This is a genomic window from Oryzomonas japonica (genome assembly GCF_008802365.1).
GTDB lineage: Bacteria > Desulfobacterota > Desulfuromonadia > Geobacterales > Pseudopelobacteraceae > Oryzomonas > Oryzomonas japonica.
In genome coordinates this window covers 1-57,671 of the sequence record NZ_VZQZ01000005.1, presented here as the reverse complement: position 1 = coordinate 57,671, position 57,671 = coordinate 1, and the positions used below count along the sequence as shown (strand labels likewise).

The following is a 57,671-nucleotide window of genomic DNA, read 5'->3' as shown; positions in this document are numbered from 1 at the left end:
ATCCGGCATAGACCTCTCCATGGATCATGCCTTCATCATCCTGTTCGCCCTCTGTGCCTGCCTGCTCTCGCTGGTCACGGCGGGGCACGCCCTGCTCCATAAACGCGATTCCCGTTCCGCCCTGGGTTGGATGAGCATCAGCCTGACGTTGCCGCTGCTTGGCCCGTTTCTGTACTGGTGCCTGGGGGTCAACCGCATCTCCCGCCAGGCCCGGCGCTGGCAGGAAAGTGGCCGCAGACTCAGCGGGAGCGAGATCCACCCTCTTGAGGACCCCGGCAGCGAGGCGGTGCGACTCCCCCTGGCCGCGGCACATCTGGATGACCTGCGCGTGTTGGGGGACCGGGTGGTGCGCACCAGACTGCGGGAGGGTAACCGCATCATCCCGCTGGTGGATGGCGAGGAAGCCTATCCGACCATGCTGGCGGCCATCAGGCGGGCAGAGGAAAGCATCAATCTGAGCAGTTATATCTTCGACGCCGACGGCATCGGCGCCGAATTCATCGATCAGCTCAAGGAGGCGACCAAACGGGGCGTTGCGGTGCGGGTCATCATCGACGCCATGGGGGAGAAGTACAGCCGCCACCTCCCCCGCACGGCCCTCGCAGGCACCCGGGTGCGCCTGGTCCGCTATCTCCCCCTGAGCCGGGGCGCCTACATCAACCTGCGCAACCACCGTAAACTACTGATCATCGACGGGCGCGAGGCCTTCACCGGCGGCATGAATATCCGCAGCCGCCACCAACCGGCCTCCACCGATAAGGACACCGCCATCCGGGACATGCACTTTTCCGTTCAAGGCCCGGTGGTGGCAGATCTGCAAAGGACCTTTCTGGAAGACTGGTATTTCGTTACCGGCGAGCGCTTGGACGCGCCCTCCTTCTTTCCCTCCCTCGCTCCCCAGGGCAGCTCCCTGGCCCGCGCCATCAGCGGCGGGCCGGATAACGAGTTCCGCAAACTCGAGCACATCATCATGGGGGTGCTCGCCTGCGCCAAGAAGTCCGTATGCATCATGACCCCCTACTTCATCCCCGACCGGCCGATGATCGCCGCCCTGATCACCACCGCCCTGCGCGGTGTGCCTGTGCGTGTCGTCCTGCCCGGTCTCAACAACCTGCCTTTTGTCCACTGGGCCACCCGCGGGCTCTTATGGGAGCTTCTGGCCAACGGTATCAGGGTGTTCTACCAGCCCCCCCCCTTTGTCCATACCAAACTGTTTCTGGTGGATGACGTCTGGTCGCTGGTCGGCTCCGCCAATCTCGACTCCCGCAGCCTGCGTCTCAATTTCGAACTGAACCTGAGTGTCTTCGACGAGTCCTTTGCCGCCAGCCTCAAACGGCACTTCGAACAAGCCTTCGCCGCCTCCCACGAGATCACCCAGGAGGAGATCGACGGTCGTTCTCTGCCCATCAGGCTCAGGGATAATTACGCGCGGCTCTTTTCACCCTATCTGTAGAGAGTTCGGCGCCCACTCCGGGGCATCCGCACACAACCCAATAAATCCACGGTATTTTCTCATTTTATTTTTGCAATCATTACTGCCGGTGTGCTATATCTAATAGCTTAGATTGGGCGTATACACCTCCACAATATGCACGGGCGGACAGCGGGAGAACGAATGAAACGGGCACTCATTACCGGCATCACCGGCCAGGACGGTTCATACCTGGCAGAGTTGCTGCTACAAAAAGGCTACGAAGTCCACGGCATGATCCGTCGTTCCTCGTCCTTCAATACCGGCCGCATCGATCATATCTACCGCGACCCCCACGAAAAGGATGTTCGCCTGTTCCTGCACTACGGCGATCTGAACGATGCCAGCTCCATCAATACCCTGCTGCGTACTATTCAACCGGACGAGATCTACAACTTGGGTGCCCAGAGCCACGTCAGGGTGTCGTTCGATGTCCCGGAATACACCGGCGAGGTGGATGCCCTGGGTGCGGTGCGCATCCTGGAAGGCATCCGCGAGACCGGCCTGAACACGAAATTTTACCAGGCATCGTCCTCGGAACTCTACGGCAAGGTGGTGGAAACCCCCCAGAGGGAAACCACGCCGTTCTACCCGCGCTCCCCCTATGCCTGCGCCAAGGCCTATGCCTTCTACATCACGGTGAATTACCGCGAAAGCTACAACATGTACGCCTGCAACGGTATCCTCTTCAACCACGAATCACCCCGCCGCGGCGAGACCTTTGTCACCCGCAAGATCACCCGCGCCGCAGCACGCATCAAACTCGGCATGCTCAGTTGTCTCTACCTGGGCAATCTGGACGCCAAGCGCGACTGGGGGTTTGCCGGCGACTATGTCGAGGCCATGTGGCTGATGATGCAGCAGGACAAGGCCGACGACTACGTCATCGCCACCGGCGAAACCTGGTCGGTGCGCACCTTCGCCGAAAAGGTCTTCGAGCGCCTCGGCATGCCGTTGGAGTGGCAGGGGAGCGGCGAGGGAGAGCAGGGCATCGACCGCACCACCGGCCGGGTTGTCATCCGGATCGATCCCAAATACTTCCGACCGGCCGAGGTTGACCTGCTGCTGGGCGACCCTTCCAAGGCGAAACGCCAGCTGGGTTGGGAACTGAAAACGAGCTTCGATCAGCTCGTGAACATGATGGTGGATGGCGATTTGAAACAGGCGGAGCGGGAAATGCGGGCCAACGGTTAAGCTGCCGCCGGCCGGTCCTACATTGGCTGCAGATTGTCCTTTGGGCAGCGAGAGGTAAACCATGTCCAAGATTCTCGTAACCGGCGCTGCCGGGTTTATCGGCTCTCATCTTAGCAAGCGCCTGCTGGCGAGGGGTGACGAAGTCGTTGGCCTCGACAACCTCAACGATTATTACGATGTCCGGCTCAAGTATGCCCGCCTCAAGCAGCTGGAGACCCAGCCCGGCTTCCGGTTCGTCAAAGCCTCCCTTGAAGACCGGGAGGCTATTGCCCGCCTCTTTTCCAACGAACGGTTCGACAAGGTTGTAAACCTGGCCGCCCAGGCCGGGGTACGGTACTCCCTCCAAAATCCCCACGCCTATATCGACAGCAACATCGTCGGCTTCATGAACATCCTGGAAGGGTGCCGCCACAACGACGTCAAACACCTCGTCTACGCCTCGTCCAGTTCGGTCTACGGCGCCAACACCCTGATGCCATTCTCCGTGCACCACAACGTGGACCACCCGGTTTCCCTGTACGCCGCCACCAAAAAGGCCAATGAGCTGATGGCCCATACCTATTCCAGCCTGTACCACCTCCCCACCACCGGCCTGCGCTTCTTTACCGTCTATGGCCCCTGGGGGCGGCCGGATATGGCGCTGTTCCTCTTCACCAAGGCGATCCTGGAGGGCAAACCGATCGATGTCTTCAACCAGGGCAAGATGCAGCGGGATTTCACCTACATCAACGATATCGTGGAAGGCGTGATGCGAGTCACCGACACCACGCCGGTTCCAAGCCTATCATGGGATAGCGACCAGCCAGACCCCGGCACCAGTTATGCGCCGTACCGGCTTTACAACATCGGCAACAACAGCCCGGTGGAGCTCATGCGCTTTATCGAGGTGCTGGAAGATTGCCTCGGTAAAAGGGCGGAAAAGAACCTGTTGCCCATACAAGCCGGGGATGTGCCGGCGACCTATGCCGATGTGGATGATCTGATGAAGGATGTGGGGTTCAAGCCGGCCACTTCGATTGAGGAGGGGATTGGTCGGTTTGTGGAATGGTATCGGGGGTATTATGGCTCGTGATGCCTTAATGTTGGGAATTAAAGCATTTACACACACTCGAGTATCCGGAACAAGCTATGGAATAATATAAGTATATACCAGAGAGTGCCCCCCCAAAGTGTAGTAGATTCCCCTTACTAGTAGGTACTAGCCTTTCAAACCAAGCAATTTTCTTCTACCCCCTCCTGCTTATTTTAGGGCATTCACCTTGTATCTGCTTTTTTTTACATTATCCTATGTCTCATAAGCAGAAAAGACAAGAGCATAGCACTTTAAATTTCGACTGAAACTGCTTAATTCACAGAGAACAACCGGTATCTGCAATATGCAAGAAAGGAATTCATAGTTTAATGTTGAAAAGCATATTATCTTTCTTCAAGACACTTGCATCTGTGAATATACGAAAATTGGCAGTGATGAAAAATATCCTGGTAAATATTTTACTTCAAGTTATTACCGCAATTACAGGGTTTATACTTCCACCATTGATTATCAAAACCTTTGGTTCTGATATGAACGGGCTAGTATCTTCCATAGGCCAATTTGTTGCTTATTTGAATATCGTAGAAGCTGGAGTTGGAGCAGCGAGTATCGCAGCAATGTATAAGCCACTTGCGGAAGGTAATTTTATCGCACTGAACAATATTCTTTCTGCTACGAGACAGTTCTATAATAAATCTGGTTACATATTTATTTCACTAATATTTTTTCTTGCTGTAGTGTTCCCATTTATTGTTTCTGGGCAAGTTGACCAAACAATAGCGTTCTTGATGGTACTCGTGTTAGGTATAACTGGTGCGGCGGAGTTTTTTCTTATAGGCAAATACCGTGTTCTGCTTATGGCCGACCATAAACTTTATGTTATTTCTTTCGCACAGATCATAGGATTGGTTCTAAGTACGGCCAGTGCAGTTATTTTTATCAATACTGGCTTTTCTATTTTATGGGTCAAATTTTTATCGGCTTTAATATTTTTGGCCCGTTATATGATTATGGCAATCTATGTTAGAAATCATTATAATGGTATCAACTTCAAGTCAAAACCTGATAATGAGGCATTATCCCAAAGGTGGGATGCGCTTGTACATCAAATAGCTGGTTTAATAGTATTTAACTCTCCTATTATATTACTTACAATTTTTTGTGGCTTAAAAGAAGTAAGCGTTTATTCAATATACGCGCTTGTTTTTTCTGCCGTAAACCAACTACTGAGTTCTTTTTCGAGCGGAATACAGTCTTTTTTCGGCCAGTCACTTGTCATGAATGATCAGACGCAGATATGCAGGCAATATAGAAAATATGAAGCTGCTTTCTACGCTCTGATTGGTTGGGTTTATACATGTGCTATAGTCCTCATCATGCCATTTATGAGTATCTACACAAAAGGAATGACAGATACAAATTATTCTAGACCACAATTGGCGATTCTTTTTGCTACTGTTGGTATAGCGAATAATTTGCGGGGGCCAGGCGCTACGCTCATAATTGCTGCGGGGCATTTTAAACAAACGAAATATCGATCACTGCTTGAAGCTGGCATCAACTTGGCAGTAAGTCTTGTTTTAGTTAATATTTGGGGTATTAATGGGGTGTTGATTGGGACATTATGTTCAACACTATATCGCACTATCGATGTTTTAATTTATGTAAGTAAGCATTTTTTGGGACAGTCTGTATTAATATCCACTTTTGACACGGTATTACTTACCCTCACTATTTTTATTTCTTCTTTTATCTTATTGAAATTTGTCCCAATAATCAGCTCAAATTACAATATGTGGTTTTATACGTCATGTTATGTAGGATTAAGTCTTATCGTACCATTTGGTGGTTATGTTTTATTTAAGTGGGGTGGCAAATGGAGATCATCTTCAGTCGCTTGTTGAGCAAGCTATATTTGCGTTTTACAAACAAAAAATATGATCGATTTATTTTTAGCTCAAAGGCTAGTAAAAAAGCGAAGTATGGCATTAAAGTTTTAATAGATAAAGATACATATGTTTCAGATGATGTTGAGATCGGCAATTATAGTTATATAAATAGAAATTCAAGCATTGAATCATGCTCAATAGGTAAATTTTGTTCAATATCTTCAAATGTTTTTATTTCACCATTCAACCATGATTATTCTTTTGTATCGACGCATCCGTTTCTTTTCAACAGCTTTTATGGAATGGTCAATAAAACTGTTAGATTGGATCTGAATGACAAAAAAACAATTATTGGCAATGATGTTTGGATAGGATTGAATGTCATTATTAGGCGTGGAATAACTATCGGTGACGGGGTTGTTATTGCCGCAGGGTCGATTGTGACAAGTGATATTCCCTCTTATCAAATCTGGGCGGGCGTTCCTGCAAAATTTGTTAAGCATCGTTTTCCCGACAATATATCACCGGAGCTGCAGAAATTGAACTGGTGGGACTGGGATGATGCAAAACTAATGAAGTACATGCCTTTATTCAGGGCACCAACCGACCTGCTTGAACAAATAAAGAGAGATGAAAATAATGCATAAGTTTTCAATAATTACTGCAGTCTACAATAGAGCACATTTGCTGCAAAATGTTTATCAGTCTATTGTTAAACAGTCAATAACGGATGTTGAGTGGATCGTCGTTGACGATGGCTCAGAGGATAATTGCAGAGAGGTTGTGAAATCATTTAAATCGTCATTCCCAATAATTTATTTACACCAGAAAAATGCAGGGAAGCATGCAGCACTTAATCGTGGGATAACCAAATCTAATAGTTTTTTTACCGTCATCATTGACAGCGATGATGTGTTGTATAACGATGATACGCTAGAAACAGTTTGGAATTTAAATAATGAACTGAATTTAAAAAAAATGAATTGTTCCAGTATCAGCGGATTGTGCTTGGATAGAAAGCTGGAAGTTATAGGAAATACTTTCCCTTTACGTAAAGACAATAGTTTTATCGTGTCTGACCATATTAATATGCGATTCAACAAAAATATATCTGGCGATAAGTGCGAGTTTTTCCTTACTGATGTTCTCAAGCGCTATCCTTTTCCTCTATTAAAAGACGAGAAATTCCTCACGGAAGCCGTTGTGTGGAATAGGATCGCGCATGACTATAAAACGGTATATGTCAATATACCGTTCAAACTTGTAGAATATCTCCAAGATGGGTTGTCTAGTAAAATTGATCTTTTGTTTACCAATAATATGCGTGGTTATATGCTGTATTTCAACGAAGGTTCAATTAGGCCATTCAAGATCAAGTTAAGGTTATTACATGCTATGAATTATATTAAAGTAGCTCATCATCTTGGCTATTCCTGCCTGAAAATTTTTATTGGAGCAAATAACAAATTGTTTTTTTTACCCGCACTATGTTTAGCTATAGTGCGGGGGAAGAAATCCATTAATATTTAATAGATTATCGACGTATTTTACTCAACAGGACAACGCGGATATGAAGTATTTTGTCCCAATATTTTTATTAACACCTGTTCTGCTTGCGCAGATCGGCATCAATTCAATTACTTATTCTAAAGTTGTAACATTGATAGAATTCTTTTTTATATTTTATAGTGCTTACAAAATTTATAAAAACCTGTTTCACCCGAATGTGTTATTTTTACTTTCTTTTTTTGTCTTTCTTCTTGGGCGTATCTTGCTAAGTTTTTTTATCGGGGAGAGCTTTGCTAAAACCGAGTTTTTCACCAATTATATCTTTTCTGATGAGATTCAATTCAATATGCTGTACTCGTTGCAAATAGCACTGCTTGGTTTTTATCTTGGCGTTTTTCGGATAATGAATAATCGACACAAGATTGTGCCCATAATAGCTAAACAAAAACCAGATAAAGCCTTTAAATATTTAATTTTATTTATTTTTTGGGTATCATCTGCCGCAAAAATGTTTGTCATTTTAGTTTTCATTATGCAGGTATACACACAAGGATATTTATCTTTATACATCTCCCCCCCCCAATTACCCATTGTGGTAAGTTTGCTATCAAGTATGTATTTTTTAGCGTCTGCGGCTCTGTTTACTTTTTTAGACAATAGTGACGAAATCGGTAAATATAAGAAAATATTTTTATTCATTTTAATATTATCTCTATTTACGGGTTCAAGAGGCACTTTTGTAATAGATTTATTAACTTACATTTACTTCAACACAAGGAAAACTGTAAATAAAGTCAATATTGTCAAAACGGTATTTTTTGCAGCTATATGTATGGTTTTATTGCAAATTGTATCCTCTACTCGTGTAGGAAACACTGGCTTAAATTTTGGAAATTTATTAAGTTACTTTTTTTGGGATCAAGGAGGCTCAATAGATATTCAAGGATATACCATGGAGTATTTGTGGTATTTGCCGAAAAGTTTTTTATTGATTTTAAAGCCTATTTTAGATCCATATTTAACCTTATTGGGCTTAAATACTGTTCTTGATTTTGAAAATACCTCTACAGTGATGACAACGTATAGTTTAGGGCACATGTTATCTTTTCTAGTTGACCAAGGCAAGTTTGAGATGGGATATGGCCTGGGTTCTTGTTATATTTCTGAATTATATACGGTAGGCGGCTTTACTTTAGTTTTTGCTGGCAGTTATTTTTATTCAAGTTTTTTCTCTTTTCTCGCGAGGAAATCAATGAATAACAATATTACAGGTTTTTTACTTTTTATGATGATGCCATTCTATATATATGCACCGAGATGGAACTATCTTGGTTTTGCTTCAAATTTAAATTACCTCGTTAAGTACTCTTTTTTATTTATTATAGTATATTTTATTATTAAATATTTACTGTTTAACCGAGGTATCATCTATGAAAAAAAAGATATTATTTGTGATCAATAATTTAAAGGGCGGAGGAGCTGAAAGAGTTTTAGTAAACATACTAAACAATTTTCCGTTTGAAGAAGCTGATGTAGATCTACTGCTTTTCTGGAAAGATGGATTATTTTTAAATGAAATAACAGATGAAGTAAAAATAAAAAATATATTTAACACTATACCGAAGAATGATTTGTTGTTTCTTCTTGAACGAATTATTTTGCGCATGATTCTTTTATTTCCTGCTTTAATATATTTTTTCAAACTAAAAACAGAGTATGATCTAGAAGTTTCTTTCCTTGAAGGCTTACCAGCGGTTTTTATTGCGAAGAGCCCGGTCAAACAGTCAAAAAAGTTTGCTTGGATTCATACCAATGTTGTACATAATGCTACGCGAAATTTTAGGATGGAAGACGCTGCTTATAATAGAATGGATAAAATTATTTTTGTCTCTGATGAGATAAAAGAATTTTTTATGAAAAAGCACCCTCGCATCCCACAATCTTTGCTGACGACATTGTATAATCCAGTTGATACAAACCAAGTAATACAACAGTCTTCTGAACCTTGCCCCGTACGATTTGATGACACAAACTTTAATATAGTGTCCATGGGTCGATTAAGTTTTTCCAAGGGCTTTGATCGTCTTATAAATGTCGCTGATAAGTTAGTTAACGGTAAAGGATTGAATGACCTTAAATTCTACATACTAGGAGCCGGAGAGCTTGAAACTGAGCTACAAAACCTAATACGAGATAAGAGATTATCCTCTCATGTTATTCTTCTTGGATTTACCAGGAATCCTTTCCCATATTTAGTTCAAGCAAAGTTATTTTTTTTATCGTCCCGTTTTGAAGGATTCCCTATGGCGCTTTTAGAATCAAAAATACTGGCAATACCCTCCGTTTCCGCTTCCTGTTCCGGCGTTTCTGAAGCTATTAAAGATGCTTTCGACGGTTTTATTGTTTCGAATGAATCAGACCTGAAATTCATTGATGAAGCAGCAAACATGATATATTCTTTGTATAATGGAGACGAACTTAATAAAATAAAGAAGAACTTAGCAGACGAAGACAAATATAATTGTAATATTTATAAAATATATCAATGTCTTCTTAGTGTATAGCGAGGCGTTGTGTATAATTATATTTTGATAAGCCAATTTGGAATTGATACTCATTTCAAAAAATTACAAGACTCGGTAATTAATGCGAAGTTGAACAATATCAAGGTATTATTGATTTTTGTAAATCAAACATCTGATTTATATAAAAATACCAGTTTTGACAATGCTGACGTTGTGTATATTAATGTTAATAAGCAGTGTTCTTTGTCATGTGCAAGAAATATAGCTATACAGTATATTACAGATAATAGAATATCTGCCGATTACGTTATGATACCGGACGATGACTGCTGGTTTAATCCAGCCTTTTTTGAAGGCATATCATCATTGCCTAAAAACAATTATGCTTTTAGAGTTGTGGACCCATATAAAAAGAGTAATCACTTAAATTTTCCTGTTCACCCCAAAAAACTATCTAAATACGATTATGGTGTAATAATGAGCATCAATCAGATTTTTGTATTTGATCAGTTCATGCAGGAAGGTTTGTTTGATACGAAACTGGGCGTTGGTGCACTATACCCTGGCTCTGAAGATTCTGATTTTTTCTGTCGCATGTGTAAATATGATAACTTCTATTTTGTTCCTGAATTTGAAATATATCATTTAATGCACTTGTCAAAGTTTGCTGAAATTGATTTCATAAAACTTCTAAAACTGATTAATGGCTATGCCGATGGATTATATTATTTTGCCTATAAGAATCGTCTGTTCCATATTATTTTAAGAGCAACATTTGCAACACCACTAAAAGTTCCATATTACTATTTTAAGCATAACCATAAAATGGCTAAGATATATTTGTATAATACTTTTCACAATTTTTCATTGTTTGTCCGATGTTTAAAAAGAAGCTGGTGAAGCTGCATTTGTTCAATTACGGCAGAGGCAGGCATTTTGTAAGGCCATCATTATCAAAAAATGAAATTGTTTCGAACTATCTGAAGTCCAGAAAAGGGCATCACAAAATGAAAATTTGCATTATTACTATTGACCATGGGAAGCCTGCACTAACATCAAAGCTTTATTCCTCGATAGGTGATCAAATACAGCACAATGTCGAGATTCATTTCGTTGTTCTTGAAAACTCCGGAAAAGTGACTAAAGATGATTACCAATTTATGACTATGCCAAAAAGTGAGAACATTCCAACCGAAATTCATTTCCTTGAAAATGATGGATATTTTGGGACAGCATCTTCCTTTATCAAGGGATTCGAAATCAATCAATTTGATTGGATAGTTGTATGCAATAACGACTTATGGTTTGAAAAGGATTTTTTCTTAACGCTTGGTAAGCGGCAGAATGATATTTCAGATAAATATTTAATTTGTCCCGGCATTATTGAACAAAGCCGAAACATAAATCCGCTTAGTCGGAACAAATATCCGCTTTTTAACAAAGTATTTTGGGACTTTTATTATAGAAATCGCCTTTTTGCATTATTTTATGAGGCAATTCGGATTCCAATATCTAATTTTAAATTCTACTTACGATCCAACATTTCTAGTAATTCATCTATTGAGGGTGATATTTACTTGGGTCATGGGGCCATATACTTGATCAACCCGAAATTTATTAATGCGCTTGGCGGACTGCCATCTGAAACTTTTCTGTACCAGGAGGAGTCCGTGATTTGCGGTCATGCCCGAAATTTTGGACATTGGCCGTATTTTCTTCCAACTCTAAAAGTTCATCACGCTTCACATGCAACTCTTCAACATATAGCTTTCGATAGAGACTATCAGCTCCGTCGTGAATCTTGGTGGGCAACTCGGAAGTTCCTTTCATAGTTGTTTACGATTTAATTTGAGGTTATGGAGTGGTGCATAAATACTTGCTGCCATGTGACATAGTCTAGGAGATTGACTTTGAATATATTACCAAAAATATCGTTGATAACTGTAAGCTTTAATAGTGGCTCGACTATTGAGGATACTATTAAATCAGTAGCAAATCAAAATTATCCTAATATTGAATATATTGTCGTAGATGGCCTTTCTACAGATAACACTTTAGACATATTGAAAAGTTATCCAGATGTGGTAAGCAAAGTCATATCTGAAAAGGACTCTGGTATATATGACGCCATGAACAAGGGAATCATGCTGGCGACCGGTGATGTAGTCGGCATTCTCAATGCAGACGATTTTTATGTGGACGAAAATGTAATCACCAAGGTTGTGCAGGCCTTCGTTATTAATCCTATAGATGCTCTCATTGCTGATCTCGTGTATGTCCGACCTGAAAAATTGGATAAAATTGTCAGATATTATAGCAGCGCCAATTTTGCATTGGACAAATTTGAATCAGGATGGATGCCACCCCATCCCACTTTTTTTGTAAAGCGAAAATGTTATGACAATTTTGGTTTGTACAAAACCGACTATAAAATAGCTGCCGACTTTGAACTGCTTGCCAGATTCATGGTAAAAAATCATATTTCTTATCATTATTTACCGGAAGTAATCATCAAGATGAGGACGGGGGGCGCAAGCACAAAAAATCTGCGCAGCAACCTTATCCTTAATCGCGAAATAGTGCGCGCGTGCGCGGAAAACGACATAATGACAAATTATTTCAAGGTTTACTCCAAGTACCTTACCAAATTGTTTCAATTGGTGTGCAGACCCAGATGAGAGCCCTAGTTACCGGAGCCACCGGTTTTGTTGGTCGTTTCCTCTGCACACGACTGTTGGCAGCAGGCATCAGCGTACGCGGCACCCTGCTGGCAGGAGAAAATCCAATCTCTCTCGTTAGAGAAGTGGGGCCTGTTCCGATTGACCCATTGGGGCCTGGAACACCTTGGCAACACGCTGTCGGTGATATCGACACCATCATCCACTTGGCCGCACGCGTACACGTTATGGATGACCCAGCGGCAGACCCTCTGACCGAATTTCGTACAGTGAATACGGAGGGTACCAAACAACTGGCCCATGAAGCGGCCAAGGCTGGCGTGAAACGTCTGATCTTTGTCAGCTCTATCAAGGTAAACGGCGAAGAGTCACCTACCCCATACAGCGAAGATTCCTGCGTTCAACCAACCGATCCCTATGGCATCAGCAAGTGGGAGGCGGAGCAGGCACTCCGTCAAATTGCGGCAGAAACCGGCTTGCAGGTGGTCATCGTCAGGCCGACCTTGGTATATGGCCCGGGCGTGAAAGCCAATTTTCTCAGCATGATGAAGATAGTGAACCGTGGAATTCCACTTCCACTTGCCTCGATCAAAAACAAACGCAGCCTGCTCTATATCGGTAACCTAGTTGATGCCCTGGCTACGTGTGCTCTGCATCCTGCGGCCGCAGGGCAGACCTTTTTGGTGAGCGATGGCGAGGATGTCTCTACCCCGGAACTCATCCACCGCACCGCATCCGCCCTTGGGGTGCCAGCACGTTTGTTGCCGTTTCCTGCTTCTCTCATGCGTCTGGCCGGCAAGCTGACAGGTAAGAGTGCAGCGGTCAATCGACTAACGGGCTCGCTAACGGTAGACAGCTCTAAAATCCGGCGAGAACTGGGCTGGGTCCCTCCCTTTACGATGGAAGAAGGGCTTCGGGAGACGGCAGAGTGGTATAAGCAACAGATAAGAGGCAAGAGGTGAGCGGAGATAACGCCATAATAACGATTCCCGGCTGTGCCCTTTTCCTTGGACTCCTCGGTGCATGGCTCATGTCGCGTTATGCCTATCGCTTCGGCCTGCTGGACATCCCCAACAACCGAAGCTCCCATGAGCTTCCCACACCGCGTGGCGGCGGCATCGGCATCCTGGCTGCACTCATAGTATCGGCACTCTATCTACGAGTTCCAACATTCTTCTGGCTTCCGGCAACCCTACTTTCGCTGGCAAGCTTTTTTGATGACAGGCAGGGGCTATCGCCGCGAACACGTTTGATTCTGCAATTTGCAGCATCTCTCGCCGTGCTGTTTCCGCAGCTCCCTGCCTTTTCCTCCTCACCTGCCACCCCTTACCTGCTGTTACCCATTGCATGCCTATTTATGGCCGGTACCGCCAATTTCTATAATTTTATGGACGGCATCAATGGCATTGCCGGCATAACCGGCTTTGTGGGCTTTGCTCTTTTGGGCATATTTGCCGGTCTGACAACACAAGCAGAACCCTACCGCATGATGGCATTTTCTCTCAGTGCCGCCTGCCTCGGCTTCCTTCCGATGAATATGCCGAGGGCAAGGGTTTTCATGGGAGATGTGGGCAGCGTGCTACTCGGCTTTATGTTTGCTGCCTTTTGCATCTTGCTTTCAGCATCCTTTGGCGATTTCATCGTGCTTGCCGGGTGCCTGTTTCCCTTTTATGCCGACGCACTCACAACGTTGGCGGTTCGGTGGCGCGACGGGGACCGTCTTTCCCTGGCCCACCGCAGGCACCTCTATCAGTTGTTTGCAAACCAGATGAACATCCCTCACTGGCAGGTCGCCGCTGGCTATGGTATATTGCAACTTTTAGTTGGCTCCAGCATGTTGGCCCTGAGAAAAACCGGTTCTATTGCTACAATCCCTTTGGGGCTTGTCCTTTTTGGATGTTGGTGGTTGGTGATGTCACGGGTACGCACCCGTGTGGAGGTTAAATAGTATGTACAATAAGCGCAGAATAATTGTGTTCCTGTGCGACGTCTTTCTCGTCAGCGCCTCACTCTGCCTGGCATTCCTGCTCCGTTTCGATTTTTCCATTCCGCCTCAGGAATTCCACCTCTTCTGGGAGTGCCTGCTCGTCGTGCTGGTAGTCAAACCGCTGGTTTTCATCTCCATCGGTTTCTATAAGAGCATGTGGCGTTATGCATCCCTGCAGGATGGCATTGAAATATTCAAAGCAGCCACCCTCTCCTCCATTCTTTCGATATTTGCGATCGTTTTCTTCCGACAATTCACCCCAATCCCGCGCTCGATTTTCCTACTCGACTGGTTTCTGCTTTTTGCCTTTGTCGCCGCCAGCAGGCTGCTATGGCGCATCTATCGGGAAAGTTACGTCCTTGCCAAAAACTGCGAGGGGCCGCGCACCCTTATCGTTGGCGCCGGAGAGGCCGGCAGCATGCTGCTCAAGGAGATCCGTCGGCACCCCCACACGGCCTATAACGTGGTCGGCTTTGTTGACGATGCTCCCGAGAAGAAAGGCATGAAGCTACACGGCATCCCGGTGCTGGGAGCGACGAGACACCTTAAGGCTCTGATCCGCATGAATGATGTCGAGGACGTGATTATTGCCATGCCCTCGGCCGGCGGGAAGATAATCCGCGAGATCGTCAACTCGTACCAAAACGCCCATGTGACGTTCAGGACCCTGCCCAGCATTGGCGAGTTGATTGACGGAAAGCTTTCGGTATCCCAGATCAAGAAGGTGGATATCGAGGACCTGTTGGGGAGAGACCCGGTTGTGCTGGACAGGGGCCTCATCGGCAACTACCTGACCGGCAGGCACGTTCTGGTTACCGGTGCGGCCGGAAGTATCGGCAGCGAGATATGCCGTCAGGTAGCACACTTCAAGCCGGCCAAACTTATCATGCTCGAACAGGCGGAGACTCCGCTTTACAAGATTGAAATGGAGCTTGCCGCAAACTTTCCGGAACTGCGGTTACTTCCGCTTATTGCCGATGTTCGGGACCGGGAGAAGGTCGAGGCCATATTTGGGGAGTTTGCGCCCGACGTGGTGTTCCACGCCGCAGCGTACAAGCACGTGCCGATGATGGAATACAACCCGGCCCAAGGGGTCCTCAATAATATATTCGGTTCCAAGAATGTCGCCGACGCGGCCCACCAGCATAACGTCAAGAACTTTGTCATGATCTCCACCGACAAGGCGGTCAACCCGACCAATGTGATGGGTGCCACCAAGAGGGCTGCGGAGATCTACATCCAGGCGCTCTCCCGCATCAGCGCCACCAAGTTCACAACGGTCCGCTTCGGCAACGTGTTGGGGAGCAATGGGAGTGTTATTCCGCTCTTCAAGGAGCAGATTGCCAAAGGCGGCCCGGTGACCGTTACCGATAAGCGGGTGATTCGCTATTTTATGACCATCCCCGAAGCCAGTCAGCTTGTCCTGCAGGCCGGCAGCCTGGGGACCGGCAGCGAAATTTTGGTGTTGGACATGGGCGATCCGGTCCGCATCATTGACTTGGCCGAAGAGTTAATCCACTTGTCTGGGCTTACGCCGTACGAGGACATCGACATCGTATTTACCGGCTTGCGGCCGGGCGAAAAACTGTTTGAGGAACTGCTCTTGGATGGTGAGGGTATCATGCCGACCTCGCATGACAAAATCAAAGTGCTTGCGCCGGTGCAGATCGCCCTTGAACCGGTTGTAGAACAATTGGAAGCGCTCTATGCCGCAGCCCGTTCCAATGACGTCATTGCTTTAATGGAAGGGTTGAGACTGTTAATCCCCGAGTTCCGACCCACTTATTCGTTCCAAGGAGAGGCCCCAGCGGCATTTCAGAGGGTGCGCCCCGACCTGTTTGCATCCACCCTGACGAGGAACGCTAAAATTCTGCCCATCAGGAAGTCATAAAGGATTACCGTGCAAAAGTGTTTTGATGCCAAAAGCCGCCTCTTGGTGTGTATGCTCTCAGCGACGGCGATGTTCCTGTTAGTGCAATTGCCCGCGACAACCTGTCTGGCTGTTTCCTCCGCCAACATCCCCCTTGATAGCCCGATCTACCTCTACCTGGAAAAATTGGCCGGGTTCGGCCTGATCACCAGCGACGTGAAGGGGCTGAAACCCTTCAGCAAGGCCGAGGCTGCCCGCCAGATGCTGGAGGCGGAGACGAACCTGGAATCCGGCGGGACCGGGGTACCGGCCTTTGCCCGCGAACTGATCGACCGCACCCGCGAACTGCTCCCCCGCGAGGTTTCCCTGCAAAAGGCCCCCGAACGCAAACCGCAATTTTTGGACCTCAATCCGATCGCATCACTCCGGATGCGCTACCTGCACCTGAACGGGGCGCCACGCAACTATGTCCGGCCGGTGCACGATCCGGGCGATGACGGCGTGTTCGGGATCGGATCGGGCCTGCGCCCGGCGACACCTGGGTTAAACATACAGCAGGTGGGGAGCGAAGGGACGCCGCTGGCCGAGAACAATGACGGTGCGGTCTACCATCAGGGAAGCAACGCTGAGCTTCGCTGGGCGGCCGAGGGGTATGTCAGCGATAAGATGACCGGGCTGCTGGAACCGATGGTGCTTACCTCGGAAGCGGGCACCGCCATACGGCTCAACCGGGGCTATTTCAAGGTCGGTGGGGGCGCTTTGGAGTTGGAACTCGGCAAGGATGAGAACTGGCTGGGACTGGGCTACCGCGGTAATATCACCCTGACCAACAATGCGGAAAACCTCACCATTGCCAAGCTCTCCAGCCCGGAGCCGTTCCGCGCCGGCTGGCTTTCCTGGCTCGGCGACCTGAAATATGCCTTGATCCTTTCCCGATTGGACAAGACCGTCACCGATGGGCAGGAGCGCCGGCCCTGGTTCTATGCCATAAAGCTCAGTTCCAAACCGACCGATAACCTCGAAATCGGCTTAAACCTGGGCCGCATGCAGGGCGGCCCGGGGGTCAATAACAGCATCCGTGACTGGGTGAATGGCCTTGTCGGCGGCACGAGCGCGGACAATTCCAAGGCCAACGCGGGGTTCGAGGCGCGCTACCGCATCCCCTGGCTGCGCAACACCGAATTGTATGGTGAATTCTCCGGCTGTGACGCCGCCTCCGTCTGGCCCATCGTGGAGAGCTACGTCGCCGGCTTCTTCATCCCGCGCCTGACAGCCGAAGGGAGGGATGATTTCCGCTTCGAATTCTTCCAGGGCAACCAGATACTCTACACGAGCGGTACCTTCCCGGCAGGTTTTCTCTACAAGGGACTGCCGCTGGGCGACTCACAGGGGGGCGCCACCCAGGATTTCTTCTCCCGCTACAGTCACTGGTTCAGCACGCGCAACAATCTCGCCCTCGAATACATCTACACCAACCGCGGTATGATCGGACGCGTACAGGGCCAAGCCATCGAGCGCAAGCACGCCGGGCGCGCCTTCTGGACCCTGCCGGTCTATGGCGACGTGGACGCCCAGGTGGAGTACGGTGTCGAGAAGATCAGCAACCTGAATCTGGTTGACGGGGCGCAGCGGACGAACCAGCTGTTCAAAATGGAACTGCGCTATCGCTATTGATTCCGCCCATCACTCCGCCGCACGGAAAGCCCTCCACCATCCCCCGCATCATGAACTAGAGACAAATCGCGAATAATGTGATAGGATTCCGCTCCGGTCGAAAAAGCGTTCCCACGGCGGAAAGCGCTGAACCGTCGGGTAAATAGAAGCCACTGAAAGAGGAATCAATGATCAACGATCCCACCACGCCGCAAAACAAGATATCCGTCAACATCGAAGACGAAATGAAACGCTCCTACATGGATTACGCCATGTCGGTCATCATCGGCCGCGCGCTGCCTGACGTGCGCGACGGACTCAAGCCGGTCCACCGGCGCTGTCTGTACGCCATGTACGACATGGGCAACGAATATAACAAGCCGTACAAAAAATCGGCCCGCGTGGTCGGCGATGTTATCGGCAAGTATCACCCCCACGGCGACACGGCCGCCTACGACACCATCGTCCGCATGGCCCAGGATTTCTCGCTGCGCTACATGCTGGTCGAGGGCCAGGGCAACTTCGGTTCGGTGGACGGCGATTCCCCGGCGGCCATGCGCTACACCGAGATCCGTCTGCGCCAGCTGACCCACGAGCTCCTGGCCGACCTGGACAAAGAGACCGTCAACATGGCGCCCAACTACAACGACGAGTTGATGGAGCCGACGGTCCTTCCCTCCAAGTTCCCCAACCTGCTGGTCAACGGCTCCGCCGGCATCGCCGTCGGCATGGCCACCAACATACCGCCCCACAACCTGGTGGAGATCATCGACGGCATCATCGCCGTGATCCACAACCCGGAGACGAGCTTCGAGGAGCTGCTGGAGATGGTGCCCGGCCCCGACTTCCCCACCGGCGCGACCATCTACGGCCGCCAGGGGATCAGGGACGCCTACGCCACCGGCCGCGGCATCATCCAGATCCGCGCCAAGGCCCATGTGGAGGTCCAGAAAAAATCGGAACGCCAGTCGATCATCATCACCGAGATCCCCTACCAGGTCAACAAGTCCAAGCTGGTCTCCAGCATCGCCGACATGGTCAAGGAGAAGAAGATCGAGGGGATCACCGATCTCCGCGACGAATCGGACCGCGAGGGGATGCGGATCGTCATCGAGGTCAAACGGGACGAAAACGCCGAGGTGCTGCTGAACCAGCTCTACAAACACACCCAGTTGCAGACCTCCTTCGGCATCATCATGATCGCCATCGTCCACAACCGCCCCCGGGTGCTGACCCTGCGGGAGATGATGGACTGTTTCGTCGATCACCGCCGCGAGGTGGTCACCCGCCGCACCAACTTCGAGTTGAAGAAGGCCCTGGCCCGGGCTCATATCCTGGAAGGCCTCAAGATCGCCCTGGACTGGCTGGACGCGGTCATTGAGCTGATCCGCGAGTCCAAGACCCCGCCCGAGGCCAAGCAGGGGCTGATGGAGGGTCGGTTCGCCGACCCGGAATACCTGAAACGCCTCGACCTGCCCCGGCCGGCCGGCTACGAGAATGCGGTGCAGCTGAGCGATATCCAGGCCCAGGCCATCCTGGAGATGCGTCTGCAACGCCTGACCGGTCTGGAACGGGACAAAATCGTTTCCGAATACGAGGACGTGTTGGCCTTCATCACCCGCCTGCGGGAGATATTGGCATCCGACGCCGAGATCCTCAAGATCATCGTGGCCGAGCTGACCGAGATCCGCGACAAGTTCGGAGACAAGCGCCGCTCCGAGATCGTGGACAAGACCGCCGACATCTCCCTCGAAGACACCATCGAGGACGAGGAGATGGTGGTGACCATCTCCCATACCGGCTACATCAAGCGCAGCGCCGTGGACCTGTACCGCTCGCAGCGGCGCGGCGGCAAGGGCAAGACCGGCATGAAGACCAAGGAAGAGGATTTCGTCGAACAGCTCTTCATCGCCTCCACCAAGGACTACCTGCTCTGCTTTACCGATGCCGGCCGCATGTACTGGCTCAAGGTCTATGAGATCCCCGAGGGAAGCCGCACCACCAAGGGCAAGGCGGTGGTCAACCTGGTGAATGTGGCCATGGACGAAAAGATCACCACCATCCTGCCGGTCAAGGAGTTCAGCGAAGACACCTTCCTGTTCATGGCCACCCGTAACGGCGTGGTCAAGAAAACGCCGCTGATCGAATACTCCAACGTGCGCAGTGGCGGCATCATCGCCGTCAAGCTGGACGACGGCGACCGCCTGATCTCCGTGGCCCTGACCGACGGCAGCAAGGATGTCTTCCTGGCATCCAAGAACGGCAAGGCCATCCGCTTCAACGAAGGTGATGCCCGCTCCATGGGGCGCGTCACCCGGGGCGTGCGCGGCATGAACCTGTCCGACGACGACCGGGTGATCGGCATGGAGATCGTGGACAACACCGCCGTTGGCTCGACCATCTTCACGGTCTGCGAAAACGGCTACGGCAAGCGCACCGACTTGGACGAGTACCGCGACCAGAGCAGGGGCGGCAAGGGGATCATCACCATCAAGACCACCGAGCGCAACGGCAGCGTGGTCAACGTCATGCAGGTAGCCGACGACAACGACCTGATGGTCATCACCGACAACGGCAAGATCCTGCGGGTTCCGGTCTCCGGCTTCTCGGTGATCGGCCGCAACACCCAGGGGGTGCGCCTGATCACCACCGAGGAGAAGGAAAAGGTCGTGGCCGTGGCCAAGCTGGCCGAGAAGGAAGAGGACGATCTCGAGGACGGGACGGACGAGGCCGGCGAAGAAACCGAGTAACAATTGAAAAGCTGAAAAGCATTCACCACGGAGGGCACAGGGGACACGGATAAAAGGAAAAGGGAACGAACAAAGCGAGAACAATTCTTGTAGTAGGGAATTCCTCAGATGTTCCTCTGTTGCCTCTCTGCGCGCCGTGGTAAAATAAGAATATTATGACCAGAGCCTTGAAAATTGATAAATCCCTGCGGGAACGGCGGCGCATCATACGCCTTCTGGATTTTCTCAAACGGGACGACCTGACCGGCGACCAGATGGAGCGCATCGGCCGACGCCTGCAGAAATCGGGCAAACGCGCGCTCAACCCGCTGGTCCGCAAACTGTGGCAGGAGCACAACGGCACCGCCATCTACCGCTACACCTGCATGCTGGATTTTTTCGACGCATCGGCCTGGATGGATCAGTTGATCCAGATCACCATCCAGCGCAAGGACCTGGAAGAGGACGGCAAGCTGGCCCTTCTGGACCTGCTGCACGACAGCGGCATCGACGTCACCGCCCCCCCCTTCGCATCCCTGACCGGATACGGCGCCGCATCACTGGACGGGTTCATCGACGATTGCCTCAAGGACGGCGAGCGGGGGCTGGTGCGCTTCATCGACAACTTCCTGGATGTCACCGATGATTTCCGCGAACGGATGATCCACCGGTTGGCCGAACTCAACTCCCCCGACGCCGTGGCCCTGCTCGAGATCCTGCTCTCCTTCGAACGGCCCGAGATCGTACGGGAGGCCATCCTGGCGCTGGGACGGATCAAGAGCGGTTGTGCGCTGGACGTGCTGACCAGAGCCGAGCGGCGCCACGAAGGCGACGTGGCCGACCTGATCCGGCGCAGCATCCGGCGGCTCTCCTTCCTGGGCATCAAGGAGCCGACGGAACTGCCGCAACCGTTCCCCATGCCGCTGCCGTTCCACGATGTCCAGGCCGGCCCCATCGACTTCTATGGCGCGCGGTCGCTCTGGTTCGCCTGGAAGCTGGACGATTCCGCCTTCGCCGCCCTGCTCATCCTGACGGGCGAGTCCGACGGGCTCCTGAACGCGGTCAGCTATCGCATGCGGGACGAAAAGGAATACAACCTCGTACTCAAGGACCTGATCAACGGCGAGATGCTGCTCCCGGTCGATCCCGGCTACGCCCTGGCCTCCCTGCGGGAAGCCCTCCACCGCAGCCGCGAACAGGGTTTCTACCTGCCGCCCGATTTTTACGTGGACATGCGCCTGTTCCGGCCCGATTCCCTCAAACCCGAAGCCTACATCCCCCGTTTCAGCCTGAACCACCTGGACGGCATCGTCGAGAAGATCCCCGGCTACGTCATGACCAGCAACGAACTGCTGGACGACCCGAGCCTGGAAGGGTGGATCCTGTCCGAACCGGCCGTCTACGACGCCGCCGAGCGTTTCATGGCTCTGGAGGAGAAGGACGGCGTGGAGGGTGTGACGGCAGAGGCTCTGGAGGCCGAGATCAACCTGTTCTGCGACGAGATGGTCATTCCGCGTCGCGCCGAGATCATCAAGCGGTTGCTCTTGACCGCCGACTACATGCAACAGACCGGCAGCGAGGACGACGCGGTCCAACGCACCCTGGCCACGGCCTTAAGCCTGGTGGGAGGCTTCCTGCCCGAGAGCCGCCATCCCTTTATCCGGCGCCTGGTGCTGGATAGCGTGGATACGGCCCGCCAGGCCCTGGCAGAAGGGTACGACTTGCGACTGGAGGAAGGCTATACCAACGATGAAGAGTAAGAGCGAGCAGATAGCCGTCATCGGCGGCGGGAGTTGGGGAACGGCGCTGGCCAACCGCCTGGCGGCCAACGACCACGATGTCCTCCTGTGGGCCTATGAGGAGGAGCTGGTCCGGGAGATCAACACCGCCCACACCAACTCCCTGTACCTTTCCGGCATTCCGTTGCAGCCGAAGCTGGTTGCAACCGGGGATCTCCGCGGGGCCATCGACGGCCGCGGCATCATCCTGCTGGTGACCCCCGTGCAGGTCATGCGGGGGGTGCTGAAACAGATCGCCCCCGCTATCGGCGGCGGGACCGTTATCGCCAACGCCTCCAAGGGGATCGAGCTGGAGACACTCCAGACCGTCTCCCAGATCTGCGGCCAACTGCTGCCGCCGGAAGCGGCCGAGGGCTATGTGGCCCTGTCGGGGCCGACCTTTGCCCGGGAGGTGGCCCAGGAACTCCCGTCGCTGATCGTAGCCGCATCCCGCGTCGAGGCCAACGCCCGGCGCATGCAGGCGGCCTTCAGCAGCCCCCAGTTCCGGGTCTATACCAACAACGACGTGACCGGTGTGGAGCTGGGCGGAGCGGTCAAGAACGTGATCGCCATTGCCGCCGGCATCTGCGACGGCCTCGGCTTCGGCCATAATGCCCGCGCCGCCCTGATCACCCGCGGCCTGGCGGAGATGAACCGGCTGGGGCGCGCCATGGGGGCGCAGCCGGCAACCTTCGCCGGCCTGGCCGGCATGGGCGACCTGGTCCTGACCTGCACCGGCGACCTCTCCCGCAACCGCACCGTCGGCTTCAAGCTCGGCCAGGGGATGCGACTGGCCGACATCCTGGGGGAGATGCGCATGGTGGCTGAAGGGGTCAAGACGGCGGAATCGGTCCACCAACTCGCCCTGCGCCTGGGGGTGGAGATGCCGATCGTCGAGAAGACCTACCAGATCCTCCACGAGGACAAACCGGCCCGCGAGGCGGTTACGGAACTGATGGCGCGGGATCTGAAGGCTGAATAAACCTAAAAAGTTGTTGAAAAACAGCCATCAGGCCTTCGTCCTCGAAAGCCCTTTTGTGCGGCGTAGCGCTGCTACGCCTCCGCAGAGCTTTCTGCGGGTGCGACGATCTGACTATTTTTGAACAACCTGAGTTTTTCAAATATCTGTTAAAGGCAGGGATTCATGCGCATAGGGCACGGTTATGACGTCCACCGCCTGGTGGAGGGAAGAAAACTGATCATGGGGGGGGTGGAGATCCCCTGGGAGAAGGGGCTTCTGGGGCATTCCGATGCCGACGTCCTGCTGCACGCCATCGCCGACGCCATTCTGGGCGCCATCGGCGAGGGTGATATCGGCAAACACTTTCCGGACACCGACCCGGCCTTCGAGGGGGCGGACAGCCTCAAACTGCTGGCACACGTCATGACGGTCACCGACCGCCGCGGCTACCGGCTCGGCAACCTGGACGCCACCATCATCGCCCAGCGGCCCAAGATGGCGCCCCACATCCCTGGGATGCGGGAGAACATCGCCCGCGTGCTCCACGCCGACCGGGATCAGATCAATGTCAAGGCCACCACCGAGGAGGGCCTCGGCTTCACCGGAACCGGCGAGGGGATCTCCGCCCACGCCGTGGCGCTGCTGGAGCGCAAAGTGTAATCCTGAATCCGTGGCGCTGACAGCCTTCGTGGCCGGAAGAGCCGGAGCCCGCACGCCGCCCGTGTCGCAGCAAGCCACTCACCACGCCGGTCCTCCGTCGGACGGTCGGTTGTCTGCCTTTATGCAGAGGCAGAGGCCTTTCGGACAAACGGAGGCATGGAAGCGTCACGGATTCAGGGTAATGTCAACCCACCCGTTATCAATAGAAAAGGTTTCCCCATGAGAAGCTTTGAGAGCATAGCCGCAAAAGTCCGCGCCGACCAGCGCATCAGCGCCGATGAGGCGCTGTTCCTCTTCAACTCCAACGACCTCTTGGCCATCGGAGAACTGGCGGCCCTGGCCAACGAACGCAAGAACGGCAAAAACGTCTTCTTCAACGTCAACCGCCACATCAACCCGACCAACATCTGCGTCAACCGTTGCGCTTTCTGTGCCTTCTCCCGTACGCCGGGGGACGAGGGGGCCTATACCCTGGCCCTGGAGGACATGTGCCGCAAGGCCAAGCAGGCCGAAGAAGAAGGCGCCACCGAGGTGCATATCGTCGGCGGGCTCCACCCCGATCTCCCCTTCGAACACTACGAGCGCGTGCTGAACGCCATCCGCCAGGTCGCGCCAACCCTGCACATCAAGGCCTTTACCGCCGTGGAGATCGACTATTTCGGACGCATCTCCGGGCTGACCATCGAGCAGGTCTTCGAGCGGCTCAAGGCCGCCGGACTCGGCTCCATGCCGGGGGGCGGCGCCGAAATCCTGGTGGAGGAGGTCCGCCAGAAGATCTGCCCGGAAAAGATCTCCGGGGCTCGCTGGCTGGAGATCATCCGCCTGGCCCACGAGGCCGGGCTGAAGACCAACGCCACCATGCTCTACGGCCATGTGGAAGGGCCGGCCGACCGGGTCCGGCACATGGAACTCCTGCGGGAGTTGCAGGACCGGACCGGAGGCTTCCAGGCCTTCATCCCCCTGGCCTTTCAACCGGAGAATTCGGACCTGAAACTGAACATCAAGGGGACCTCGGGACTGGATGACCTGAAGACCCTGGCCGTTGCCCGCATCTTCCTGGACAACTTCAACCACATCAAGGCCTACTGGGTCATGCTGGGGGAAAAGATCGCCCAGGTCGCACTGGCCTTCGGGGTCAACGACCTGGACGGCACCGTGGTGGAGGAGAAGATCGGCCACGACGCCGGGGCCCGGAGCCCCCAGTCCCTGACCAAGGAGGGCATCATCCGCATGATCGGCAAGGCCGGCCGGACCCCCGTGGAACGGGATACCCTGTACCGACCGCTCAACAGCTACCTGAATCCGTGATGCCGGAATGCCGCAGTGACCGGAAGAGCCGGAGCCCGCACGTCGCCCGTGTTATATGTCGGTCCTCCGCCGACGTGTCGCTCTCTTCTGAAAGGGAAAGGCTGAGGCCTTCCGGACAAACGGAGGCAGGGAGGCGTCACGGATTCAGGAGCATTTGATGGTCCGCTTCACCCCGTCCCTTGACCCCGGGGTTGCCGATTGCCGTCTCGAAAGGCTCATCCCGTCCCAGCTCGACCCCGTCCCTATCCAGCCCGACCTGGAGCGGCTCCGGCGCATGTCCCTTGCCTGTGCCGCATTCTGTCCGCCCCCCTGGCCAGCCCCCGGCCTCTGCCCGACCCCCGAAATCCATTACCAGAGCGAACTCTGGTTCCCCCTGGCCTTTGTGCGGCCGATCTTCAACCGCTTCCAGCGGGCCGCCCTCAGCTGCCCGACGCCGCCTGCCGCCGGGGTTTTCCGCGACGCGCTCAGTTGGGCCGGCGTGGCGGCTCTCCTGCCGGCGCTCCTCTCCGCCTGCACGACCCCGGCCCGTCTGCTGCAACGGCTGGTGGCGGATAGTGAGGCGCGCAGGAACTACCTCTTCTGGTCCGGCATGCCGAAACGGTTCTACGGGGGGGCCATGGACCGCTACCCGGAGCAGACCGCCGTTATCCGGCGCTGGCTGGAACAACGCCCGACAGGGGAGCAACCGGTGCGCTGCCTGGATGCCGCCTGCGGCGACGGCGCCGCTACCTATGGCCTGGCGCGGCTGTTGCTTGAATACGGCGTGACGCCGGAAGGCTTTCGGGTTGAGGGGTGGACCGTGGATCCGTTGGAGGTGTGGGCCGCGGCCCATGCCGCTTTTCCCCACGACCCGATGCGGCAGGGCACCTTCCGGGAGTGGGCGGCACCGGTATTCGCCGGCGGTGCGGAGCAGTGCCTCTCCTTCCGGCAGGCCGACCTTCTGGCCCTGCCGCCGGAGCGGCAACGCTTCGAGCTCATCCTCTGCAACGGGCTCCTGGGGGGACCGATCATCAACCAACCGGGGGAGATCAGGCAGGTTGTGGAAAACCTGGCGCACCTGCTCGGGCCGGGCGGAGTTCTGCTGGCGGCGGACAGCTTCCACGGGGGGTGGAAACAGAAATGCCCGCACCATGAAGTGCAGGCATTGTTTACCTCGGCAGGACTTGCCCCGTTTGCAGCCGGCGCGGGGGTCGGCGGCTTGAAACGGTAATGTTCAATTGCGGTTCCGTTCGCCCTTCTGGTTCTTGCGCGCCTCCCAATCGGCGACGAGCTTCCGGAACGTTTCCCGCTGGTCCGGCCGCAACACCGCCTCTATGCGCCCTTGCCCCCTCGTGAGCAGGACCTCGATTTGGGGACGAATCTGTTTTTTCAGCGCGCCGATCCCCTCATGGGTTTCATGGGTGATGGCCTTGACCTGCTCCTGCTGGCGGCTGTCCAGGCTAAGCATCTTGGTGAGCCGCTCTACGATGACCTCTTCCCGTATCTTGTGAGTGCCGATGACGGATTGTTCAAAATGGGCTTTCTGAACCAGATAGGTGACCACAGCCCCACCCGCGGCACCGAGGAGGAACACCACCAGGATTCCCGCTATCGCCTTGAAATTCTTCATATCATTCCCCCGTCAGGATGTTCTGCGCCAGATACTCTTCCTGACTGGAACTGATGGCCGCAAACAGGTCGCCGGAGGGCGACGGCCCGAAGTTGGTGCCGTACACCGCGATGACGGCCACCAGAACGGCGAACAGCGGCACCATGCGCCACATCACCGCATACCACGGGATCACCTCCCTGCGCCGTTCCCCCAACCTGGCCATCAGCCTGGTTTCGAAATGATCTTCCAAAACAGAGGTATCCACCGGTACGGTACGCGCCGCCGCAAAAAGCCGGTCCAATCTTTCATCCTCGTTATGGTTCATCGCTTTCCTCCAGTACCCGCTTCAACACCTGACGCGCCCGATGGGCGCGAACCTTCACGTTTGCTTCGCTCCACCCCGTCAATGCCGAAATCTCCCGTACCGAATGCCCCTCCAACTCCAGCAGGGTAATGACGATCCGCTCTTCCGCCTTGAGACGCGTGAACGCCCACTTCAGAAGATCACGGGCCTCGCGCGCCTCGTGACGCGCCTCGGCGGCAGCGTCCCGCACCTCGAAGACATAGTCGTCGAAACCGCTTTGCCCCTTCTCACGCCGCCGGCGGCGGAGCGCATCGTGGCTGGCCCGCACGGCAATGCGCGTCAACCAGTGCTCAAAGGGGGCATCGTGCCGGAACGACGCCAGGTTTTCGAAGGCCTTGATGAATACCTCCTGGCAAATGTCTTCCAACTCGTCGTTGTCACGGGCAAAACGCGCAGCCAGTCCGAAGATGCGCCGCTTGTAGCGGGTGACCAACAGTGCATAGGCCCCATCGTCGCCCGCAAGGGTGGCGCTGATCAGGCTCTCGTCGGAATGCTGCTCTGGCACATTGGTCACAATTGTCGAAATATCCCTGGTCATTGCACGCGGTACGATACGAAGTTGTGTGGGGGACGTCTCCCTTTCGCACCATCCCGGCTCGGTTGTGCCCGTTTTCTGCACATTAGACGGCGGGGACAAGGAAAAGGTTACACCATGGGGCCAAATAGGCAAAGCCACCAGAATGCGGTGGCTTTGCTCGATGGGGGTGACGTCAGACGCTCTGCGCGGTCGGCATCAGAACCTGATCAGCAGGCCGCCCCAAGAGAGGCCGCCGCCAAAGCCCATGGTCAGGACCAGATTGCCCGGCTTGATGGTGCCGTTGCGCAGGTTTTCGTCGAGTACCAGGGCCACCGAGGCGGCCGAGGTATTGCCGCACCGGTCCAGGTTCAGGAGAAAACGTTCCTTGGGATAGCCGCATTTCTTGGCGATGAAATCGATCATGCGCACGTTGGCCTGGTGCGGGATGATGTAGTCGATATCCGAGACCTGGATGCCGCCCCTCTTGCAGATCTCCACGATAATCTCGGGGATCACCTCGGTGGCGAAGATATAGACCTGCTTGCCGGCCATCTTGAAGGTATTCTCGTGGGCGGCGATGGTCTCGGCGGTGACCGGTTTGCGCGAACCGGAGGAGGGAACCTGGATCAGCGGCCAGCCGCTGCCGTCGCTGCGCATGTAGGTGCAGAGCACCCCCTTGTCCTCTTCGGTGGCCCTCAGGATCGCCGCCCCGGCGCCATCGCCGAACAGCGGGCAGGAGGACTTGTCCTCGAAATCGAGGATCTTGGAGTAGGTGTCCGCGCCGATGGCCATCACCGTCTTGTACTTGCCGCACTTGATGAAATTATCGGCCACTTCCAGGGCATAGACAAAACTGCTGCACACCGAATTGACATCAAAGGCGAAGGCATTGACGGCACCGATGTTGTGCTGGACGATACAGGCCGTTGCCGGCAGGATCATGTCCGGCGTCGAGGTGCCCACCACAAGACAGTCTATCTCGGAGGCGTCGATACCGGCCGCCTCCAGGGCCTGCCGGGCGGCAATGGTCGCCAGGTCGGAGGTCGCCTGATCCTCTCGGGCGAACCGGCGCTCACGGATGCCGGTGCGGGAGAACACCCATTCGTCGGCGTTCGGCACCAGATCCTCGAAAAACTCGTTTTTAACCACCCGTTCCGGTGAATACGCCCCGCTGCCGATGACCTGCGCATGAATCATGATATCCCCGATGTCGCACGTGCCGTGCATTTGCTCTCGTAATAAGTAAATCTACTCGAATTTCTCACAAAATAACGTTGTTTGTCAATCGGAATGTTGTATAAACGACACACTCAGGAAGCAGGGGCATCACGCAATCATTCCCCGACGCGGCAGCGCAGGACATCGGCAACGGAAAAGGCCCACACCAAGGCAAATGCGACCAATAATCCCTTTCCGAAACCGGAGACCCCCTTCAAGGCCGTCATGGCTTCGCCGGGCGAGACCGTAACCGCGCCGGCGGTCACCTTGGCGGCAATCACCGGCCCGAGCCCCTTCAACACCACGAACAACGCCAAGAGCAGGAGCAGGTTGAGCACCATGATGATGGCGATGCCCGCCACCTTGCGGCCGAGGTAGAGTTGCCCCAGGCCGGGCAGGACAAGGGCGGAGAGGAGCAACGCGGTCCGTTTGCGCGTCATGGGGCGGTCCCCGCGGCGGATGCGGCGAGCAGGGCCGTCATGTCGTCGTGGACCAGGCCGTTGCTGGCCAGGATGCGGTCATTGAAGACGTCATAGGCCGAGCCGTCGAAGGTGGTCACCATCCCCCCGGCTTCGCGGACCAGCAGGACCCCGGCGGTCACGTCCCACGGTTTGAGCTTCAGTTCCCAGAAACCGTCCAGACGGCCCGCGGCGACAAAGGCCAGGTCCAGGGCGGCGGCGCCGGCCCGGCGGATGCCGCGGGCCGCTTTCTGGAAGGCGATGAAGCTGCCGAAGTTGTTGGCCGGATCGGTGGCGCAGTCATAGGGGAAGCCGGTGCCCAGCAGGGTGTTTTTGAGGGGAGCGTTGGCGGAAACCCGCAAACGGCGGCCGTTCATGTAGGCACCGCCCCCCTTTGCGGCCGTGAAGAGTTCGTCGGACAGGGGGTTATAGATCACGCCCGCCGCCAACTCCCCCTCCGCCTCCAGGGCGATGGAGACGCAGAACCAGGGGAAGCCGTGGGCGTAGTTGGTCGTACCGTCCAGGGGATCGATGATCCAGCGGAACCCGGGGTCCCCCGGCGGATACTCCCCCTCTTCCGCAATAATGGTGTGGCCCGGAAAACGGGTCAGGAGGTGTTCCACGATCAGCCGTTCAGACTCCCGATCCACCTCGGTCACCAGGTTCTTGTCGCCCTTCAGGTCGATCTTCAGACGCGACGCGAAACGGTGGCGCTGGAAACTTCCCGCCGCCATGGCCGCCGTTACGGCGCTCTCAAGGTATTCCCGGTACTCGTTCATCGTCACCCCTCGCCATAAAAAGAAGGCGGCCTGGATGCGCCGCCTTTACCGGAGCTGTTTATACCAGACTCACAGCCCCCTGACAAGTATCTGTCTTTCTGCTTTGACATTACACGTACTTTAAGGCATATTCTAGCCCGTTTATCTTATCAAATCATGCCGACCGGGCACCATACGGAGCGATCAGACGTGGTACTTTTTGCAAACATACTCCTGGCCCTGGCCAAGATCGTGGAACTGGGCAACGGCCTTTTGACCATCTACAAGTACATCCTGCTGGCCAGCGTGATCATCTCGTGGGTGAATGCCGATCCTTACAACCCGATCGTCAACTTCATCTACCGCGTCACCGACCCGCTCCTGCGCAGGATCAGACGCCACATGCCCGACACCGGCATGCTCGACCTGTCCCCCCTGGTAGCCTTTGCCCTGATCTACGTACTGCAGATCGTGGTATTGGATACCGCCTACCAGTACCTCATGACGGCCAGCATGTCACTCAAATTGAGAGGTTAACCAGCGATGAAGATCACCCCGCTCGATATCCAGCAGCAGCAGTTCAAAGGCAAGATGCTGGGAGGCCTGGATCCGGAAGATGTGGACGCCTTCCTGCAATCCGTCGCCTCGGAAATGGAAAACCTGCTCCGCGAAAATAACGAACTGAAAGAGCAGCAGGCCCGTCATAACCGGGAGATGGCCGAGATGGGCGAGAAGGAAAAGGACCTCCGCGAAACCATGCTGGCCGCCCAACGGATCACCGAGGAGATGAAGGCCAATGCCCAGAAAGAGGCGTCGCTGCTCGTTTCCGAAGCCGAACTCAGGGCCGAACGGATCGTGATGGATGCCGAACGCCAGTTGGGCGATCTCAAGGCCCGCATCGAAGAGGTCCGCCGCCAGAAAGTCCAGTTCGAGATCAGCCTCAAAGCCCTTCTGGACAGCTACGCCCGTCAACTCTCCGGCGATGAGCAAAGCTGACCCGCCCCTCTGTGCTGATACGGACGGAGGCATCATCCTTACCCTTCACATCCAGCCACGGGCATCCAAGAACGAGGTGTGCGGCATCCAGGACAATGCCCTGAAGATCCGCCTGACCTCGCCGCCGGTGGATGGCGCAGCCAACAAGCTGTGCCGGGAATTTCTGGCCGAACGTTTTGATGTCGCCAAATCGGCGGTGGAGATCGTCTCGGGAGAAACCTCGCGGCGCAAACGCGTCAAAATCTGCGGCAAGGATCCCGCATTACTGAGAAGAACGCTGGAAGCGTTGATCACCCCGTAACGCTGACCAAACAATACGTATCGGCCCTTACGGATTATGCCTGTTCCCCACCTATCTGTCAGATGGCTGAATTAAACAACGAAAGGAAAGACACACATGGCACAGGCAAAAAACGGCGACAAGGTTCGCGTGCATTATACCGGCACGCTTGAGGATGGCTCCATATTCGACAGTTCGGAAAAGGGTGCCGACGAATGCAGCGACGATTCATGCGGATGCGGCGGCCAGGCCGGCGCACCGATGGAATTCGTCATCGGCGAGGGGCACCTGATCCCAAAATTCGAAGCGGCCGTAATCGGCCTCGAACCGGGCCAGAGGGTTCAGGTTTCCATAGCCTCCGAGGAGGCCTATGGCCCCCGCGCCGAAGAGATGGTAGCCGTGATCGAACGGAGCGAGATTCCGGGCGACATCAACCCGGAACCGGGCCAGCAGATGGAGGTCATCCTCCAGGACGGCTCGGCAATGCCGGTCATGGTAACCGAGGTGACCGACACCACCGTCACCCTCGATGCCAACCACCCGCTGGCCGGACAGGATCTGACCTTCGACATCAAACTGGTGGAGATACTCTAACGGTTCCGGGGCAAGCGCCTCACCGAAAAACAGAAGGGCCGCGGAATTGCTCCACGGCCCTTTTTCTTTCATCCCGCCACGCGGTGAGCGCTAGGGTTGTTTTCCCGTAGCCACCGTGGAACCGGCCGGCTGTACGCCGTAGTCCCTGGCATCCGCTGGCGGCTTGGCGATCACGATCACAAAGGGGATCGCTTTCCCCGGCTGCACCTCCAGATTGTCCAGCGAATCGCCGAACTGGTTGGCCATGGCAGCCTCTATCTTGTCCAGCGGCATACCGGCCAACTGTTCCCTGGTCAAGGGGTTTCCGCAGAAGGCGCTCTTGCTTGCCAGCACCTGTCCATTCGGACCGTAGATCATTCCCTTGACCTGGATGGCGGCCCGCGGCCCCCCAAATTCGTTGACCGCCTCGCCGCTGATCACGACAAGCTCCCCGGCGGCGCTGTTCTTGACAAAAGCGGCATTTATCCCGCGTACCGAAATCCGTCCGCTCTCCTTTGCCACCTTCTCCACGCCGAACATCGAGTACCCGGCATAGCCCAACAGCGCCACAACAGCCACGACAAGCGCGGCGGCCACCCCCATGAAGACGGGGCTCTGTTTGCGGCGCGAGGAGATGGAAAGCGGCGGCAGCTCTTCCTGCTGTGTGGTAAAGAAGGCCGCGGCGTCAGGCCCCTCCCCGACATCGGAGCCCTTCTTTTCCTGCGCTTCCGCCAGGGGGGCAAAGAGCAGTTCCTGGGCGGGCTTGAGTTCCTCGGGGTTGACGTGCTGCACGGCTACGGAGGTCAACTCGTCGCCGAAGTCGATTTCCCCCAGGCTGAAGGGTTCGTCGGCCTGGGCTGCAGCGATACCGCTCACGGCCCCTTCCCCTCCCGGCGCCTCTTCAGACGCCCCCAGGGAATCGGCAAACGCATCGGCCGAAAAATCGAAGGAGATCGGTTCGGCAGGCTCTTCGGGCACAGGGGGTGCGACCGCATCGCCGAACAGATTTTCATCACCGAAATCGAAACCGGAGGCATCCGGGGCGGGGGCAGCGGAATGGCGGCCTTCTCCGCTGAAATCCGGGGCCGGCGATGCACTCACCGGCTCCTTGGCTGCTGCAACATCGCCGAAATCGAAATCGGAAAAATCTGCCTCGTTGGCGGGAGCCGGTGCTTCCTCATGGCCTGCAGAAGCACCCGGCGTCTCATCGGAAAAGGAAAAGCCGAAATCAGCCTCCCCCGTCGGAGCCGGGGGAGGCTCTACCGCCGGCGAAGCGAATGAAACGTCATCACCCAGACTCCCTGCGGCAAACGGATGGCTCGACAGCGCCTCACTCTGGGCAACGGCGTCATGAGCCGGAGCGTCATCCGGGCCAGGCGCAGACGGCAGCCCAAAGCCGGCCGGGGTTTCGCCCGGGGACTCCAGATCCTGCTGCTTCGTGACGGTGAATACGTGCCGGCACTTGGCGCAGCGGACCTTGACGCCCTTGTCCTTGATCTTGGCATCATCGAGCCTGAATTTCGTGGAGCACTGTTCACACTGGATAATCATCTGCGACTCCCCGCTGAATAAGTGGTGGCACAGTACTTAAACACTTGAACCGTCTATGGTCTATATCAAAAAGGGGTAGCGGTGTCAAATTCTTAAAAAGCAGTTCATACTTCGCCCGCCGCGCTCTGTAACCTGTGGGAATCCCGCATGCACTTTTTTTCAATTGACAACCGGCCTGCACGAAATAGTGGTTTTGGTTGAAAGTGGGTGGCTATACGTAGTATATGGTAGCAGTTTAAATCTCTAATGTGGACGGAGAAATCGTTGCGCAGGTTCATCGTATCCATACTCCTCGGCACCGTGATCATGTCCGCACACAGGGATTGCCTGGCTGCCGTGGATTTCCGCGCTCCACGCCAAGCCGCCGCCGTCACGCCTTCGGTTTCCCTCACCCCGGTTGCCGGCATGCTCGTGTTCGACGGCCACAGCAACCTGGAGGCGAGTCCCAGCTACGGCCTCCGCCTGGGATACGACATCATCGGCCGCAACGCCATCGACAGCCTGGGGATCGAAGCCGGGCTCGACGTGGCCATGACCCGCCTGAAATCGAATAAAAGCTCCGTCAATGCCTATCTCCTGCGCACCGAGGCGCTCTATTCCCTCCGGCCCAGGGAGCGGTTCGTCCCCTCTTTTGCCATCGGCGTCGGCGGCATGTACGTGGATGGCGGCGGCAGCCCCTCGTCTGCAAACGCATTTTTCGACTACGGCGCCAGCGCCAAATACTTTCTCAAGGATTATCTCGCGCTGCGGATGGACCTGCGCCACCTCTTCGTGTACCGGGACATGGCCGCCCGCAGCAACTTTGAGGCGTCCCTCGGCCTGTCATTCCTTCTGGGTTATGACAAGTCGCTGAAACGGGTGCCGCCGGTCGATTCCGACAAAGACGGGGTGCCGGACTACCTGGACAAATGCCCGGAAACCCCCAAGGGGGTCAAGGTGGACCGGGACGGCTGTCCGATGGACAGCGACGGCGACGGCGTGCCCGACTATCTGGACAAATGCCCCGGAACGCCGCCAGGGGTCAAAGTCGATAAGGATGGCTGCCCGTTTGACAGTGACGGCGACGGTATCCCCGACTACCTGGACAAATGTCCCGGAACAGCGGCAGACGTCAAGGTAGACAAGGATGGTTGCCCGGCCAAAACGACGGAACAGGCCGAAACCGCCGCCCCCGCAACGGCCGTGCAAGCTCCGGCAGGGGCGGCAGCCGGGGAGAAAACAACGACCAACCTCGCGGCACCTGCCGCCGCGCCGCCAGCCGCCGCCGTTCCCCGGAAGGGACCGCAGCCCGCCCCTGGTACCGCCATGACGGATTGCATCGCCAAGCTCAATGGCGTAACCCTGCTGGATTCCGATTGCGACGGGGTCCCCAACTATCTCGACAAATGTCCCGGAACCCCCTGGGGGGTCCCGGTAGACAAGGATGGCTGCCCGCTGGGGAGCGCCACTGCGGTGCCCACGGCTCCGGCAGTTACCGCTCCGGCCCCTCCTCCCCCGCCGGTTGCTGCTCCCGTGGTTGCTGCTCCGACGGTTGCTGCTCCTGCGGTTGCTGCTCCTGTGGTTGCCGCTCCCGTGGTTGCTGCTCCAGTGGTTGCTGCTCCGGTTCCTCCTGCTGCGGTAGTTGCCGTTCCGACGGTTCCGGCGCCGCGGCCGGCCATGGCGCCCGTACGGTCGACACCACCCGTGGCTGCCGCCCCCATAGCGCCGGCACCTCAAAAGCCGGGACCGGAGCCCGAGCCCCCCGAGGCGACGCCCATACTGATCGATGTGCCCATCAAACCGTTCCTGCCGCGAAAAGGCATGTCCAGCGCAGGCTATTTTACCGCAGCCATGGACAGCTGCCCCGCGACCCCCGACAGCAGGATCGTTTACGACGAAAAACCGCTGATGAAGCTTGTCATCACCTTCAGGGTAGACAAGGCCGACATCAACCCCAAATACTACCAGAAGATCAAGGCGATTTACGAGTTTATGAAGAAGAACCCCCAGGTATCCGCCCATGTGGAAGGGCATGCCGACTACACGGGACCGTTCGATTACAATATGACCCTTTCCCGCGTCAGGGCCGTCAATATCAAGAACCAGATACTGCACAACGGCGACATCGATCCGGAAAGGATCAGCATCAACGCCTATGGCTGTTCCATCCCCGTCGCCAGCAACAGGACGGCCGAGGGACGCCGCAAGAACCGGCGGGGTGTGACCGTGATAACTCTCACGACACAGGGCCCCACCGTGGTACAGTAACCTTTTCCGCGGAATCGGCCCGGGAGTCCCGGCCTGATGCGACGGGAGGCGACACTGCGCCGCCTCATCAGGCCGATAGATGGCAAGCACCGCAGAAGCACAACAAATCTTTTTATGGGAGCCGCACCATGGCACTGCGCGTCTACAACACCCTTTCCGGTGAAAAGGAAGTTTTCATACCGCTCATACCCGGCAGGGCCGGGATGTACGTTTGCGGGGTAACGGTCTACGACTACTGCCACATCGGCCACGCGCGGGCCAACGTGGTCTTTGACGTGATCTACCGCTACCTGGGGTACGCCGGTTACGATGTCACCTATGTTCGCAACTACACCGACATCGACGACAAGATCATCAACCGGGCCAACCGGGAAGGGGTGGACTACCGCACCATCAGCGACCGCTACATCCGGGCCTTCGACGAAGACATGGAGCGTCTGGGGCTGGCCAAGCCGACGGTGGAGCCCAAGGCCACCGACCACATCGGCGGCATCATTGCCATCATCGAGGCCCTGATCGCCAAGGGGCACGCCTATGAGTCTGAGGGGGACGTGTATTATGCCGTGGAGACCTTCCCCGACTACCTCAAGCTTTCCAAGCGCAACTTGGACGAGATGAAGGCCGGGGCGCGGGTGGAGGTGGGGGATAAAAAACGCCACCCCATGGATTTCGCCCTCTGGAAGGATTCCAAGCCCGGGGAACCGTGGTGGCAGTCGCCGTGGGGCAAGGGACGCCCCGGCTGGCACATCGAGTGCTCGGCCATGAGCATGGAGTTCCTGGGTATGACCTTCGATTTTCACGGCGGCGGCAAAGACCTGATCTTCCCCCATCACGAAAACGAGATCGCCCAGTCCGAGGCGGCCAATGGCTGCCAGTTCGTCCGCTATTGGCTGCACAACGGCTTTGTCAACATCAACTCGGAGAAGATGAGCAAGTCCCTGGGCAACTTTTTTACCATCCGCCAGGTGCTGGAGAAGTTCGACCCGGAGACCCTGCGCTTCTTCATCCTCTCGGCCCATTACCGTTCGCCGATCGACTTCTCCGATCAGAATCTGGACGAGGCCCAGGCGGGCCTGGAACGGATTTATTCCTTTCTGGCGGCCCTGGACGAAATCCTGCTTGAGAATCCCGCCCCTCCCGAACTGCCGGCGGGAGAGTCGCCGACCGGTGCCGGGCAGGAGTTGCAGGACAAGCTGGAAAACCTTATCCCCCGTTTCTGTGAAGCTATGGATGACGACTTCAACACCGCCCAGGCTTTGGGCGTGCTGTTCGACGTCGTGCGCGCCGGCAACCGCTTCCTGGCGGAGACGGGCGCCCCCGCCCCAGCCGGCCTGTCGCTCATTGCCCGGACGCGTGATCGTTTTGCCGAAGTGGGACAGGTGTTGGGTCTGTTCGGCAGTCGTCCGGCGGCGTGGCTGGAAGGGATCAAGAGTTCCAAGGCAGACCAGATCAACATCTCCCCGGCGGAGATCGAGGGGCTGATCGTAGAGCGGGCCGAGGCCCGCAAAGCCAAAAATTTCAAACGAAGCGACGAGATCCGTGACCTGCTGCTGGAAAAAGGGGTGCAATTGCTCGATTCCGCCCAGGGGACCACATGGAAAATACGGTAGGCAACGCCACGAATTTATCCGTCATGACTTGAAGACTGCTCGTCTCCTGGTATAATTAACTACGCTTTATCTTGAACGCCTTGGTATAAACGGGGAACCGCGTGGATTGGGAGTGCTGCTGGGACAGAGATGTGATTGCATTGGGTGATTGCCCGAACATCCACGAGGGCGATGAAGACCTGCTGGAATCCCCGCGGCGGCGTATCCTGGAGAAATGCTGCGACTGCTCCAACTTCAGGCGCGACCTGGAACGTTTTCAGAGCAGCGGTCACCCCTTGGGGCCGGTTTTTTCCCTGATCCACGACGAATACCGCCGTCAGAAGATCCATATCCAGTCCCTGCTCAGCTTCCTGGACAGCAAGAGCCTCGAAATCCGCTTCTTCCACGAATTGGGTTCCGTCCTGCAGAGTTCCGTAGACCTGGAGGAGGTGCTGTCGGTGGCCCTGACAGCCATCACCGCTGGAAGGGGTTTCGGCATGAACCGGGCTTTCCTGCTGATGACCGACCACAAGCGGGACCACCTCCAGGGATACCTGGCCATCGGACCGCGTAACTTCGAAGAGGCCCACCAGGTCTGGGACGAGATAAGCCACAACGACATGGACCTGCAGACCCTGGCCCAGAACTTCCGCAAAAACAAGCTCTCCGCCGAGCGGGCCAAATTCCACGACATCCTGGAACAGATCTCGGTTCCGCTCTCCAACACCACCCATATCCTCATCAAGGCCCTGGACGGGAAACAGCCGATCCTGATCGAAGACGCCTACCACCACCCCGACGTGGACCCGGATTTTGCCCGTTTGCTGGGGGTGGATACCTTTCTGCTCATGCCGCTCGTCTCCCGCAATCGCCGGGTGGGCATGATCATCGCCGACAACTGCATCACCCATCGCCGTATCACCGCGGAAGACATGCATTCCCTTGAGACCTTCACTTTTCCCGTGGCCTTCGCCATAGAGCGGGCCTCCCTCTACGAACGGCTCCAGGAGGAACTCAACCGGGTCACGGAAGCCCATACCAAGTTGAAAGAGCAGCAGGAGTTGATCGTCAGAATGGAAAAGATGGCCCTCGTCGGCCGGATCACCTCCAGCATCGCCCATTCCATCCGCAACCCCCTGATGGTCATCGGCGGGTTTGCTCGTTCCATGTTGAAAAACACACCTGACGGCGATCCCAAGCGCAACTTCATCGAATCCATCGTCGGCGAGGCCCGCCAACTGGAGGGGGTCCTGGATGAAATCCTCAACTACTCCGACTCCCTCTACCCGACCAGGGACTTCTGGGACGTGAACCAACTGGTGGAGACCGCGCTCCGGGAATCGGCCGCTGCGTTGCGCACCCGGGGCTACGGCAGCACGTTCTCGGCAGGAAGCGAACTGCCGCTGGCCTATATCGATTTCAAGCAGGTGTCCTACTGCCTGCGCACCATTCTCCAATGTGATCTGAACGGCATCGGGCCCCCGCGGACCATGGACATCGATACCCATCGGGAAGCAGATACCGTCATCATCCGTATCCGGGACCACGGCCGGTATCTCCCCCAGGAGGAGTTGGATACCATCATGATGCCGTTTTCATCCACCCAGGTAATGGGGGCCAGCCTGGGCCTGGCCCTGTGCAAGACCATACTGGAGAAGCAGGGGATCCCTCTGAATGCCCAATCAGTGCCCGAAGACGGCATTTTTTTCACGATAGCACTTCCCATCCGGAAGGAGGATCAGTAAATGAGCAGGTTACTTGTGGTGGATGATGAGGCCAACATCCGGCTTTTGTATGCCGAAGAGCTGGCGGACGAGGGGTATGAAGTGGTGACGGCGGCCGGGACCGCCGAGGCGGTGGAAAAGCTCCAGGAGGGTGCCTTCGACCTGGCGGTGCTGGACATAAAGCTCAAGAACGAGAGCGGCATAGACCTGCTGCAGAAACTGGTCAAAGAGCGCCACGACATGCCGGTCATCCTCTGTTCGGCCTTCTCCTGCTACAAGGACGACTTCTCCGCGTGGCTGGCGGACGGCTATGTGGTCAAATCCGGAGACCTGAGCGAGTTGAAGCAGGAGATCGCCCGGGTCCTGGCCAAGAAGGCCCAACGACAGAAGGCCGGCCTGTAATACCGATTTCAGATCAAGGATGAAATCAGGGCGGCGAGGTGTGAGGTGCCGAAGACGTGCCGTCAGCACGTTGAGGTGCCGAAGACGAGCCAACGGAGATAGCGCCTTGATGTGGAATCGGTGTATAATCCCCTCCTGTGCAGCGGGGAGGGGGGGGCTGGTTCGTTCATGAATACCGGCACCGGCCCGTCTCGTCACAAAGCGTACGAGATCATTATTTCACGCAAGGAGCCCACCGTATGAAAGCCGTCATCATGGCCGGCGGATTCGGAACCCGTATCCAGCCGCTCACCAGCAGCATTCCGAAGCCGATGATCCCCCTCTTCAACCGCCCGATCATGCTGCATATCGTGGAATTGCTCAAAAAACACGATATCACCGACCTGGTGATGCTGCTCTACCATCAGCCGTTCGTCATCAAAAATTTTTTCCGTGACGGCGCCGACTTCGGGGTCAAAATCACCTATGTGACCCCCTTGCAGGATATGGGCACGGCAGGAGCGGTCAAAGCGGCCGAGAAATATCTGGACGAGCGGTTCCTGGTCATCAGCGGCGACCTGCTGACGGACTTCAACCTCAAGAAAGTCATCGATTTCCACGTCGACAGCAAGGCCAAGGCCACCATCACCCTCACCTCGGTCAAAGACCCGCTCCAGTTCGGGGTGGTCATCACCGACAAGGAAAAACGCATCACCCAGTTTCTGGAGAAGCCGGGGTGGGGCGAAGTCATCTCCGACACCATCAACACCGGCATCTACGTATTGGAGCCGGAGATCCTGGCAAGCATCCCCGACGGGGAAAACTTCGATTTTTCCCAAGACCTCTTCCCGGCCATGCTGAAGAACAGGGAGGCCCTGTTCGGCTTCCCGGCCAAAGGGTACTGGCGCGACATCGGCAACACCGACTCCTACCGCGAGGCCTATCACGACATCTTCAAGGGCAGGATCAACCTGAAGATCGACGAGCCCAAACAGGATTTTCTGGGCAAGGACCTGCGCATCGGCGCCGACGTGACCCTGGAGTACCCCACCGGCCTCGAAGGGACGGTAGTCGTCGGCGACAACACCCAGATCTTGGGCGATGTGCGGATCAAGGATTCGGTCATCGGCCGCAACTGCACTATCGAGGCCGGGGTCAAGCTCAACCGCTGCGTGCTCTGGGACAACTCCTACGTCAAGAAAGGGGCCAGGATCACCGACAGTGTGATCTGCTCCAATGTACGCGTCGGTCAGGGGGCCGTACTGGAGGATGGGGTCATCGTTGCCGATGAAACCTCCATCGGCGACGAGGCGGTCATCAAGAGCGATGTCAAGATCTGGCCGCGCAAGATGATCGAGGCCGGCGCCACCGTCACCGCCAACCTGATATGGGGCGAGAAGTGGAAAAAGGCGCTCTTCGAAGGTGCCATGATCAAAGGCCTCTCCAACGTGGAGCTGACGCCCGAATTCGTGGCAAAACTGGGCTGTGCCTACGGCACGACCTTGCCCAAGGGGAGCTTCGTCCTGGGAGGCCGCGATTGCAACCTTTCCTCGCGCATGCTCAAGCGCTGCTTCGTGGGGGGCATCCTCTCGGCGGGGGTCAATGTGCGCGACATGAAGATGACCCCCCTGCCGATCCTGCGCTACAAGCTGAAGACCTTCGGCGAGGTGGGGGGATTCTACCTGCGCCAGGCGCTGGACGACCCGGCCGCCCTAGAGATCGTCTTCCTGGACGGGGACGGCCTGGATTTTTCCAGCGGCATGGCCAAGAACGTGGAACGCATCTACTACAAGGAAAACTTCCGCCGCGCCCACCACAGCGAACCGGGCGCCATCATCGAAATCAACAACGTGGTCGAGTTCTACCGCGAGGGTTTCCTGCGGGCCATCGACAAGGAGGCGCTCAAAAAGGCGGCCTGGACCGTGGTGGTGGATTTCAACTTCGCGCCTGCCAGCCAGATTCTGCCCCTGATCCTCAATGAACTGGGATGCAACGTGATCGCCCTGAACGCCTATGTTGACGAGGGGCGCGGCAGTAAAAAGGCCTTGGATAAACATGCCGGCTTGAAACAGCTCTCCAAGATCGTCGCCTCGCTGGGGGCCCAGGCCGGATTCTGGCTCGACCCCACCGCCGAGGCTCTCGTCCTTTTGGACGAGAGCGGCCGCATCTTCGACGGTGTGGAGTTGCTCTCCCTGGTGACCGCGCTCTTTCTAAAGACCGGCCAGAAAGGGGTCATCGCCGTACCGGTACACGCGCCCTCCACCATTGAACAGATGGCCAACCAGAAGCGCTGCCAGGTCACCCGCACCAAAAGCAGCGACCGGGCCATGCTGGAGGTGGCCAGTTCCTCCGAAGTCATCCTGGCCGGCACCATTGACGGCCGTTTTGCCTTTCCCCGTTTCCAGGCATCCTTCGACGGCATGTTCGCCATCGCCAAGCTGGTGGAACTGGGCGCCGCCAGCGCCATCTCCTTTTCCAGCGCCCTCGCGGAAGTGCCGACGAGTGTATTCCTCCAGACCAGCGTGCCCTGCGCCTGGGAGATGAAGGGTGGCATCATGCGCAAGATGAGCGAAGACAGCCTGGACAAGGAAGCGACCTTCATCGACGGCATAAAGGTGCACTTCGGCGACGAGTGGGTGCTGGTGCTGCCGGACCAGCACACCCCCTACGCCCACATCGTGGCCGAAGCCAAGGACCAGAAGGCGGCCCAGCGGCTGTTATCGGAATATCAGAAGAAGGTGGAGGGGTGGAAGAGGGAGCTGGAATGATCCCGTTTCTGTCTAAGAGGTTGTTGAAAAACAGCCATCTCGCCGCCGTCCTCGAAAGCCCTTTCGTGCGGCGTAGCGCTGCTACGCCTCCTCAGGGCCTTCTGCGGGTGCGACGATCTGACTATTTTTGAACAACCTGTTTTTCCAACAGCCTGCTAAGGGACAAGGAGCCGATTGAGATGCCGACCCCACTCGACGTGGTCATCATATGGCATATGCACCAGCCATACTATAAGGACCCGCTCAAGAACGAGTACGCGCTCCCCTGGACCTATCTGCACGGCATCAAGGATTATTTCGACATGCCGGCCATTGTGGAGGATACCCCGGGGGCAAAGGCGGTCTTCAACCTGGTTCCGTCCCTGATCGAACAGATTTTGGATTATGCCGCCGGCACAGCCGTGGATCCCTTTCTGGAAAGGGGTAAGGCGGCTCCGGCCGACCTGGGGGAGGATGATCGCATCTTCCTGCTGGAGAACTTCTTTTCCGCCAACCGGCAGCGCATGATCGAACCGTCCCGCCGCTACCTGGAACTGCTCTACATGGCGGGCGAAGGGAAACCGGGCAGTGCCCGGGACCGGGTCAGGCACTTCAGCGACCAGGACCTGTTGGACCTCCAGGTCCTGTTCTTCCTGGCGTGGACCGGCGAGGCTTCCCGCCGGCGTTATCCCGCCTTTGCCGAACTGGCGGCCAAGGGGGAGGGGTTCACCGCTGCCGACAAGAATCTGCTCTTTGCCACCCAACGGGAACTGCTGCAGGCCATCATCCCCTGTTACCAGCGTCTGCACCGGGAAGGGCGGATCGAACTGTCCGTTACGCCTTACTTCCACCCTATCCTGCCGCTTTTGTGCGATGTCCGCAGCGCCCAGACCGCCATGCCGCGCGTCACGCTGCCCACAGCCATCTTCCGCCACCCCGAAGACGCCCGCGCCCAGATCAGGCGCGGCATCGACTACTTCAAGCAGGTCTTCGGCTTTACCCCCACCGGCATGTGGCCGTCGGAGGGATCGGTCAGCAACGAGGCGCTGGAGATCATCGCCGAAAACGGTATCGGCTGGATCGCCACGGATGAAGACATCCTGGTCAAAAGCCTCGAAGGGGGCCTGGGGGACCACAAGGAACGCCTCTACCGCCCCTGGCGTTTCGCCTGCCGGCACGGCGAGATCGGCGCCTTTTTCCGCGACCACCAACTCTCCGATCTGGTCGGTTTTACCTACTCCCAGTGGGATGCGGGCAGGGCCGTGGCGGACTTTTGCGGGCGGCTGCACGCCATCAAGGGGCGCGCCAGCGGCGAAGGGCGGGTGATCCCGATCTGCCTGGACGGCGAGAACGCCTGGGAGTATTACCCCAACAACGCCTATGACTTTTTGCAGAGGCTGTACCGTGGCATTGCCGAATCGCCGGCCCTCAATCTGACCGTCTGCTCCGACGTCCTGGCCCGCAGCAGCTTCGACGGCCGGCTGCACGGCATCCATCCCGGCTCGTGGATCAACGCCAATTACGGCATCTGGATCGGCCACCCGGAGGAGAACCTGGCCTGGGACCTGCTGGCCGCGACACGAAACGCCGCCGTCTCCCGCAACCCGGCCGTGGCCGAAGCCCTGGCGAGCGGGAAACCGGCTGCGGATGCCGCAGTGGAGATGATCTGCCGCTCACTGTACGCCGCCGAGGGGAGCGACTGGTTCTGGTGGTACGGAGACGATCATTTTTCACCCCACAGCGACCGGTTCGACCGGCTCTTCCGCCAGCATTTGATGAACGTTTACCGGCTGCTGGGGATCGACACGCCGCGCGAGCTCCTGGAAGCGATCAAGAAAAAGAGCCCGGCCGGGCTGATCCGGGAACCGGCCGGCTTCATCGACCCCGAGATCAACGGCAAGATCAGCGACTACTTCGAATGGCTGGCAGCCGGCCTCTACGACCTGACCCGCCAGGGGTCGGCCATGCACTCCTCGGACCGCATGCTGCAGAGTTTCTATTACGGCTACAACAAGAACCACCTGTTCTTCCGCATCGACGGCATCCAGGAACTCTCCCGGATGCTACGGGAGATCGACGTACTCAACCTGCACCTGATCTATGACCGGGAATACCGGCTGCCCCTGCAGATGCGCACGGACGAGGGGCTCCTGCAGGTCAGGGAAAACAACGTCTGGGTGCCGACCAGCGGCCATTGCCGCTGGAAAATCGCCAAGACCTGCGAGGTCGCTATCCCGCTGGAGGCCATCAAGCCGGCCCCCAAGAGCAAGCTGTTCGCTTCGGTGACCCTGGTGCGCGACAACGAGGAGATCGGGCGCTGGCCCACGGATGCGCCGTTGATGATCTATTATGCGGGGCCGGAAATAGAACTGGACAACTGGCTCATATAGGACAACGCCATATTTGAGCGCTGGGGGCGTTGGCTCGTCGGAAGCTTGTCGGCATAGCGCTGCTATGCCTCTGTCGCTTCCTCCTCGCCGCCACCCCCATCATCTCAAATCTGACGTTGCTGAAGTAGGTAGATGGTTCTGGATGATGGAATTTACTACGATACACGGGTGAGGAGCTTACCATGTCAGAACTTCGCTGGGACCCCATAAAGTTGCACTGGGTTATCATCGCCACCGAGCGCGGCAGGCGGCCGCGGGATTTCCATGTCGAGCCGGAGGGGGACGGCATGACCGCCTGCCCTTTCTGCTACGGCAACGAGGACAAGACGCCGCCCGAGATCTTCGCCATCCGCCCCAGCGGCATGCCCAACGCGGCCAACTGGCGGGTGCGGGTGATCCCCAACAAATACCCGGCGCTGCGGGTGGAGGGGGAACTGAATAACCGCGGCTATGGATTGTACGACGTGATGAACGGCATCGGCGCCCACGAGGTCATCATCGAGACCCCCGACCACAACCGCAGCATGGCCGATCTCACCCCCCACGAGATCAGCGACGTCCTGACCGCCTACCGGGCGCGCTATCAGGATCTGCGCAGGGATTTCCGCTTCCGCTACATGGTGCTCTTCAAAAATCACGGGCTCCGGGCCGGGGCGACCCTGCACCACTCCCACAGCCAGTTGATCGCCGTGCCGCTCCTCCCCCCGGTTGCCGCCACCCAACTCAAGGTGGCGCGCAACTACTTCAGCACCAAGGAACGCTGCATCTTTTGCGACCTGATCGCGTTCGAGCTGGACTGCGGCGAGCGGGTGGTGCGGGAATTTTCCAACTTCGTCACCCTGACCCCCTATGCCTCCAGTTCCCCCTTTGAACTGCGGCTGTATCCCAAACGCCACAGCCACGACTTTGCCCTGATGAACGACGCCCAACTGGCCGAACTGGCCGTGGCCATGAAGGACATGCTGCTCAGGGTCAAGAACGTGCTGCGGGATGCGCCCTACAATTTCATCCTCCACACCGCCCCCCCCATGCACCGGCGGCCGGGGAAACCGACCCACTGGAACTCCCTGGAACAGGACTATCACTGGCATATCGAGCTGGTGCCGCGCTTGACCCAGGTTGCCGGCTTCGAATGGGGCACCGGATTCTACATCAACCCCACGTCGCCCGAGGATGCGGCCCGCTTCCTGCGGGAAGCGGACGTATGATGCGATCCCCCGTAAATAACGTTGACAGCATGGCACAATCGGCATATTGAAATGAGAATCGCACAAAATTGCCCGTCGCGATTCCACTCACAGGAGGACTCGTTATGAATGCACTCACCCTGGTCTTCGTCGCCCTCTGCGTCTTTGCCATTGCCTACCGCTTCTATGGCCTGTTCATCGCCAGCAGGGTGCTCGAACTCAAGGATGACCGGGAGACTCCCGCCGTGACCATGGCCGACGGCCACGACTACGTCAAAACCAACAAATACATCCTCTTCGGCCACCATTTCGCGGCCATAGCCGCGGCCGGGCCGCTTTTGGGACCGGTGCTGGCGGCCCAATTCGGTTTCCTCCCCGGCGCGCTCTGGATCATCGTCGGCTGCGTCCTGGCCGGAGCGGTCCACGACACCATCGTGCTGTTCGCCTCGGTACGCCACAAGGGCAAGAGCCTGGCCCGCATCGCCGAGTACGAAATCGGCAAGACCACCGGCACCGTGGCCTCCTTCGCCGTACTCTTCATCCTGATCCTGACCCTGGCCGGCCTCTCCATCGCGGTGGTCAACGCCATGTTTTCCAGCCCCTGGGGGACCTACACCGTCTTCTGCACCATCCCCATCGCTATCCTGATGGGCATCTACCTCCAGAAGATTCGGCCCGGCGACGTAAAGGGGGCCAGCGTAATCGGCGTTGTGCTGCTCTTCTTCGCCATCGTGACCGGCCCGTTCATTGCCGCCGATCCGGTCCTGGCCGGCCTGTTCACCTTCAGTAAGAAACAGATCGCCCTGTTCATCCCGGTGTACGGCTTCTTCGCCTCGGTCCTGCCGGTCTGGCTGCTCCTCACCCCGCGGGACTACCTCTCCACCTACCTGAAAATCGGCACCATCGTCATGCTGACCCTGGGGATCGTAGTCGTCCACCCGAACCTCTCCATGGAGCCGGTAACCAAATATATCTCCGGCGGCGGCCCGATCATACCGGGCGCGGTCTTCCCCTTCATCTTCATCACCATCGCCTGCGGCGCCCTGTCCGGGTTCCATGCCATCATCGGCACCGGCACCACCCCCAAGATGATCGGCAACGAGAAGGAGATCCTCTTCATCGGCTACGGCGCCATGCTGACCGAAGGCTTCGTGGCGATCATGGCCCTGATCGCCGCCTGCGTGCTGGTCCCGGCCGATTACTTCGCCATCAATGCCGCTCCCAAGGCTTTCCAGGCCCTTGGTATGGTGCCGGTGCACCTGCCCGAACTGGCGGCCGAGGTTGGTGAGCAGGTGCAGGGGCGGCCGGGCGGCGCCGTCTCCCTGGCGGTGGGCATGGCCTATATCTTCTCCGCCGTACCCTTCATGAAGAGCATGATGGCCTATTGGTACCACTTCGCCATCATGTTCGAGGCGGTCTTCATCCTGACCGCCGTGGATGCCGGCACCCGCGTGGGTCGCTATCTGCTCCAGGAGATGCTGAGCAAGGTCGTGCCTAAATTCGGCGACTTCACCTGGAAGCCGGGCATCGCCATTGCCAGCTTTCTCTTCACCGCTTCCTGGGGGTATCTGGTCTATACCGGCGACATCACCACCATCTGGCCCCTGTTCGGCATGAGCAACCAACTCCTGGCCACCAGTGGCCTGATCATCGGCACCACCATGCTGATCCGGCTCGGCAAGGCCCGATATGCCTGGGTAACCGCCATCCCCGGCATCTTCATGATCCCGGTCACCATGTCCGCCGGCTATCTCAACATCACCAAAAACTACCTGCCCAAGGGGCTGACCCTGCTGGCGATCCTCTCGGTGGTCCTGATGGTCCTCATGGCGATCGTCTTCATCTCCGCCTTTGTCAAATGGTATCAACTGATGCGGGTCAAGGAGCCGGTTTCCGACCAGTACGGCGACATGGTGCTCGAGGAGGTGGAGGAGTAAGCCCCCTTCACAGCCCGTGGCGTACAGCCCCATACGCAACGTCATTCCCGGCCCGCTTCCCTCACAAGGGAGCGGGCCGGGGAATTCTTGCCGTTCCCCATCCCGAGTCCACCTGAGTACCCGATGCCACGTACCCTTGACCTAAAAACCTGCCTCGACGACCTGTACGCCGCCCGGTCCACCGTCCACCTGGCCAACGACCCGCTCTCCTTCTGCCACCGCTACGGGGAGCCGGCCGACCGGGAGGTGGCCGCCGTCATCGCTTCATCCTTCGCCTACGGCGGGATCAAGATCATCCTGCGCACCCTTGAGAGGATTTTCGCCGAACTGGGGCCGTCGCCGCGCCGTTTTGTCGAGCGTTTCGACCCCAAACCGGGATTGAGAACGTTCGACGGCTTCAAGCACCGCTTCAACGACGGCCGGGACCTGTGCGCCCTTCTGTGGGCCTGCCGGCTGATGATCGAGGAGAGCGGCAGCATCAACGCCTTCTTTACCCGCTTTCACGATAGCGGGGCCGAGGATGTGACCGCCGCCTTGGACGGCTATGCGTCGGCCGTGCGGGGCCTGGATTACCGGCCCATATTTCGGAAGAGCACCATCCCCGCCGACTCCTACTTCCCCTTTTTCTTCCCCGCCCCCGCATCGGGCAGTGCCTGCAAGCGCCTCTGCATGTTTTTGCGCTGGGTGGTGCGCCCGGCCGACGGCATCGACCTGGGGCTCTGGCAGGGGATCACCCCCGCCCACCTGGTCATCCCGGTGGACACCCATATCAGCCGCATCTGCTCCTACCTGGGCTTTACCCAGAGAAAGAACGCCGACTGGCGCATGGCCCAGGAGATCACCGCCAGCCTGCGGCTGCTCGACCCCAAAGACCCGGTCAAGTACGACTTCTCCCTGGCCCACCTGGGCATCAGCGAAGGGTGCACCGGCACCGATCCCCTCCGCTGCCTGAAGTGCGCCATCACCGGGGTCTGTCCACAGGCGGCCTGAATTCACCGCACTAAACCGATAAATCTTTTGAAACCGGGAAGAAGGGGATAAACACCCATAGATCAAGGTGGGTTCAATCCGAATGATCGATTCGTCTTGTTCGTTTTTCAGGTTGAATCCGTAGCTGAGCGGGATGAACATTTTAGGGCGGCCAACAAAAAAACACCCCGGCAACTAGGAGGGAAAGTCACCAGGGCAAATGAGGGTTCTTAGGGAACCCCCGCAATGTTTTCTGTAACTATATTTTACCAGAAGGCCCCTACCCTGGCAAGCGACAAAAATACTATAACGGTACAGTATCACGGACAAATGCCGGATAAGCCCACTAAATTAGTCAGGGTCAGGCACAGCAGCCGGAAAGGGAGGTGGGGCACTGCGGCGCCAACGGGCAGCCGGCGCACAACGGGCGGGTGCGACAGAAGGTCTTGCACTGTTCCACGATCAGGGCGTGGTACTCGTTGAACAGCACGGCGTCGCAGGGAAGATGTTCCATGAACAGCAGGCGGGTCTCGTCGTAGCCCGCAGCGGCCGGCAGCAGGCCCAGGCGGTGAAACAGACGCCGGGTGTAGGCATCCACCACAAAGGTCGGCTTGTTCCCGGCATAGAGCAGGATCGCATCGCAGGTCTCCGGCCCGATGCCGCGCACCTTGAGCAACTCCTGGCGCAAGTCGCGCCACTCGCCGTTGAACAGCACGTTCAGGGAGCCGTTGTGGCACTCCCGGAGCCACCCCACAAACCCCTTGATCCTGGCGCTCTTGACGTTGTAGTAGCCGGCCGGCCGGATCAGTTCCGCCAGGCGGCCCGTTTCAATCGCCTCTATCCCCTCCATGGTCAGTACCTGGGCCCCCTTCAGGGCGCTGATGGCTTTCTCCACGTTGGTCCAGGCGGTGTTCTGGGTCAGAATCGCCCCGATGCAGACCTCGAAGGGGGTCTCGGCCGGCCACCAGAACCGGGGGCCGAAGTGCTCCAGCAACGGGAGGAAGATCGCCTTGAGCCGTTCCCCGCTGGGGGAGAGGTGTGCCGTTGCCAGGAGGTTCATGCCGCCTCGACCGAGGCGGGCAACCCCTGAGCCATGGTGGGGTAGCGCAACCTGACGCCCAGCTTCTCCAGCATGAGGGAATTGTCCACCACCCGCGACTCGCTCACGTAGGAGAACATCAGGGGGGACATGGCCCGGCGCGCCTCATCCAGGGCCACCTGAGGCTGGCGGGGCAGGCCCAGGGCGTCCGCGGCGGCGTTGAAGTAGCTGGTCATACTGGTTGGATGGCCATCGCTGACGTTGAAGATTGCGCCATTCTCCCCCTTCTCCACAGCCGCCAGGCACACCTGCGCCAGGTCGTCGGCATGGATGCGGTTGCTGGGGCCGGACTCCTCTTCTTTGAGAAGCGGCTGCCCCTGGCTGATCTGCATCAACGGCAGGCGGCCGGGACCGTAGATGCCGCTGATCCGCAGGATGACCACCGCCGTGCCGTGGGCCACCCCGAAGGCCCGGAAGGTCGCTTCGGCATCGAGCCGCCGCTTGCCCATGGCCGATGCCGGGGCGGTGGGCGAACTCTCCGTCACCACGCCGCCGCGGGTTTCGCTGTAGACCGAGGTGGCGCCCAGGTAGACGATCTTGGCAGGGGGCGATGCGGCCAGGGTGGCGCAGAAATTCCTGGCCCGGGTGTCGAAGAGCCCGCCGCCCGGCGGCGGCACGCAATACAGCACCACCCCTCCGGCCGTCTCATCCGGCAACCGTATCCCGGCCGGGTCGTCCAGCGTGGCGATCATCGTCCTTAAGCCATCTTTTCCCAGGGCCTCGCCATGCTCCGCCGACCTGACCAGGCAGGTCGGCTCGTATCCCGCATCCCTCGCCAGGCGGGCGACGCGCGAGCCGATGTAACCGCAACCGATTATGAATATTTTTTTCATGATTCCTCGCCGAATAACGGAATGTCTTGGGACTGACGCCTTACCGTTTTGAGTTGTTGTTTCACAGCGACTTCGACCAGAGCAGGGACAGACTGCTCCCGGAGACGCCGTTCCTGAGCAGACCGCTGTCGTAGGAATATTCCAGGTAGAGCGTCGAATCCCAGGGCAGCCCGCAGGTCAGCCCCGCGGACAGCGCTTGGCCGCGGCTCTCGTGGAACCGCAGGGGATGGGTGGAAAGCACATCCCGGTTGGCCCAGGAAAAGGTGCCCCGCAGATGCAGATACAGGAAAAACAACAGTTCCCGCCGGTACTCGGCTGTGCCGACAACATAATCCGACACCGGGAATTGGTTGAACTCCGCGCCGGGATAGGGGATACGGGCGAGATCGTCGCTTTCGCTGGGAAACGGCCCGCCACCGATGTGGAATGCCGAAAACCTGTCCAGATCTTTTTCGGCCGTGGTGCCGCCGTAGACGCTGAATATCATCCGGTCACGCTCCGAAAGCCCCGGCACCGGCGCGGCAGCCATCAGATAGCCGGACAGCTTGACGAATTCCTGGGTTTCATCCTTTCTATAGTCGGCCCCCCCGTAGTTGGCATCAGCCCAATGGGCCCGTCGCTGCCACTCCACGTCCAGCCCCCCCGCCACCCCCAGGTGCAACAGTTCCATGATATTGCGACGCATGCCGTCATAGCGGCCACGCAGGCGCACGCCGTGGGTGACGGTATCGGGTGGCAACCTGACATCGGCACCGCTGTCCACGGTGCGGGATGAATAGAGGTAGCCCCCTTCGTAGAAAAGTTGCAGCCGCAGGTCATTATCCACCTGAAAGGGCGCGACCGGGAGGCGGTAGCCCGCCCCCACCCAGGCAGCGGCCTGCCCCCAGACGATACTGCTGGCCTTGACCTCCCTCCCGCCCACGATCTCCCTCGTTGGGAAGGGGATAGTCGTATTCTCCAGGTGGGCCAGGGCCTCAAAATTGTTGAATTTCAGGGCATGGTCCAGTTCGTTGACAAAGACGCCGAAAACCAGGCGACTCCGGGAACGAGTGGTCTCCCGCCTCCCATAGAGCGCGGAGACCGGGAGGACGTCCGCGCTGCCTAGGGCAGGCGAGAAGAACGTCCCCCCCACGGTCAGCGCCAGGGTGTTACCCCGGTCCCGGGCCGGAATCCGGATCTGCTGCCCCAAAAGGTCCACCGAACTTGCATCCCCCGCCAGGGGCGTGGCATAGCCAGGCGTGGCAAGTGCCCTCCCTTCCCCGGGCGAAGCACACCAGGCGTTTCCCGCCAAGGCCACGAGCAGCATGAACAGGTGCCCCCCTGCCATACGGATCATGAGATGTCGGCGTCCCATGGGGATCATCAAAACCCTCGCGGCCCCACTATACCAGTTCGTTAACGGCGGAAAAAGGAAAAAGGCCCCGTGCATGCCACGGGGCCTCGTTGTGCTGCGATTTGATTATAACAACCCTACTTTGGTTCGTCGTAGGTCAGCGCCGCCAGCTTCTGGAAATAGGCAAAACGGCTGGCGGTGGAAGCGCTGGCCTTCTTCATCAGTTTGGCCGCGGCGTCGGGATTGCTCTTCTGAAGCACCTTCCAGCGATTCTCCCCATAGGCGTACTCTTCCAGAGTGATGGTCGGCGCCTTGCTGTCCAGCTGCAGGGGGTTCTTGCTCTCGGCGGCCAGGGCCGGGTTGTAGCGGTAGAGCGGCCAGTAGCCGGACTGCACCGCTTTTTTCTGTTCGTCCACGGCGGTGGTCATGTTGATGCCGTGGGCAATGCAGTGGGCATACGCGATGATCAGGGACGGCCCGTCGTAGGCCTCGGCCTCCAGCATGGCCTTGACGCACTGTGCAGGGTTGGAGAGGGAGACCGTTGCCACGTAGACCGAACCGTAGGCCATGGCCATCATGCCCAGATCCTTCTTGGCCACCGACTTGCCGCCGGCGGCGAACTGGGCCACGGCGCCCATGGGGGTGGACTTGGAGGCCTGGCCGCCGGTGTTGGAGTAGACCTCGGTATCGAGCACGATCAGGTTGATGTTCTTGCCCGAGGCGATGACGTGGTCCAAGCCGCCGTAGCCGATATCGTAGGCCCAGCCGTCGCCGCCGATGCACCATACCGACTTCTTCACCAGGTAGTCGGCGATGGGCACCAGGAGCCGCGCGGTCTGATCCTTACTCCCCTTCAGGGCCGCTTTCAGCTTGTCAACGCGGCCGCGCTGCTGCTCGATGCCGGCCTGGGTGGACTGGTCCGCCCCGATGATCTCCTTGAACAGCTTGGCGCTGGCGGCGAAGGCCTTGCTGCCGGCAAGCTCGTTCAAGTACTCCAGGGCCGACTTGTTGAACTGGTCCACGGTCAGGCGCATACCGAAACCGAACTCGGCGTTGTCCTCAAACAGCGAGTTGGACCAGGCCGGACCACGGCCGTCGGCCCGCTGGGCCCAGGGGGTGGTGGGAAGGTTGCCGCCGTAGATGGAGGTACAGCCGGTGGCGTTGGCGATCAGCATCCGGTCGCCGAACAGCTGGGAGAGCAGCTTCAGGTAGGGGGTCTCGCCGCAGCCGGCGCAGGCGCCGGAGAACTCGAACAGCGGGCGCACCAACTGGTTGCTGCGCAGAGTTTCCAGTTTCACCTGGGTTGGGTCCACGTCGGGCAGTTTGAGGAAGAACTCGAAATTTTCGGCCTCCTGGGCACGCAGGGGGGGCTGGAAGTGCATGTCCAGGGCCTTGTGATCCGGGTTCTGCTTGTCCTTGGCCGGGCAGTTGTGGGAGCAGGCGCCGCAGCCGGTGCAATCCTCCGGGGCCACCTGGACGGTGAACTTCTTGCCGGCCATCTCGGGAATCTTGCAATCCGCGGACTTGAAGCTGGCCGGAGCGCCCTTGAGCAGCTTGGCGTCATAGGCCTTCATGCGCACGACGGCGTGGGGGCAGACGAACGAGCAGATGCCGCACTGGATACAGAGCTTGTCGTCCCACACCGGGATGTCGATAGCGATGTTGCGCTTCTCGTACTGCGAGGTGGCGGTGGGGAAGGTACCGTCGGCCGGCATCTTGGAGACCGGCAGGTCGTCGCCCAGGCCGGCCACGATCACCCCGGTGACCTCCTTGACGAACTTGGGTGCCTTGGCGGAGACGGCTGCGGCCATCCGCAGCTTGCTGGTGGCCTTGGCGGGCACCTTGACCTCGTACAGGTTGTTCAGGCCGGCATCCACCGCCTTGTAGTTCATCTCCAGCACCTTCTCGCCCGCCTTGCCGTAGGACTTCTTGATGGCGTTCTTGATGGAGGCCACGGCGGTCTTGAGCGGTATGATGCCGGATATTTTGAAGAAGGAGGTCTGCATGATCACGTTGATGCGGGGTCCCAGGCCGATCTCGTTGCCCAGCTTGACGCCGTCGATCACGTAGAACTTGAGTTTTTTGTCGATGATCTGCTGCTGCACCTCTTTCGGTATGCGGTCCCACACCTCGTCGTGGTCGAAAGGGGCGTTGAGCAGGAAGGTGGCCCCTTTCTTGGCCTTGGAGAGCATGTCGTATTTCTCCAGGAAGGAGAAGTTGTGGCACGCCACGAAATCGGCCTCCTGAACCAGATAGGGGGCGCGGATCGGCTTTTTGCCGAAGCGCAGGTGCGACGTGGTCATGGAGCCGGCCTTCTTGGAGTCGTAGACGAAGTAGGCCTGGGCGTTGTTCTTGGTCTCCTCGCCGATGATCTTGATGGAGTTTTTGTTGGCGCCCACGGTGCCGTCCGAGCCCAGGCCGTAGAACATGGCCTGGTAGACACCGTCCATGGGGTTCTTGTACTCCCGGTCCACCTTCAGGCTGCAGTTGGTGACATCCTCCTCGATACCGACCACGTAGTGGTTCTTGGGGGTCTTGGCCTTGAGGTTGTCGAGCACGGCCTTGGCCATGGCGGGGTTGAACTCCTTGGAGCCTAAGCCGTAACGGCCGCCGACGATGATCGGGTAGCCGTCGAAGGAGAACTTCTTCTCGGCCATGGCCTCGCCGATGGCGGTGCGCACATCCAGGTAGAGCGGCTCGCCCAGGGCGCCCGGCTCTTTGGTACGGTCGAGCACGGCGATCTTCTTGACGCTCTTGGGCAGGGCCTTGATGAAGGCATCCAGCGGGAAGGGGCGGTAAAGATGGATCTTCACCACGCCGACTTTTTCCCCCTTTTTGACCAGATTCTCGACGGTTTCCTGGACCACATCGGCACCCGAGCCCATCACGATCACCACGCGATCCGCGTCCTTGGCCCCCACGTAATCCACCAGCTTGTACTTGCGTCCGGTCAGCTTGGCGAATTTGGCCATTTCCTCCACGACGATGTCGATGCATTTGGGATAGTAGGGGTTGACCGTTTCACGCCCCTGGAAGTAAACATCCGGGTTCTGGGCCGTGCCGCGCATCATCGGGCGGTCGGGGCAGAGCCCGCGCCCCTTGTGCTCGGCGATCAGCTTGTCGTCCAGCATGGCCCGCATGTCGTCGAAGGTGAGCTCCTCAACCTTGAGGACCTCGTGGGAGGTGCGGAAGCCGTCGAAGAAGTGCAGGAACGGCACTCGGGCGCGCAGGGTGGCGGACTGGGCGATCATGGCGAAGTCCATCGACTCCTGGACGTTGTTGGAACAGAGCATGGCCCAACCGGTGGAACGGCAGGACATGACGTCCGAGTGGTCGCCGAAGATCGACAGGGCCTGGGCCGCGATGGCCCGGGCCGAGACGTGGAACACGGTGGAAGTCAGCTCCCCGGCGATCTTGAACATATTGGGGATCATGAGCAGGAGCCCCTGGCTGGCGGTGAAGGTGGTGGTCAATGCCCCGGCCTGCAACGCGCCGTGGACCGCCCCGGCGGCGCCCCCCTCGGACTGCATCTCCACAACGCTGGGGATGTTGCCCCAGATATTTCTCTCGCCTGCGGCGCTCTTGGCGTCGGATATCTCACCCATCACCGATGACGGAGTGATCGGATAGATGGCAATGACCTCGTTGGTGGCGTGTGCCACGTGGGCAGCAGCGGTATTGCCGTCGATGGTTACCATTTTTCTGCTCATGGGTTCCTCCTGTTTGTGATTATCCTGGCTATTCGTTCAATCCGAGGTGTTATCGATATATTTTACCATGCCTTTACCGCTTTATAAGCTATTGAAAAACTCAGGTTGTTCAAAAACAGTCAGATCGTCGCCCCCACAGGAAGCCCCGAGGAAGCGCTACGCCGCACGAAAGGGCTTTCGAGGACGAAGGCCTGATGGCTTTTTTTCAACAACCTGCTCTGCTATAGCTCGTTTCTCCCTTGGAGCGCCCATTGGACCGTCGCCGCATCGACAAATTCAATATCGCTTCCCAGCGGGATACCGTGGGCCAGGCGAGTGACCTTCACCCCGTACGGCTTGAGCGCCTTGGTCAGATAAAGGGCCGTCGCCTCTCCCTCCACCGTAAAGTTGGTGGCAATGACCACCTCATTGACCCCGCCGCGTCCGACCCGCTCCAGCAGTTCGGGGATGCGCAGATCGGAAGGGCCGATGCCCCCCAGGGGCGAGATCGCCCCCTCAAGGACATGGTACATCCCCTGGTAGGCGTTGCTCCGTTCCAGGGCCATCAGATCCTGGGAGTTCTCCACCACGCAGATCGTGCCGCCGTCCCGATTGCCGGTACAGATGGCGCAGGGATCATCCTCGGTGACGGCAAAACAGTTGGAGCAGGCGTGGACCCTGGTGCGGACCTCCTGAAGGGATTCCGCCAGCGCCGTCATGTTGTGGGGAGATTTGAGAAGATGGAACGCCAGCCGCAGGGCCGTACGTTCGCCGATACCGGGCAACTTCTTCAGTTCTCCAACCAAACGCATCAATGAGGAAGATTTTGTTAGCATATTTCCCGACACAAATAAAACATTTTTTTAAAATTATAGCATGGATAAAAAATATGCTCCCCCGACACGGAACGGGCCGGCAGACGACCGAATACCCTGGAGGAGCACATATGAGTGACTTTCATGCCCGCAGTAGTACGGTAACGGCCTTTGCCGTATACGCTACTGACTATTAGCCGAACTAAAACTTTTAGTCAAATTAAAAAAGCTAGTTGCCAACATGCCTGCAGAAACGGCGCCGGACGCCCGTGGAAACTAGAAGAGCCCCGGAATGTTCATGCCGCCGGTGATCTTGGACATTTCCTCGGAGATCTCACTGTGGACGCTTTTCATTGCTTCATTTACCGCAGCGATAATAAGGTCTTGCAGCATTTCCACATCATTCGGGTCAACGGCTTCTTTTTTTATCGAAAGTGAAACTATTTCGTTCTTGCCGTTGACCTGAACGTTCACCGCACCGCCGCCCGAGGACGCTTCGGCTGTCCGCTGGCTCGCCTCTTCCTGGAGCCTCGCCATTTTCTGCTGAATCATCTGGGCCTGTTTCATGATGCTTGCCAAACCTTTTGACATCTGTGCCTCCCTGGGTGTGAAATGCTCTAAAACCTGGTTATATGATTGTTTTCCCGCCGGAACGCTACGCCTTGCGGATATCCGTAACAATGCCGCCGAAGATCCGTGCAGCCTCATTGATCACCGGGTGTCCTGCGACTTCCCGCTTCAGATCCTCCATCAGGTGTTCGTTATCGCTCTTTTTTTTTTCGGCCAGCGACTGGGGGGTCTCACCGGTTTCGGGCCTGATCGCCTTGATCCTGATCACCGTCTCATGCCCCGTAAACTCCTGCGCCAGCGTCCTGATCTCGGCAATGAAATCCGCATCCTGGGCCATGTCGAGATAATAGCCGGCCGGGAAGCCGATCTCCATCTGCCCCGGCTCCAGCTTGAGCGGGCTCCCGTGCTCCAGCACCGACCCGTTGGCCGGGCGTTTCTCGATGCAGAACGCCACAAAACGCTCCCAGTCGGCGTACCCTCCCCGCGCCTGCGGTCGCACCGGCGGCTGTTGGGCGGCGCCGGCCGGTTGCGGCGCCGGCTCGTCACGGGGCGGCGCCGGGCGGTGCGCCGGTGCAGCGGCGGCGGTGGCCGCTGGAGCGGCCGGCCGGCC

48 protein-coding genes and 1 pseudogene (1 of these 49 running past the window's edge) are annotated in these 57,671 nt (G+C 57.0%); 35 read left to right on the top strand and 14 right to left on the bottom strand.

What is annotated here, in order from left to right; all coding sequences use genetic code 11:
• The 22 genes from F6V25_RS09385 to F6V25_RS09280 all read left to right on the top strand — a co-directional run.
• Positions 1-11, top strand: partial view of a Rieske (2Fe-2S) protein gene (locus tag F6V25_RS09385; RefSeq protein ID WP_149307595.1) — the end only. The gene continues 289 nt to the left of window position 1, outside the view; 11 of the gene's 300 nt are visible here — the last part of the coding sequence; the start codon falls outside the window, past its left edge; the stop codon is at positions 9-11.
• 8 nt (positions 12-19) lie between these two features.
• Positions 20-1,453, top strand: a complete 1,434-nt coding sequence (cls, locus tag F6V25_RS09380) for a cardiolipin synthase (protein WP_151128337.1) — start codon at positions 20-22, stop codon at positions 1,451-1,453.
• 162 nt (positions 1,454-1,615) lie between these two features.
• The gene (gene gmd / locus F6V25_RS09375) at positions 1,616-2,665 is read left to right on the top strand and encodes a GDP-mannose 4,6-dehydratase (RefSeq protein WP_151128336.1); all 1,050 of its coding nucleotides are present in this window, start codon (positions 1,616-1,618) and stop codon (positions 2,663-2,665) included.
• A 61-nt stretch (positions 2,666-2,726) separates the two neighbouring features.
• The gene (locus F6V25_RS09370; RefSeq protein WP_151128335.1) at positions 2,727-3,737 is read left to right on the top strand and encodes an NAD-dependent epimerase; all 1,011 of its coding nucleotides are present in this window, start codon (positions 2,727-2,729) and stop codon (positions 3,735-3,737) included.
• Positions 3,738-4,132: 395 nt separating this feature from the next.
• The gene (locus tag F6V25_RS09365; RefSeq protein WP_151128334.1) at positions 4,133-5,602 is read left to right on the top strand and encodes a lipopolysaccharide biosynthesis protein; all 1,470 of its coding nucleotides are present in this window, start codon (positions 4,133-4,135) and stop codon (positions 5,600-5,602) included.
• The gene (locus F6V25_RS09360) at positions 5,575-6,234 is read left to right on the top strand and encodes a CatB-related O-acetyltransferase (RefSeq protein WP_151128333.1); all 660 of its coding nucleotides are present in this window, start codon (positions 5,575-5,577) and stop codon (positions 6,232-6,234) included. The genes F6V25_RS09365 and F6V25_RS09360 overlap by 28 nt, the downstream gene beginning before the upstream one ends.
• Positions 6,227-7,117 (top strand): glycosyltransferase family 2 protein, encoded by an 891-nt coding sequence (locus F6V25_RS09355; RefSeq protein ID WP_191966148.1) that lies wholly within the window; start codon positions 6,227-6,229, stop codon positions 7,115-7,117. Before F6V25_RS09360 ends, F6V25_RS09355 begins: the two co-directional genes overlap by 8 nt.
• Positions 7,118-7,157: 40 nt before the next feature.
• Positions 7,158-8,558, top strand: coding sequence for an O-antigen polysaccharide polymerase Wzy (gene wzy / locus F6V25_RS09350; protein ID WP_151128331.1), 1,401 nt, complete (start codon positions 7,158-7,160; stop codon positions 8,556-8,558).
• Positions 8,527-9,660, top strand: coding sequence for a glycosyltransferase (locus F6V25_RS09345; protein ID WP_151128330.1), 1,134 nt, complete (start codon positions 8,527-8,529; stop codon positions 9,658-9,660). The genes wzy and F6V25_RS09345 overlap by 32 nt, the downstream gene beginning before the upstream one ends.
• Before the next feature lie 9 nt (positions 9,661-9,669).
• Entirely contained in the window at positions 9,670-10,521 is an 852-nt protein-coding gene (locus tag F6V25_RS09340; RefSeq protein ID WP_151128329.1) for a glycosyltransferase family 2 protein, read from the top strand.
• Positions 10,522-10,628: 107 nt separating this feature from the next.
• The gene (locus F6V25_RS09335; protein ID WP_151128328.1) at positions 10,629-11,453 is read left to right on the top strand and encodes a glycosyltransferase family 2 protein; all 825 of its coding nucleotides are present in this window, start codon (positions 10,629-10,631) and stop codon (positions 11,451-11,453) included.
• Between the two features lie 78 nt (positions 11,454-11,531).
• Entirely contained in the window at positions 11,532-12,299 is a 768-nt protein-coding gene (locus F6V25_RS09330; protein WP_151128327.1) for a glycosyltransferase family 2 protein, read from the top strand.
• Positions 12,209-13,261, top strand: a complete 1,053-nt coding sequence (locus F6V25_RS09325) for a UDP-glucose 4-epimerase family protein (RefSeq protein WP_246167012.1) — start codon at positions 12,209-12,211, stop codon at positions 13,259-13,261. Before F6V25_RS09330 ends, F6V25_RS09325 begins: the two co-directional genes overlap by 91 nt.
• Positions 13,258-14,247 carry an MraY family glycosyltransferase gene (locus F6V25_RS09320; RefSeq protein WP_151128325.1) on the top strand — a complete coding sequence of 330 codons (990 nt, stop codon included), beginning with the start codon at positions 13,258-13,260 and terminating at the stop codon, positions 14,245-14,247. Before F6V25_RS09325 ends, F6V25_RS09320 begins: the two co-directional genes overlap by 4 nt.
• 1 nt (position 14,248) lies before the next feature.
• Complete coding sequence (locus F6V25_RS09315; protein WP_151128324.1) at positions 14,249-16,177, top strand: polysaccharide biosynthesis protein; 1,929 nt, start codon at positions 14,249-14,251, stop codon at positions 16,175-16,177.
• A 69-nt stretch (positions 16,178-16,246) separates the two neighbouring features.
• Positions 16,247-17,830 (top strand): capsule assembly Wzi family protein, encoded by a 1,584-nt coding sequence (locus tag F6V25_RS09310; protein WP_246167011.1) that lies wholly within the window; start codon positions 16,247-16,249, stop codon positions 17,828-17,830.
• Positions 17,831-17,997: 167 nt separating this feature from the next.
• On the top strand, positions 17,998-20,559 hold the full coding sequence (gyrA, locus tag F6V25_RS09305) for a DNA gyrase subunit A (protein WP_151128322.1): 2,562 nt from the start codon (positions 17,998-18,000) through the stop codon (positions 20,557-20,559).
• Positions 20,560-20,726: 167 nt separating this feature from the next.
• Positions 20,727-22,298: a HEAT repeat domain-containing protein gene (locus F6V25_RS09300; RefSeq protein ID WP_191966147.1), complete on the top strand. Its 1,572-nt coding sequence runs from the start codon at positions 20,727-20,729 to the stop codon at positions 22,296-22,298.
• Positions 22,288-23,298: an NAD(P)H-dependent glycerol-3-phosphate dehydrogenase gene (locus tag F6V25_RS09295; RefSeq protein ID WP_151128320.1), complete on the top strand. Its 1,011-nt coding sequence runs from the start codon at positions 22,288-22,290 to the stop codon at positions 23,296-23,298. The genes F6V25_RS09300 and F6V25_RS09295 overlap by 11 nt, the downstream gene beginning before the upstream one ends.
• 162 nt (positions 23,299-23,460) lie before the next feature.
• The gene (gene ispF, locus F6V25_RS09290) at positions 23,461-23,937 is read left to right on the top strand and encodes a 2-C-methyl-D-erythritol 2,4-cyclodiphosphate synthase (RefSeq protein ID WP_151128319.1); all 477 of its coding nucleotides are present in this window, start codon (positions 23,461-23,463) and stop codon (positions 23,935-23,937) included.
• Positions 23,938-24,156: 219 nt separating this feature from the next.
• Positions 24,157-25,245, top strand: coding sequence for an aminofutalosine synthase MqnE (mqnE, locus tag F6V25_RS09285; RefSeq protein WP_151128318.1), 1,089 nt, complete (start codon positions 24,157-24,159; stop codon positions 25,243-25,245).
• A 157-nt stretch (positions 25,246-25,402) separates the two neighbouring features.
• Positions 25,403-26,455, top strand: coding sequence for a class I SAM-dependent methyltransferase (locus tag F6V25_RS09280; protein WP_151128317.1), 1,053 nt, complete (start codon positions 25,403-25,405; stop codon positions 26,453-26,455).
• A 3-nt stretch (positions 26,456-26,458) separates the two neighbouring features.
• Here F6V25_RS09280 and F6V25_RS09275 read toward each other — a convergent pair whose 3' ends face one another.
• From F6V25_RS09275 to F6V25_RS09250, 6 genes are all read right to left on the bottom strand, one after another.
• Positions 26,459-26,854, bottom strand: a complete 396-nt coding sequence (locus F6V25_RS09275; RefSeq protein ID WP_151128316.1) for a hypothetical protein — start codon at positions 26,852-26,854, stop codon at positions 26,459-26,461.
• Position 26,855: 1 nt separating this feature from the next.
• A complete protein-coding gene (locus F6V25_RS09270; RefSeq protein ID WP_151128315.1) occupies positions 26,856-27,161 on the bottom strand; it encodes a hypothetical protein in 306 nt (101 codons plus the stop codon).
• Positions 27,151-27,714, bottom strand: a complete 564-nt coding sequence (locus F6V25_RS09265) for an RNA polymerase sigma factor (RefSeq protein ID WP_151128314.1) — start codon at positions 27,712-27,714, stop codon at positions 27,151-27,153. The genes F6V25_RS09270 and F6V25_RS09265 overlap by 11 nt, the downstream gene beginning before the upstream one ends.
• Positions 27,715-27,933: 219 nt before the next feature.
• The gene (locus F6V25_RS09260; RefSeq protein ID WP_151128313.1) at positions 27,934-28,914 is read right to left on the bottom strand and encodes a beta-ketoacyl-ACP synthase III; all 981 of its coding nucleotides are present in this window, start codon (positions 28,912-28,914) and stop codon (positions 27,934-27,936) included.
• 137 nt (positions 28,915-29,051) lie between these two features.
• Complete coding sequence (locus F6V25_RS09255; RefSeq protein WP_151128312.1) at positions 29,052-29,375, bottom strand: hypothetical protein; 324 nt, start codon at positions 29,373-29,375, stop codon at positions 29,052-29,054.
• Complete coding sequence (locus F6V25_RS09250; RefSeq protein WP_151128311.1) at positions 29,372-30,172, bottom strand: inositol monophosphatase family protein; 801 nt, start codon at positions 30,170-30,172, stop codon at positions 29,372-29,374. Before F6V25_RS09250 ends, F6V25_RS09255 begins: the two co-directional genes overlap by 4 nt.
• Positions 30,173-30,361: 189 nt before the next feature.
• Here F6V25_RS09250 and F6V25_RS09245 point away from each other — a divergent pair, with 189 nt between their 5' ends.
• From F6V25_RS09245 to F6V25_RS09230, 4 genes are all read left to right on the top strand, one after another.
• A complete protein-coding gene (locus F6V25_RS09245) occupies positions 30,362-30,688 on the top strand; it encodes a YggT family protein (RefSeq protein WP_149307620.1) in 327 nt (108 codons plus the stop codon).
• A 6-nt stretch (positions 30,689-30,694) separates the two neighbouring features.
• Positions 30,695-31,147 carry a DivIVA domain-containing protein gene (locus F6V25_RS09240; RefSeq protein ID WP_151128310.1) on the top strand — a complete coding sequence of 151 codons (453 nt, stop codon included), beginning with the start codon at positions 30,695-30,697 and terminating at the stop codon, positions 31,145-31,147.
• Positions 31,134-31,448, top strand: coding sequence for a DUF167 domain-containing protein (locus F6V25_RS09235; RefSeq protein ID WP_151128309.1), 315 nt, complete (start codon positions 31,134-31,136; stop codon positions 31,446-31,448). The genes F6V25_RS09240 and F6V25_RS09235 overlap by 14 nt, the downstream gene beginning before the upstream one ends.
• A gap of 96 nt (positions 31,449-31,544) precedes the next feature.
• Complete coding sequence (locus F6V25_RS09230) at positions 31,545-32,021, top strand: FKBP-type peptidyl-prolyl cis-trans isomerase (protein ID WP_149307623.1); 477 nt, start codon at positions 31,545-31,547, stop codon at positions 32,019-32,021.
• A gap of 90 nt (positions 32,022-32,111) precedes the next feature.
• Here F6V25_RS09230 and F6V25_RS09225 read toward each other — a convergent pair whose 3' ends face one another.
• Positions 32,112-33,551 carry a DUF3426 domain-containing protein gene (locus F6V25_RS09225; protein ID WP_151128480.1) on the bottom strand — a complete coding sequence of 480 codons (1,440 nt, stop codon included), beginning with the start codon at positions 33,549-33,551 and terminating at the stop codon, positions 32,112-32,114.
• Positions 33,552-33,815: 264 nt separating this feature from the next.
• Between F6V25_RS09225 and F6V25_RS17485 the strand changes: the two genes are divergently transcribed.
• The 9 genes from F6V25_RS17485 (at position 33,816) to F6V25_RS09180 (ending at position 48,743) form a co-directional block, all read left to right on the top strand.
• Positions 33,816-35,798: an OmpA family protein gene (locus F6V25_RS17485; protein ID WP_151128308.1), complete on the top strand. Its 1,983-nt coding sequence runs from the start codon at positions 33,816-33,818 to the stop codon at positions 35,796-35,798.
• 128 nt (positions 35,799-35,926) lie between these two features.
• Positions 35,927-37,408: a cysteine--tRNA ligase gene (gene cysS / locus F6V25_RS09215; RefSeq protein WP_151128307.1), complete on the top strand. Its 1,482-nt coding sequence runs from the start codon at positions 35,927-35,929 to the stop codon at positions 37,406-37,408.
• A gap of 131 nt (positions 37,409-37,539) precedes the next feature.
• Complete coding sequence (locus tag F6V25_RS09210) at positions 37,540-39,132, top strand: sensor histidine kinase (protein WP_246167010.1); 1,593 nt, start codon at positions 37,540-37,542, stop codon at positions 39,130-39,132.
• Positions 39,133-39,513, top strand: coding sequence for a response regulator (locus F6V25_RS09205; RefSeq protein WP_149307627.1), 381 nt, complete (start codon positions 39,133-39,135; stop codon positions 39,511-39,513).
• Between the two features lie 239 nt (positions 39,514-39,752).
• The gene (locus F6V25_RS09200) at positions 39,753-42,260 is read left to right on the top strand and encodes a mannose-1-phosphate guanyltransferase (protein ID WP_151128306.1); all 2,508 of its coding nucleotides are present in this window, start codon (positions 39,753-39,755) and stop codon (positions 42,258-42,260) included.
• Between the two features lie 179 nt (positions 42,261-42,439).
• Positions 42,440-44,629 (top strand): glycoside hydrolase family 57 protein, encoded by a 2,190-nt coding sequence (locus F6V25_RS09195; protein WP_151128305.1) that lies wholly within the window; start codon positions 42,440-42,442, stop codon positions 44,627-44,629.
• Positions 44,630-44,811: 182 nt separating this feature from the next.
• Positions 44,812-45,837 (top strand): galactose-1-phosphate uridylyltransferase, encoded by a 1,026-nt coding sequence (gene galT, locus F6V25_RS09190; RefSeq protein ID WP_151128304.1) that lies wholly within the window; start codon positions 44,812-44,814, stop codon positions 45,835-45,837.
• Positions 45,838-45,941: 104 nt separating this feature from the next.
• A complete protein-coding gene (locus tag F6V25_RS09185) occupies positions 45,942-47,753 on the top strand; it encodes a carbon starvation CstA family protein (protein ID WP_149307631.1) in 1,812 nt (603 codons plus the stop codon).
• Between the two features lie 123 nt (positions 47,754-47,876).
• Entirely contained in the window at positions 47,877-48,743 is an 867-nt protein-coding gene (locus tag F6V25_RS09180) for a TIGR02757 family protein (RefSeq protein ID WP_151128303.1), read from the top strand.
• 340 nt (positions 48,744-49,083) lie between these two features.
• On the opposite strand, the gene F6V25_RS09175 is transcribed toward F6V25_RS09180, so the two are convergent.
• From F6V25_RS09175 to F6V25_RS16990, 7 genes and pseudogenes are all read right to left on the bottom strand, one after another.
• Positions 49,084-49,782, bottom strand: coding sequence for an endonuclease III domain-containing protein (locus F6V25_RS09175; protein WP_151128302.1), 699 nt, complete (start codon positions 49,780-49,782; stop codon positions 49,084-49,086).
• Complete coding sequence (locus F6V25_RS09170) at positions 49,779-50,654, bottom strand: SDR family oxidoreductase (RefSeq protein ID WP_151128301.1); 876 nt, start codon at positions 50,652-50,654, stop codon at positions 49,779-49,781. Before F6V25_RS09170 ends, F6V25_RS09175 begins: the two co-directional genes overlap by 4 nt.
• A gap of 61 nt (positions 50,655-50,715) precedes the next feature.
• Positions 50,716-51,990 carry a hypothetical protein gene (locus F6V25_RS09165; protein ID WP_191966145.1) on the bottom strand — a complete coding sequence of 425 codons (1,275 nt, stop codon included), beginning with the start codon at positions 51,988-51,990 and terminating at the stop codon, positions 50,716-50,718.
• A 134-nt stretch (positions 51,991-52,124) separates the two neighbouring features.
• The gene (gene nifJ / locus F6V25_RS09160) at positions 52,125-55,697 is read right to left on the bottom strand and encodes a pyruvate:ferredoxin (flavodoxin) oxidoreductase (RefSeq protein WP_151128299.1); all 3,573 of its coding nucleotides are present in this window, start codon (positions 55,695-55,697) and stop codon (positions 52,125-52,127) included.
• A 221-nt stretch (positions 55,698-55,918) separates the two neighbouring features.
• Entirely contained in the window at positions 55,919-56,512 is a 594-nt protein-coding gene (gene recR, locus F6V25_RS09155) for a recombination mediator RecR (RefSeq protein WP_149307636.1), read from the bottom strand.
• A gap of 255 nt (positions 56,513-56,767) precedes the next feature.
• Positions 56,768-57,082, bottom strand: a complete 315-nt coding sequence (locus F6V25_RS09150) for a YbaB/EbfC family nucleoid-associated protein (RefSeq protein WP_149307637.1) — start codon at positions 57,080-57,082, stop codon at positions 56,768-56,770.
• Between the two features lie 64 nt (positions 57,083-57,146).
• Positions 57,147-57,671 (bottom strand): annotated as a pseudogene (locus F6V25_RS16990) (DNA polymerase III subunit gamma/tau); the annotation flags it as partial.

Excerpts from the sequence above, each read along its gene's own strand:
- galT (WP_151128304.1), top strand. The coding sequence starts at position 44,812 with ATGTCAGAACTTCGCTGGGACCCCATAAAGTTGCACTGGGTTATCATC.
- F6V25_RS09370 (WP_151128335.1), top strand. The coding sequence starts at position 2,727 with ATGTCCAAGATTCTCGTAACCGGCGCTGCCGGGTTTATCGGCTCTCAT.
- F6V25_RS09225 (WP_151128480.1), bottom strand. The coding sequence starts at position 33,551 with ATGATTATCCAGTGTGAACAGTGCTCCACGAAATTCAGGCTCGATGAT.
- mqnE (WP_151128318.1), top strand. The coding sequence starts at position 24,157 with ATGAGAAGCTTTGAGAGCATAGCCGCAAAAGTCCGCGCCGACCAGCGC.
- F6V25_RS09295 (WP_151128320.1), top strand. The coding sequence starts at position 22,288 with ATGAAGAGTAAGAGCGAGCAGATAGCCGTCATCGGCGGCGGGAGTTGG.
- nifJ (WP_151128299.1), bottom strand. The coding sequence starts at position 55,697 with ATGAGCAGAAAAATGGTAACCATCGACGGCAATACCGCTGCTGCCCAC.
- cls (WP_151128337.1), top strand. The coding sequence starts at position 20 with ATGGATCATGCCTTCATCATCCTGTTCGCCCTCTGTGCCTGCCTGCTC.
- F6V25_RS09270 (WP_151128315.1), bottom strand. The coding sequence starts at position 27,161 with ATGAACCATAACGAGGATGAAAGATTGGACCGGCTTTTTGCGGCGGCG.
- F6V25_RS09310 (WP_246167011.1), top strand. The coding sequence starts at position 16,247 with ATGTTCCTGTTAGTGCAATTGCCCGCGACAACCTGTCTGGCTGTTTCC.
- F6V25_RS09185 (WP_149307631.1), top strand. The coding sequence starts at position 45,942 with ATGAATGCACTCACCCTGGTCTTCGTCGCCCTCTGCGTCTTTGCCATT.
- gyrA (WP_151128322.1), top strand. The coding sequence starts at position 17,998 with ATGATCAACGATCCCACCACGCCGCAAAACAAGATATCCGTCAACATC.
- F6V25_RS09230 (WP_149307623.1), top strand. The coding sequence starts at position 31,545 with ATGGCACAGGCAAAAAACGGCGACAAGGTTCGCGTGCATTATACCGGC.
- F6V25_RS09355 (WP_191966148.1), top strand. The coding sequence starts at position 6,227 with ATGCATAAGTTTTCAATAATTACTGCAGTCTACAATAGAGCACATTTG.
- F6V25_RS09165 (WP_191966145.1), bottom strand. The coding sequence starts at position 51,990 with ATGATCCGTATGGCAGGGGGGCACCTGTTCATGCTGCTCGTGGCCTTG.
- F6V25_RS09200 (WP_151128306.1), top strand. The coding sequence starts at position 39,753 with ATGAAAGCCGTCATCATGGCCGGCGGATTCGGAACCCGTATCCAGCCG.
- F6V25_RS09275 (WP_151128316.1), bottom strand. The coding sequence starts at position 26,854 with ATGAAGAATTTCAAGGCGATAGCGGGAATCCTGGTGGTGTTCCTCCTC.
- F6V25_RS09315 (WP_151128324.1), top strand. The coding sequence starts at position 14,249 with ATGTACAATAAGCGCAGAATAATTGTGTTCCTGTGCGACGTCTTTCTC.
- ispF (WP_151128319.1), top strand. The coding sequence starts at position 23,461 with ATGCGCATAGGGCACGGTTATGACGTCCACCGCCTGGTGGAGGGAAGA.
- F6V25_RS09195 (WP_151128305.1), top strand. The coding sequence starts at position 42,440 with ATGCCGACCCCACTCGACGTGGTCATCATATGGCATATGCACCAGCCA.
- F6V25_RS09235 (WP_151128309.1), top strand. The coding sequence starts at position 31,134 with ATGAGCAAAGCTGACCCGCCCCTCTGTGCTGATACGGACGGAGGCATC.
- F6V25_RS09365 (WP_151128334.1), top strand. The coding sequence starts at position 4,133 with ATGAAAAATATCCTGGTAAATATTTTACTTCAAGTTATTACCGCAATT.
- F6V25_RS09175 (WP_151128302.1), bottom strand. The coding sequence starts at position 49,782 with ATGAACCTCCTGGCAACGGCACACCTCTCCCCCAGCGGGGAACGGCTC.
- F6V25_RS09360 (WP_151128333.1), top strand. The coding sequence starts at position 5,575 with ATGGAGATCATCTTCAGTCGCTTGTTGAGCAAGCTATATTTGCGTTTT.
- F6V25_RS09255 (WP_151128312.1), bottom strand. The coding sequence starts at position 29,375 with ATGACGCGCAAACGGACCGCGTTGCTCCTCTCCGCCCTTGTCCTGCCC.
- recR (WP_149307636.1), bottom strand. The coding sequence starts at position 56,512 with ATGCTAACAAAATCTTCCTCATTGATGCGTTTGGTTGGAGAACTGAAG.
- F6V25_RS09170 (WP_151128301.1), bottom strand. The coding sequence starts at position 50,654 with ATGAAAAAAATATTCATAATCGGTTGCGGTTACATCGGCTCGCGCGTC.
- F6V25_RS09240 (WP_151128310.1), top strand. The coding sequence starts at position 30,695 with ATGAAGATCACCCCGCTCGATATCCAGCAGCAGCAGTTCAAAGGCAAG.
- F6V25_RS09250 (WP_151128311.1), bottom strand. The coding sequence starts at position 30,172 with ATGAACGAGTACCGGGAATACCTTGAGAGCGCCGTAACGGCGGCCATG.
- cysS (WP_151128307.1), top strand. The coding sequence starts at position 35,927 with ATGGCACTGCGCGTCTACAACACCCTTTCCGGTGAAAAGGAAGTTTTC.
- F6V25_RS09345 (WP_151128330.1), top strand. The coding sequence starts at position 8,527 with ATGAAAAAAAAGATATTATTTGTGATCAATAATTTAAAGGGCGGAGGA.
- F6V25_RS09150 (WP_149307637.1), bottom strand. The coding sequence starts at position 57,082 with ATGTCAAAAGGTTTGGCAAGCATCATGAAACAGGCCCAGATGATTCAG.
- F6V25_RS09280 (WP_151128317.1), top strand. The coding sequence starts at position 25,403 with ATGGTCCGCTTCACCCCGTCCCTTGACCCCGGGGTTGCCGATTGCCGT.
- F6V25_RS09335 (WP_151128328.1), top strand. The coding sequence starts at position 10,629 with ATGAAAATTTGCATTATTACTATTGACCATGGGAAGCCTGCACTAACA.
- F6V25_RS09205 (WP_149307627.1), top strand. The coding sequence starts at position 39,133 with ATGAGCAGGTTACTTGTGGTGGATGATGAGGCCAACATCCGGCTTTTG.
- F6V25_RS09260 (WP_151128313.1), bottom strand. The coding sequence starts at position 28,914 with ATGATTCATGCGCAGGTCATCGGCAGCGGGGCGTATTCACCGGAACGG.
- gmd (WP_151128336.1), top strand. The coding sequence starts at position 1,616 with ATGAAACGGGCACTCATTACCGGCATCACCGGCCAGGACGGTTCATAC.
- wzy (WP_151128331.1), top strand. The coding sequence starts at position 7,158 with ATGAAGTATTTTGTCCCAATATTTTTATTAACACCTGTTCTGCTTGCG.
- F6V25_RS09180 (WP_151128303.1), top strand. The coding sequence starts at position 47,877 with ATGCCACGTACCCTTGACCTAAAAACCTGCCTCGACGACCTGTACGCC.